Annotated in this window: 59 protein-coding genes; 31 read left to right on the top strand and 28 right to left on the bottom strand. The window is 50.0% G+C overall.

Going from position 1 to position 57,298, the window contains the following annotated elements; genetic code table 11:
- Window positions 1–11: 11 nt before the first annotated feature.
- From NLX71_RS19895 to NLX71_RS19875, 5 genes are all read left to right on the top strand, one after another.
- On the top strand, window positions 12–707 hold the full coding sequence (locus NLX71_RS19895; protein WP_302058355.1) for a CoA transferase subunit A: 696 nt from the start codon (window positions 12–14) through the stop codon (window positions 705–707).
- Window positions 692–1,357: a CoA transferase subunit B gene (locus NLX71_RS19890; protein ID WP_254365509.1), complete on the top strand. Its 666-nt coding sequence runs from the start codon at window positions 692–694 to the stop codon at window positions 1,355–1,357. Before NLX71_RS19895 ends, NLX71_RS19890 begins: the two co-directional genes overlap by 16 nt.
- 99 nt (window positions 1,358–1,456) lie before the next feature.
- The gene (locus tag NLX71_RS19885; protein ID WP_254365508.1) at window positions 1,457–2,734 is read left to right on the top strand and encodes a peptidase; all 1,278 of its coding nucleotides are present in this window, start codon (window positions 1,457–1,459) and stop codon (window positions 2,732–2,734) included.
- Between the two features lie 84 nt (window positions 2,735–2,818).
- Window positions 2,819–4,189, top strand: a complete 1,371-nt coding sequence (gabT, locus tag NLX71_RS19880) for a 4-aminobutyrate--2-oxoglutarate transaminase (protein WP_254365507.1) — start codon at window positions 2,819–2,821, stop codon at window positions 4,187–4,189.
- Window positions 4,190–4,219: 30 nt separating this feature from the next.
- The gene (locus tag NLX71_RS19875; protein WP_254365506.1) at window positions 4,220–5,644 is read left to right on the top strand and encodes an aldehyde dehydrogenase family protein; all 1,425 of its coding nucleotides are present in this window, start codon (window positions 4,220–4,222) and stop codon (window positions 5,642–5,644) included.
- Between the two features lie 144 nt (window positions 5,645–5,788).
- Here the strand turns inward: NLX71_RS19875 and NLX71_RS19870 are convergent, their stop codons facing one another.
- The gene (locus NLX71_RS19870) at window positions 5,789–6,403 is read right to left on the bottom strand and encodes a hypothetical protein (protein ID WP_254365505.1); all 615 of its coding nucleotides are present in this window, start codon (window positions 6,401–6,403) and stop codon (window positions 5,789–5,791) included.
- Window positions 6,404–6,725: 322 nt separating this feature from the next.
- Between NLX71_RS19870 and NLX71_RS19865 the strand changes: the two genes are divergently transcribed.
- Window positions 6,726–6,995 carry a hypothetical protein gene (locus NLX71_RS19865; RefSeq protein WP_254365504.1) on the top strand — a complete coding sequence of 90 codons (270 nt, stop codon included), beginning with the start codon at window positions 6,726–6,728 and terminating at the stop codon, window positions 6,993–6,995.
- Complete coding sequence (locus tag NLX71_RS19860; RefSeq protein ID WP_254365503.1) at window positions 6,992–7,273, top strand: hypothetical protein; 282 nt, start codon at window positions 6,992–6,994, stop codon at window positions 7,271–7,273. The genes NLX71_RS19865 and NLX71_RS19860 overlap by 4 nt, the downstream gene beginning before the upstream one ends.
- Before the next feature lie 58 nt (window positions 7,274–7,331).
- On the opposite strand, the gene ablB is transcribed toward NLX71_RS19860, so the two are convergent.
- Window positions 7,332–8,201, bottom strand: coding sequence for a putative beta-lysine N-acetyltransferase (gene ablB, locus NLX71_RS19855; RefSeq protein WP_254365502.1), 870 nt, complete (start codon window positions 8,199–8,201; stop codon window positions 7,332–7,334).
- Between the two features lie 377 nt (window positions 8,202–8,578).
- On the opposite strand from ablB, the gene NLX71_RS19850 reads away from it, so the two are divergent.
- Complete coding sequence (locus NLX71_RS19850) at window positions 8,579–8,845, top strand: YokU family protein (protein ID WP_254365501.1); 267 nt, start codon at window positions 8,579–8,581, stop codon at window positions 8,843–8,845.
- 299 nt (window positions 8,846–9,144) lie between these two features.
- On the opposite strand, the gene kamA is transcribed toward NLX71_RS19850, so the two are convergent.
- Both kamA and NLX71_RS19840 read right to left on the bottom strand, forming a co-directional pair.
- Window positions 9,145–10,566 carry a lysine 2,3-aminomutase gene (kamA, locus tag NLX71_RS19845; protein ID WP_254365511.1) on the bottom strand — a complete coding sequence of 474 codons (1,422 nt, stop codon included), beginning with the start codon at window positions 10,564–10,566 and terminating at the stop codon, window positions 9,145–9,147.
- A 118-nt stretch (window positions 10,567–10,684) separates the two neighbouring features.
- A complete protein-coding gene (locus NLX71_RS19840; protein WP_254365500.1) occupies window positions 10,685–12,121 on the bottom strand; it encodes a sigma-54 interaction domain-containing protein in 1,437 nt (478 codons plus the stop codon).
- A 270-nt stretch (window positions 12,122–12,391) separates the two neighbouring features.
- On the opposite strand from NLX71_RS19840, the gene NLX71_RS19835 reads away from it, so the two are divergent.
- Complete coding sequence (locus tag NLX71_RS19835; RefSeq protein WP_254365499.1) at window positions 12,392–12,529, top strand: hypothetical protein; 138 nt, start codon at window positions 12,392–12,394, stop codon at window positions 12,527–12,529.
- A gap of 80 nt (window positions 12,530–12,609) precedes the next feature.
- Here NLX71_RS19835 and NLX71_RS27110 read toward each other — a convergent pair whose 3' ends face one another.
- The 5 genes from NLX71_RS27110 to NLX71_RS26680 all read right to left on the bottom strand — a co-directional run bounded on the left by NLX71_RS27110 (window position 12,610) and on the right by NLX71_RS26680 (window position 15,471).
- A complete protein-coding gene (locus tag NLX71_RS27110; RefSeq protein WP_375377943.1) occupies window positions 12,610–12,903 on the bottom strand; it encodes a DUF5316 family protein in 294 nt (97 codons plus the stop codon).
- A 48-nt stretch (window positions 12,904–12,951) separates the two neighbouring features.
- Window positions 12,952–13,614, bottom strand: a complete 663-nt coding sequence (locus NLX71_RS19830) for a DUF2625 family protein (protein WP_254365498.1) — start codon at window positions 13,612–13,614, stop codon at window positions 12,952–12,954.
- Window positions 13,615–14,603: 989 nt separating this feature from the next.
- A complete protein-coding gene (locus NLX71_RS19825; RefSeq protein WP_254365497.1) occupies window positions 14,604–14,981 on the bottom strand; it encodes a hypothetical protein in 378 nt (125 codons plus the stop codon).
- 90 nt (window positions 14,982–15,071) lie between these two features.
- Window positions 15,072–15,311, bottom strand: coding sequence for a hypothetical protein (locus NLX71_RS19820; protein ID WP_254365496.1), 240 nt, complete (start codon window positions 15,309–15,311; stop codon window positions 15,072–15,074).
- Between the two features lie 25 nt (window positions 15,312–15,336).
- Window positions 15,337–15,471, bottom strand: a complete 135-nt coding sequence (locus NLX71_RS26680; RefSeq protein WP_302058354.1) for a hypothetical protein — start codon at window positions 15,469–15,471, stop codon at window positions 15,337–15,339.
- Window positions 15,472–15,766: 295 nt separating this feature from the next.
- Here NLX71_RS26680 and NLX71_RS19815 point away from each other — a divergent pair, with 295 nt between their 5' ends.
- The 3 genes from NLX71_RS19815 (at window position 15,767) to NLX71_RS26675 (ending at window position 17,092) form a co-directional block, all read left to right on the top strand.
- The gene (locus NLX71_RS19815; RefSeq protein ID WP_254365495.1) at window positions 15,767–16,531 is read left to right on the top strand and encodes a hypothetical protein; all 765 of its coding nucleotides are present in this window, start codon (window positions 15,767–15,769) and stop codon (window positions 16,529–16,531) included.
- Between the two features lie 197 nt (window positions 16,532–16,728).
- Window positions 16,729–16,917, top strand: a complete 189-nt coding sequence (locus NLX71_RS19810) for a hypothetical protein (protein WP_254365494.1) — start codon at window positions 16,729–16,731, stop codon at window positions 16,915–16,917.
- A gap of 40 nt (window positions 16,918–16,957) precedes the next feature.
- Window positions 16,958–17,092, top strand: a complete 135-nt coding sequence (locus tag NLX71_RS26675; RefSeq protein WP_302058353.1) for a hypothetical protein — start codon at window positions 16,958–16,960, stop codon at window positions 17,090–17,092.
- Window positions 17,093–17,222: 130 nt separating this feature from the next.
- Here NLX71_RS26675 and NLX71_RS19805 read toward each other — a convergent pair whose 3' ends face one another.
- Genes NLX71_RS19805 through NLX71_RS19785 form a run of 5 tightly spaced genes read right to left on the bottom strand, consistent with a single transcriptional unit; the run spans window position 17,223 to window position 21,393 of the window.
- Window positions 17,223–18,437 (bottom strand): M24 family metallopeptidase, encoded by a 1,215-nt coding sequence (locus tag NLX71_RS19805; protein WP_254365493.1) that lies wholly within the window; start codon window positions 18,435–18,437, stop codon window positions 17,223–17,225.
- A gap of 27 nt (window positions 18,438–18,464) precedes the next feature.
- Window positions 18,465–19,223, bottom strand: coding sequence for an amino acid ABC transporter ATP-binding protein (locus NLX71_RS19800; RefSeq protein WP_254365492.1), 759 nt, complete (start codon window positions 19,221–19,223; stop codon window positions 18,465–18,467).
- A gap of 15 nt (window positions 19,224–19,238) precedes the next feature.
- The gene (locus NLX71_RS19795) at window positions 19,239–19,883 is read right to left on the bottom strand and encodes an amino acid ABC transporter permease (protein ID WP_254365491.1); all 645 of its coding nucleotides are present in this window, start codon (window positions 19,881–19,883) and stop codon (window positions 19,239–19,241) included.
- Between the two features lie 27 nt (window positions 19,884–19,910).
- On the bottom strand, window positions 19,911–20,771 hold the full coding sequence (locus NLX71_RS19790; protein ID WP_254365490.1) for a transporter substrate-binding domain-containing protein: 861 nt from the start codon (window positions 20,769–20,771) through the stop codon (window positions 19,911–19,913).
- Between the two features lie 40 nt (window positions 20,772–20,811).
- A complete protein-coding gene (locus NLX71_RS19785) occupies window positions 20,812–21,393 on the bottom strand; it encodes a TetR/AcrR family transcriptional regulator (RefSeq protein WP_254365489.1) in 582 nt (193 codons plus the stop codon).
- Between the two features lie 563 nt (window positions 21,394–21,956).
- Between NLX71_RS19785 and NLX71_RS19780 the strand changes: the two genes are divergently transcribed.
- The 5 genes from NLX71_RS19780 to NLX71_RS19760 all read left to right on the top strand — a co-directional run bounded on the left by NLX71_RS19780 (window position 21,957) and on the right by NLX71_RS19760 (window position 29,818).
- On the top strand, window positions 21,957–25,568 hold the full coding sequence (locus NLX71_RS19780; protein WP_254365488.1) for a polymorphic toxin-type HINT domain-containing protein: 3,612 nt from the start codon (window positions 21,957–21,959) through the stop codon (window positions 25,566–25,568).
- 19 nt (window positions 25,569–25,587) lie between these two features.
- Window positions 25,588–25,860, top strand: a complete 273-nt coding sequence (locus NLX71_RS19775; protein WP_254365487.1) for a hypothetical protein — start codon at window positions 25,588–25,590, stop codon at window positions 25,858–25,860.
- A 278-nt stretch (window positions 25,861–26,138) separates the two neighbouring features.
- On the top strand, window positions 26,139–26,801 hold the full coding sequence (locus tag NLX71_RS19770; protein ID WP_254365486.1) for a DUF3885 domain-containing protein: 663 nt from the start codon (window positions 26,139–26,141) through the stop codon (window positions 26,799–26,801).
- A gap of 178 nt (window positions 26,802–26,979) precedes the next feature.
- A complete protein-coding gene (locus NLX71_RS19765; RefSeq protein WP_254365485.1) occupies window positions 26,980–28,755 on the top strand; it encodes a glycoside hydrolase family 35 protein in 1,776 nt (591 codons plus the stop codon).
- Window positions 28,756–28,915: 160 nt separating this feature from the next.
- The gene (locus NLX71_RS19760) at window positions 28,916–29,818 is read left to right on the top strand and encodes an AraC family transcriptional regulator (RefSeq protein WP_254365484.1); all 903 of its coding nucleotides are present in this window, start codon (window positions 28,916–28,918) and stop codon (window positions 29,816–29,818) included.
- Between the two features lie 64 nt (window positions 29,819–29,882).
- On the opposite strand, the gene NLX71_RS19755 is transcribed toward NLX71_RS19760, so the two are convergent.
- From NLX71_RS19755 to NLX71_RS19745, 3 genes are all read right to left on the bottom strand, one after another.
- Window positions 29,883–30,881 (bottom strand): NAD-dependent epimerase/dehydratase family protein, encoded by a 999-nt coding sequence (locus NLX71_RS19755; protein WP_254365483.1) that lies wholly within the window; start codon window positions 30,879–30,881, stop codon window positions 29,883–29,885.
- 287 nt (window positions 30,882–31,168) lie between these two features.
- On the bottom strand, window positions 31,169–31,414 hold the full coding sequence (locus NLX71_RS19750; protein WP_254365482.1) for a hypothetical protein: 246 nt from the start codon (window positions 31,412–31,414) through the stop codon (window positions 31,169–31,171).
- On the bottom strand, window positions 31,411–32,250 hold the full coding sequence (locus NLX71_RS19745; RefSeq protein ID WP_254365481.1) for a polysaccharide deacetylase family protein: 840 nt from the start codon (window positions 32,248–32,250) through the stop codon (window positions 31,411–31,413). Before NLX71_RS19745 ends, NLX71_RS19750 begins: the two co-directional genes overlap by 4 nt.
- Before the next feature lie 259 nt (window positions 32,251–32,509).
- Between NLX71_RS19745 and NLX71_RS19740 the strand changes: the two genes are divergently transcribed.
- The 6 genes from NLX71_RS19740 (at window position 32,510) to NLX71_RS19715 (ending at window position 38,580) form a co-directional block, all read left to right on the top strand.
- Window positions 32,510–33,223 carry a YqeB family protein gene (locus NLX71_RS19740; protein WP_254365480.1) on the top strand — a complete coding sequence of 238 codons (714 nt, stop codon included), beginning with the start codon at window positions 32,510–32,512 and terminating at the stop codon, window positions 33,221–33,223.
- A 235-nt stretch (window positions 33,224–33,458) separates the two neighbouring features.
- Window positions 33,459–34,475, top strand: coding sequence for an alpha/beta hydrolase family protein (locus NLX71_RS19735; protein ID WP_254365479.1), 1,017 nt, complete (start codon window positions 33,459–33,461; stop codon window positions 34,473–34,475).
- A 346-nt stretch (window positions 34,476–34,821) separates the two neighbouring features.
- Window positions 34,822–35,535 carry a YqeB family protein gene (locus NLX71_RS19730; RefSeq protein ID WP_254365478.1) on the top strand — a complete coding sequence of 238 codons (714 nt, stop codon included), beginning with the start codon at window positions 34,822–34,824 and terminating at the stop codon, window positions 35,533–35,535.
- 142 nt (window positions 35,536–35,677) lie between these two features.
- Window positions 35,678–36,688 (top strand): alpha/beta hydrolase family protein, encoded by a 1,011-nt coding sequence (locus NLX71_RS19725; RefSeq protein ID WP_254365477.1) that lies wholly within the window; start codon window positions 35,678–35,680, stop codon window positions 36,686–36,688.
- Window positions 36,689–37,054: 366 nt separating this feature from the next.
- The gene (locus tag NLX71_RS19720; RefSeq protein WP_254365476.1) at window positions 37,055–37,768 is read left to right on the top strand and encodes a YqeB family protein; all 714 of its coding nucleotides are present in this window, start codon (window positions 37,055–37,057) and stop codon (window positions 37,766–37,768) included.
- A gap of 221 nt (window positions 37,769–37,989) precedes the next feature.
- Window positions 37,990–38,580 (top strand): TetR/AcrR family transcriptional regulator, encoded by a 591-nt coding sequence (locus NLX71_RS19715; RefSeq protein WP_254365475.1) that lies wholly within the window; start codon window positions 37,990–37,992, stop codon window positions 38,578–38,580.
- 233 nt (window positions 38,581–38,813) lie between these two features.
- Here the strand turns inward: NLX71_RS19715 and NLX71_RS19710 are convergent, their stop codons facing one another.
- The gene (locus NLX71_RS19710) at window positions 38,814–39,203 is read right to left on the bottom strand and encodes a hypothetical protein (protein WP_254365474.1); all 390 of its coding nucleotides are present in this window, start codon (window positions 39,201–39,203) and stop codon (window positions 38,814–38,816) included.
- Window positions 39,204–39,365: 162 nt separating this feature from the next.
- On the opposite strand from NLX71_RS19710, the gene NLX71_RS19705 reads away from it, so the two are divergent.
- Together NLX71_RS19705 and NLX71_RS19700 are read left to right on the top strand one after the other, a co-directional pair.
- On the top strand, window positions 39,366–40,355 hold the full coding sequence (locus NLX71_RS19705) for a Gfo/Idh/MocA family protein (RefSeq protein WP_254365473.1): 990 nt from the start codon (window positions 39,366–39,368) through the stop codon (window positions 40,353–40,355).
- 24 nt (window positions 40,356–40,379) lie between these two features.
- The gene (locus tag NLX71_RS19700; RefSeq protein ID WP_254365472.1) at window positions 40,380–41,108 is read left to right on the top strand and encodes an NAD-dependent protein deacylase; all 729 of its coding nucleotides are present in this window, start codon (window positions 40,380–40,382) and stop codon (window positions 41,106–41,108) included.
- A 788-nt stretch (window positions 41,109–41,896) separates the two neighbouring features.
- On the opposite strand, the gene NLX71_RS19695 is transcribed toward NLX71_RS19700, so the two are convergent.
- From NLX71_RS19695 to NLX71_RS26880, 6 genes are all read right to left on the bottom strand, one after another.
- Entirely contained in the window at window positions 41,897–44,992 is a 3,096-nt protein-coding gene (locus tag NLX71_RS19695; RefSeq protein ID WP_254365471.1) for a type I restriction endonuclease subunit R, read from the bottom strand.
- A 1-nt stretch (window position 44,993) separates the two neighbouring features.
- Window positions 44,994–45,887: an FRG domain-containing protein gene (locus NLX71_RS19690; protein WP_254365470.1), complete on the bottom strand. Its 894-nt coding sequence runs from the start codon at window positions 45,885–45,887 to the stop codon at window positions 44,994–44,996.
- On the bottom strand, window positions 45,887–47,104 hold the full coding sequence (locus NLX71_RS19685) for a restriction endonuclease subunit S (RefSeq protein WP_254365469.1): 1,218 nt from the start codon (window positions 47,102–47,104) through the stop codon (window positions 45,887–45,889). The genes NLX71_RS19690 and NLX71_RS19685 overlap by 1 nt, the downstream gene beginning before the upstream one ends.
- Window positions 47,097–48,671, bottom strand: a complete 1,575-nt coding sequence (locus NLX71_RS19680) for a type I restriction-modification system subunit M (RefSeq protein ID WP_254365468.1) — start codon at window positions 48,669–48,671, stop codon at window positions 47,097–47,099. Before NLX71_RS19680 ends, NLX71_RS19685 begins: the two co-directional genes overlap by 8 nt.
- 12 nt (window positions 48,672–48,683) lie before the next feature.
- Entirely contained in the window at window positions 48,684–49,097 is a 414-nt protein-coding gene (locus tag NLX71_RS19675) for a helix-turn-helix domain-containing protein (RefSeq protein ID WP_254365467.1), read from the bottom strand.
- A gap of 527 nt (window positions 49,098–49,624) precedes the next feature.
- The gene (locus tag NLX71_RS26880) at window positions 49,625–49,792 is read right to left on the bottom strand and encodes an IS110 family transposase (protein WP_254365466.1); all 168 of its coding nucleotides are present in this window, start codon (window positions 49,790–49,792) and stop codon (window positions 49,625–49,627) included.
- Between the two features lie 652 nt (window positions 49,793–50,444).
- On the opposite strand from NLX71_RS26880, the gene NLX71_RS19665 reads away from it, so the two are divergent.
- Entirely contained in the window at window positions 50,445–50,729 is a 285-nt protein-coding gene (locus NLX71_RS19665) for a ParB N-terminal domain-containing protein (RefSeq protein ID WP_254365465.1), read from the top strand.
- A complete protein-coding gene (locus NLX71_RS19660; RefSeq protein WP_254365464.1) occupies window positions 50,665–51,102 on the top strand; it encodes a ParB/RepB/Spo0J family partition protein in 438 nt (145 codons plus the stop codon). Before NLX71_RS19665 ends, NLX71_RS19660 begins: the two co-directional genes overlap by 65 nt.
- 186 nt (window positions 51,103–51,288) lie before the next feature.
- Here NLX71_RS19660 and NLX71_RS19655 read toward each other — a convergent pair whose 3' ends face one another.
- Window positions 51,289–51,507, bottom strand: a complete 219-nt coding sequence (locus tag NLX71_RS19655) for a helix-turn-helix domain-containing protein (RefSeq protein ID WP_254365463.1) — start codon at window positions 51,505–51,507, stop codon at window positions 51,289–51,291.
- Between the two features lie 157 nt (window positions 51,508–51,664).
- Between NLX71_RS19655 and NLX71_RS19650 the strand changes: the two genes are divergently transcribed.
- Together NLX71_RS19650 and NLX71_RS19645 are read left to right on the top strand one after the other, a co-directional pair.
- Window positions 51,665–51,859: a recombinase family protein gene (locus NLX71_RS19650; RefSeq protein ID WP_254365462.1), complete on the top strand. Its 195-nt coding sequence runs from the start codon at window positions 51,665–51,667 to the stop codon at window positions 51,857–51,859.
- Between the two features lie 11 nt (window positions 51,860–51,870).
- A complete protein-coding gene (locus NLX71_RS19645) occupies window positions 51,871–52,119 on the top strand; it encodes a hypothetical protein (RefSeq protein WP_254365461.1) in 249 nt (82 codons plus the stop codon).
- Window positions 52,120–52,249: 130 nt separating this feature from the next.
- On the opposite strand, the gene motB is transcribed toward NLX71_RS19645, so the two are convergent.
- The 3 genes from motB to NLX71_RS19630 all read right to left on the bottom strand — a co-directional run bounded on the left by motB (window position 52,250) and on the right by NLX71_RS19630 (window position 55,457).
- Window positions 52,250–53,083, bottom strand: a complete 834-nt coding sequence (gene motB, locus NLX71_RS19640) for a flagellar motor protein MotB (RefSeq protein ID WP_254365460.1) — start codon at window positions 53,081–53,083, stop codon at window positions 52,250–52,252.
- Complete coding sequence (gene motA / locus NLX71_RS19635; protein ID WP_090673339.1) at window positions 53,076–53,867, bottom strand: flagellar motor stator protein MotA; 792 nt, start codon at window positions 53,865–53,867, stop codon at window positions 53,076–53,078. Before motA ends, motB begins: the two co-directional genes overlap by 8 nt.
- 210 nt (window positions 53,868–54,077) lie before the next feature.
- Window positions 54,078–55,457, bottom strand: coding sequence for an MFS transporter (locus NLX71_RS19630; RefSeq protein ID WP_254365459.1), 1,380 nt, complete (start codon window positions 55,455–55,457; stop codon window positions 54,078–54,080).
- Between the two features lie 188 nt (window positions 55,458–55,645).
- Here NLX71_RS19630 and NLX71_RS19625 point away from each other — a divergent pair, with 188 nt between their 5' ends.
- Window positions 55,646–56,116, top strand: coding sequence for a MarR family winged helix-turn-helix transcriptional regulator (locus tag NLX71_RS19625; protein ID WP_254365458.1), 471 nt, complete (start codon window positions 55,646–55,648; stop codon window positions 56,114–56,116).
- 74 nt (window positions 56,117–56,190) lie between these two features.
- On the top strand, window positions 56,191–57,060 hold the full coding sequence (locus NLX71_RS19620; RefSeq protein WP_254365457.1) for a DUF1963 domain-containing protein: 870 nt from the start codon (window positions 56,191–56,193) through the stop codon (window positions 57,058–57,060).
- Window positions 57,061–57,298: the final 238 nt, after the last annotated feature.

Genomic DNA, 57,298 nt, shown 5'->3' with positions numbered 1-57,298 from the left:
GGGAAATACGCATGGAGCTTGTAAAAAAGCGAAGCAAGGTCGCCGGGCTGGAGGACGCGCTTCAGCATATTCGCGACGGGATGACCCTGATGTACGGGGGCTTCGGAGGCGTAGGCAATCCTCCGTCCTTGTGCCAAGGCATATTGGATAAAGGCGTGCGCGATCTCGTTCTGATCGGCAACGACTGCGCGTTCCCGGATATCGGGATCGGGCGGTTGGTCACGGCGGGCCGGGCCAGGAAGGTCATCGTCTCGCACATCGGCTCCAATCCGAACGCCGGAAGGTTCATGAACGAGGGCGTGCTTGAGGTTGAGTTCAGCCCGCAAGGGACGTTGGCCGAGCGCATCCGCGCCGGAGGCGTCGGGTTGGGCGGCATCTTCGTCGATGTCGGCATCGGCACGATTGCCGAAGAGGGCAAGCAACAGATCGTGCTGGACGGCAAGCCGTATTTGATCGAGACGGCGCTGACCGCCGAGGTCAGCATCGTGCACGCGCTGAAGGCTGATCCGTACGGCAACTTGATCTATGACAAAAGCGCCCGCAATTTCAATCCGTTCGTCGCGATGGCTGGAGATTACACCATTGCCGAGGTTGACGAAATCGTGCCGCTCGGCGAGCTGGACCCGGAATGCATCGTCACCCCGGGGATTTATGTCGATATGGTCATACCGAGTCAAGGAGTGAACTGGACATGGGCGTGGGAGTAGAAGATAGCCGTTACCGGATCGCCCGGCGGGCGGCGCAGGAGATTCAAGACGGGATGCTTGTGAACCTCGGCATCGGGATTCCGACCTTGGTGGCCAATTATGTGCCGCCGGAGATCCAAGTGTTTTTTCACGCGGAGAACGGCATTCTAGGCACCGGTCCGAGCCCGGCCAAGGGGAGCGAAGATCCTGCGCTGTGCAATGCCGGAGGCTTTCCGGTGACCATCGTGCCGGGCGCATCGTATTTCGACAGCGCGACCGCGTTCGGGATCATTCGCCGCGGCTATGTGGATATCACGATTCTGGGCGCGCTCGAAGTGAGCCAGCACGGGGATTTGGCGAACTGGATCGTTCCCGGCAAACGGGTGCCCGGCATGGGCGGAGCGATGGAGCTGGCGCAAAAGTCGCGCAAGGTCATCGTGCTGATGAATCACACGAACAAGCAGGGCGAGTCGAAAATATTGAAGCAGTGCTCGCTTCCGTTAACCGCGCCGCGCTGCGTGGATATGATCATTACCGAAATGGCCGTGATGGAAGTAACGGACGAAGGACTTGTTTTGCGGGAAGTGATGGCCCCCTATACAGCAGAAGATGTCATCCGGCAGACGGAGGCGGAATTGATCGTTCCGTCCGTGGTGTCCACGATTCAATAAGGGAGGCAATCCGTGATGAACGAAGTCGTTATCGCGGCAGGGGTCCGCACGGCGGTTGGAGCCTTCGGTGAGTGAGGCGTAGAAATAAGGAGGAGGAACATGGCAGAGCTCCAAGCACGGATTAAGCAGTGGGTGCGTACGAACAGCGGGGAAGGCATGGCCTTCTTGCAGCGGCTAGTGCAGGTGCCAAGCACGCAGGGCCATGAAGCTGCGGCGCAGGCTTTGGTCGCCGAGAAGCTGCAGCAGATGGGCTTAGAGGTCGACGTATGGGAGTTGGACGGGGAAGCTCTGAAGAAGCATCCGTACTTTTGCTCCTCGCGGCCGGATTTCGATAACTGCCCGAATGTGGTCGGCATTCTGCGCGGTTCCGGCGGCGGCAAGTCGATCATTTTGAACGGACATATCGACGTCGTCCCGGAGGGGGAGCGCGAGCAGTGGTCAGACGATCCTTACAGCGGTGCGATCCGGGACGGCAGGATGTACGGCCGCGGCGTCACGGATATGAAAGGCGGCAACGTCTCCCTGCTGCTGGCGATCCAAGCGATCCAGGGGCTGGGCCTCCGGCTGAAAGGCGACGTCATCTTTCAGAGCGTCGTCGAGGAGGAAAGCGGCGGGGCCGGTACGCTCGCGACCGTGATGCGGGGCTACCAGGCCGATGCGGCGATCATCCCGGAGCCGACGAATATGCGTATTTTCCCGAAGCAGCAAGGCTCGATGTGGTTCCGGATTCAAGTGAAAGGCCGAGCGGCGCACGGCGGCACTCGGTATGAGGGAGTCAGCGCCATCGAGAAAAGCTTGCTCGTCATTCGCCACATTCAAGCGCTGGAGGAGCGGCGCAACGCCCGGATCACTGATCCGCTGTATCAAAATACGCCGATTCCGATCCCGATCAACATCGGGGTCATCCAAGGCGGCAACTGGCCGTCCTCGGTTCCCGATCTCGTTCGCTTGGAAGGCCGGATGGGCGTCTCGCCCGAGGAAACGATCGAGGAAGCGAAGCTGGAGATGGAGCAGTGGCTGGAGCGGCTTGCCGAGCAGGACCCGTGGTTCAAGGAGCACGCTCCCGTCTTGGAATGGTTCGGCGCCCGCTGGATTCCCGGGTCGATGGACATGGAGCATGAGCTCATGCACACCTTGGCGGAGCAGTACCGCAAGGTCTCCGGAGCGGAGCCGATCATTGAAGCGTCCCCGTGGGGAACCGACGGCGGCCTGCTGACCCAAGCGGGCAAGACGCCTGCTATCGTGTTCGGGCCGGGAGTTACGGAGGTCGCTCATTACCCGAACGAATATATCGAGCTGAACAAAGTGACGGAAGCGGCGGAAATCATCGCTTTGACGCTCATTCAGTGGTGCGGTCTGGACGAAACGAACGGCTAAACCGGCGTTTTTTTACGGTACGGTAAGGTATGGTAAGGGCCTTATCACTCATATGTTTTTTCAAGCCGAAAGGGGAACAAACCAATGACAGCCCAACGAAAATTCGTATCGGTTGCAGCCGAATTGCCGGGAGCGAAGACAAAAGCGCTTCTGGAGCGGAGACAGCAAACGGTATCCAAGGGAGTAGGCAACAACCATCCTTTGTTTGTCGAGAGAGCGCAGGGGGCGCTGCTGTACGATGTGGACGGCAACGTGTTCCTGGACTTCGTCGGCGCGATCGGCACCATCAACGTGGGCCACAGCCCGGCCGAGGTTGTAGACGCCATTAAGGAGCAGGCGGAAAAATACATTCATACGTGCTTCCATGTCGGAATGTATGAGCCTTATGTGGCGTTGGCGGAGAAGCTCGCTGAGATCACGCCGGGCGATTTTGCGAAAAAAACCGTGCTCTTGAACAGCGGCGCGGAGGCGGTCGAGAACGCGGTGAAGATCGCGCGGAAATATACAGGCAGAACGGGCATCGTCTCGTTCACCCGCGGCTTTCACGGCCGGACCCTGCTCGGCATGTCCTTGACCAGCAAAGTAAAGCCGTACAAATACCAGATGGGGCCTTATGCCCCGGCGATTTATAAAGCGCCGTTTCCTTATCCGTACCAACGTCCCGCGTCGATGAGCGAGGAAGAGTACGGGGACTTTTGCCTGAAACAGTTCGAGGACTTCCTGCTGACCGAGGTCGCCCCGGAAGAGCTGGCGGCGGTCATTATGGAGCCGGTGCAGGGCGAGGGAGGCTTCATCGTTCCGCCAAAATCGTTCGTGCAGGGCGTCTTTCAGATTTGCAAGAAGCATGGTATTTTGTTTATTGCCGATGAAATTCAGACCGGCTTCGGGCGGACCGGGGAAATGTTCGCTTCGACGCTGTTCGAGATCGAGCCGGACCTTATCACGCTTTCCAAATCGATCGCCGCAGGTCTTCCGATCAGTGCCGTCGTCGGCAGAGCGGAGATCATGGACGCCCCGAACCCGGGCGAAATTGGCGGAACCTATGGCGGCAGCCCGCTCGGGTGCGCTGCGGCTTTGGCGGTCATTGAGATGATGCAGCGCGAAGACTTGTCGGGAAAATCGCGGGTTATCGGCGACACGATCCAGAGTCATTTCCGCAAGATGCAGGAAGAGTTTAAAATCATCGGAGATGTTCGCGGGCTGGGCGCGATGTGCGCCGTGGAGTTCGTCGATCCGGCGAACGGCAAGCCGGCCAAAGAGTTCGTTGCAGCTTTGCTGCAAGCTTGTTACCGAAAAGGAGTGGTCCTGCTCGGCGCAGGAGTCCACAGCAATATTGTCCGTTTCTTGACCCCGCTTGTCATTACGGAGGAGCAGCTGCAAGAAGGGCTCGACATTATCAGCGAGGCCATGGCGGAGCTGAGCGCCGTATCGGCCGGAGCGGGCAAGGCGGACTGATCGTATCGCATAAGGAGGCGGATTCACTTCATGAAAAAGCATGCATTCATCGACGGAACCTGGGTTGAAACGAAAAATTACACCTCGCTGTACTCGCCGTACTCCAAAGAAAAGTTAGCCGACATCGCTTCGGCTGACCTCGCGGAGACCGAGCTGGCGATCGAAGCGGCGGTCCGCTGCAAGCCGGTCATGCGAAGCATGCCGGCCCATCAACGGGCCCGCATTCTGGAAACCGTGTCCCGCCTGCTGGAACAGCGCCGCGAAGAAGCGGCCCGCCTCATCGCGCTGGAAGCCGCCAAGCCGATCAAAGCCGCATTGATCGAGGTGGACCGCACGATCCAGACGTATAAGCTGGCGGGCGAGGAAGCAAAGCGGATTCACGGCGAAACGTTGGCGATGGACGCCGTTCCCGGAGGGGAAGGACGCTTCGCTTATACCGTGAGAGAGCCACTGGGCGTGGTCGGTGCGGTCACCCCGTTCAATTTCCCGATGAATTTGGTCGCCCATAAGCTGGGCCCGGCGATTGCCGCAGGCAATACCGTCGTCCTGAAGCCTGCGGGCCAGACGCCGTTATCCGCGTTCTTCATCGCGGAGCTGTTCATGGAAGCCGGGCTTCCTGCCGGCGCTCTGAACGTCGTCACCGGCGCGGGCAGAGTCATTGGCGATAAAATCGTCGAGGACCCCCGCGTCGATGTCATCACGTTCACGGGAAGCCCGTCCGTCGGCAAAAGCATCCGCGCGAAAGCCGGATTGAAGCGGGTTACGCTGGAGCTGGGCTCCAATTCCGCGGTTATCGTGGACAGTGACGCCCGGATCGATTCCATTATTGCGCGCTGTGTCACGGGCGCTTTCTCGTTCCAGGGCCAAGTCTGCATCTCCTTGCAGCGGGTGTACGTCATGGAGGAAAGGTATGACGAATTTGTCGAAAAATTCGTCGCAGCGGCCAAGCAGCTCAAGCTTGGAGACCCGCTGGATGCCGAGACGGATCTGTCCGCGATGATCTCCGAACGTGAAACGGAGCGGGCCGTGGCATGGATTCAAGAAGCCGAGCAGCAGGGGGCAACCGTGGCGCTGGGCGGAACGGCCGAAGGCGGGATTCTCGCGCCGACGGTGCTGCTGAATGTCCCTCCTGACGCGCAAGTATCGTGCAAGGAAGTGTTCGCTCCGATTGTGCTGATCAACAAGGTTAGCTCGGTGGAGGAAGCGGTAGACTGGGTCAACCATTCCGTCTACGGGCTTCAGGCCGGGATTTATACCGACAACCTGCATACGGCCATGAACGCGATCGATAAGCTGCATGTCGGCGGCGTCATGATCAATGATATTCCGACCTTCCGGCTCGATCATATGCCCTACGGCGGCGTGAAAGAAAGCGGCGTCGGACGCGAAGGCGTCAAGTATGCGGTGGAGGAATTGACGGAGCTGAAACTCGTGGTGTTTAACCGTAGTCGGTAAGGTGGGGAGGAGCTACTAAAGTTTGTTATCGATTTGCATCTGATAGGAAATAGCGAATTCGAAGGACGCTACTGATTTGGCTGAAAACGCCTATAGTAGCGTCTTCTTTTGTTATTGTTTCAGATGGAGTTGCTTAACGTTAGTTCATTTTGTGTTAGCCGGATCGATAAAATGGTTGGATAACTGGATGTTCTTAATACGATTGTTGTCATCCATTAGAAATAGGAGGTAAGGATGGTATACGCCCTCGGTCTGAGTAACACCAGTTACCCAGTAACTTGCCGCTTTATTACCGTCAGCTTCTATTTTTTGATAGCTATTCATGAGTTGTTCGGCTGAATCACCAATGCCGATGTCCTTATCCGTTTTCAAGGTAGAAGGACTCGCCAACAAAATATTTTCTACACCACCGACCGGGTCCTTTTCGCTATTACGATAAAAAAGGATTCTGGCATTCTGCTTTTCATAATACCATTCGACTTCCGGGGTTCCCCCGCCACTATTAATGATTTGTGTTGGCTCTCCAAGTAAGGATTTGACTTTTTCATGACTATCCCCAATATGGATACCTCCGATGGAAGTATTCTCTTTTGTGAGCGGGCCTGGACCCTTCTCAATCGGTTTGAATTGATGTTGCTTCGTATTTACAGCGGCAACACCTTTGTTTGGTTCCGCTGGTTTATTCGTACTAATAACTCCACAGCCATTCAATAATACGCAACCTATAAACAAAATAATGGTTCCAAGTTTGCATTTCATTTCCAATCACCTCTTAATGCGCTATTATTTTACCAAATAAAACAAGGGAATGCTTATGGAAATCGACTGGATTTTATTGTTTGTTGGGAGGAGTACGAAAGTGGAGGTATGTAGGTTAGGCAATCCATTGTTGGATACTGCCAGGAGGGTTGGTCCCGAGCCATGTGCTGGATACGAAGCGGCAGGTGCATTACAACACGCCTGAGAATCGGTTCGTGCGTTGGGTGGGTCCTTCTAAAAAAATGCCATCAAACATCGCGTTACGTACCACCTTAGCCTGTGGTATGATTAAAATATCGTAATGAAATGGGTGGTGATCGATATGGAAGAGGTTCGTACAACTGAGGACTTAATGGAGCAATTTATAAATATGAGCCGTGAGGATTCCGTACGTCAGGTTTTTATTCCCGGAAAAGGAAAATTTACTATTGTTCTGCAAGAAGAAGATCAAAATTCCATTGCCTCAGATGTTCTATCAAGCCCACATCTCAAACAAATGATGGATGAAAGCCTAGAGGCATTTAGACAAGGGAAAACTACATCCACTTCCGATTTAATAAAGCGATTGTCTCCCAGAGATTTTATGAAATGAAAAAAAATCAAGTTGTTTGGCCTGAGCCGATCATTGAGAAATTGCGTTCTTTTCGCGGCGAACATTTTACTTCTGAAGAAACTTATAATTTTATTGCGAAACTCGTGATGGAAGTAGAAGATTTGCTACTAAATCCAGTGATCGGGCTTACCTATGTCGAAGAATTTGGTGAATTTCAAGGTTTTTCACGGGCAATCATTAGGAAGTTTAGGATTTACTATCAAACTATTGAAAATCAATTGGTGGTAATCGCTATATTGTTTCCCGGTGAAAGATAGTTTTTTGCGAGAATAAATTGCATGTCCTATCCGTATGAAAGGGAAGGCCTAGCTTCCGCTAAGTCCTTCCCTCCCCGAGGTCTTTAACCCACAGATTCATATCCTCGAATTTGTCGTAAATCTCGACGCTTTTCGTCAGTCGGCCGTAGTAACGGTACCCCATCTGCCCGAGGGCGGCATTCATGCCGAACGAAAGGGCTCTCGCCAGCGAATAGGCGCAATAGATGTTCCTGCTGTGCAATTCCTCCTCCAGCGCATGAATGATCACTCTCATGAGTCCCAGCTTGCGGTAAGCGGGGAGCGTAGCACAATCCGTAATTTCCGCATTGCGGTACGCTTCGTTGATTTCCGCCGAGGCGGCGCTGATCAGCAGGCCTGCTTGTTCCACAATATAAAAGACGGTGCCCTCCCGGATGACCTTCTCGACGTACCATGGCTGGCTCATAGGTGTTGGGTACGTTTGAAATACTTGGCCATACAAAGCGGCAAGCGCCTCGGCATCTTCCGGCTCGGCGACGCGCAGCGTACAGTCCGCGGGGATCTGCGGGCATTCCGGCTTCAAGGGGAGCTGAAGCACTTGCCCCAAAATGTGATCTTCCTCGATCCAGTAATCGCTGGTCCGACGCTCCAGATCGAAGTAGACGGCCATACAATAGGCGTCGCTGCCAAGAAAGTAGCCTTTATAGATCCCTTCAAGCGTGCAGCCTTTGGATAAAAAGGCAGGCCAATCTTCTTCACGCGACTTGACGAAGGCTTTGGTTAACGCATGCTGGCTGGCAAGCTCGCACATACGCCCGTAAATAGCATCGATATTTCCCCGGTAATCGTCTATCCGTATCCTTTTGTTAAAGAAATCGAGGCAGACATGCATCTCGTAATCGCGTCCCTGCTCGACTTGATTGGTATAGTAAGCTTGTTCTTCCAGCATTTTTTTTCCTCCTCAGAGCTTTTCGTAGAAAAGCTGACTTCGTAAGCATGTGCTTAGCTTTCCGTAGGAAAGCTACTTCGTAAGCATGTGCTTAGATTTCCGTAAGAAAGCTACTTCACAAATATACCCCACACATTCGGTCCATCCCTAAGTTTAAAGCAAAAACAGGGCTAATGCGAGAGGGGATCACGTCTATTCTCCCGGCGGACAAAAAGTTTTGCTGCAAGATGATGGCGAAGTGCAAAAGATTTTGCGGCATTGTATGGCTTTCACCCGGTCTATAAGGTTATTTCGTTCCCATCCTAAGTTGGCATCAACTTTGCTTATATACAATATGGTAAAAATATTGACAACCTGGAGAGGGGAGAGAACGAACGATGAAATGTATGTGGTGCAATGCGGAAGCGATCTGCGAGAGCGTAAAAGATTGCTATTGGGTGGCGCCGGACGGGAAAACGGCGGTGCAGATTATGGAAGCTCCGGCGTTGGATTGTCCTAACTGCGGACAATACGTTACCGAAAACATGTCGCAGCGAATCGAAGAGGCGCTTTATTTGAACGACTTCTCTGCGCTGGGAAGCAAGTTTCGTTACGAAGAGCTGATGAACGCGCCGCGAATCAACAAATTTTCAAGCAAAGGTTAAATAGGAACGTACTTGCTGCCCACGCAGCCCGAATAAAGCCCTCGACGCTCCCTGGTGGAATGCGCGAGGGCTAATTCGCTTGCCCCGACGTTTTGCGCCAGAGGCCAACCGCCCGCCGTATTACAACAAAACGCGCTCCGAGAGAGGCTTACGTTGGTAAAACTCCGGTAGCCTTCGGAAAAAACGCCTGGCAGACGTGCCCCCCGCACAGCCCTTCCGCATGCCAAAATCCTTACACAGCCCTCGCCTGCCAAGCCAGCCAAGGAGGAACCGCCCAAGCTCCCCCTATCGCCAACGCCTCACGCTTCCGCGTTTGAAGCGTTCTCCTTCTGCTTCACCGCTTTGATCAGCTTTTCCTTCATTTCATCCCGCTTTTGCCGGCGGTCTTTCAGCGAGGTGTGCTCGGAAGCTTCCTCGTACGATTTTCTGCGGCCGATGCGGTGCAAGTTTTCCGGCACCAGGTTGAATTTTTCATCCTTCATGAGGGCGATAATTCCTGTGCTTGCCGGTGCTTGCTGGATGCCGTAAATTTCGTTGAAGTATTCGTCGGCGCGGCCCGAGACATAATTTTTCGGCTCCGGGTAGCCGACGATAACGCCTTCATAGTTGCGCAGGATGACTTTATCCTGGCTTTGCGAGATCAGATAATTCGGCTGCAGCGCGATTTTTCCGCCGCCTCCGGGGGCGTCGACGACGAAGGTCGGGACGGCATAGCCCGAAGTATGGCCACGCAGCGCCTCGATAATCTCCAACCCTTTGGACACGGGCGCACGGAAATGGCCGATACCTTCGGACAAATCGCATTGGTAAATATAGTAGGGGCGGACGCGGATTTTGACCAGGTCGTGCATAAGCTTTTTCATAATATGCGTGCTGTCGTTAATGCCCGCCAGAATGACCGCCTGATTCCCCAGCGGAACGCCCGCGTTGGCCAGCATTTCGCAAGCCTGCTTCGCCTCGGCCGTAATTTCCAAAGGATGATTGAAATGCGTGTTCAGCCATACCGGATGGTACTTTTTCAGGATGTTGCACAGGTTTTCCGTAATGCGCTGCGGGAAGACGACCGGAGCCCGCGTGCCGATCCGGATAATCTCGACGTGGGGGATCGCCCGCAAATTTTTCAATATATATTCCACAATGTTGTCGTTGATGAGCAAGCCGTCGCCCCCGGACAGCAGCACGTCGCGGACTTCCGGCGTGCGGCGGATGTAGTCGATGGCGTCGTCCAGCTGCTTCTTGGGCACCCCCATGCCCACTTGGCCCGAGAAACGGCGGCGCGTACAGTAGCGGCAGTACATCGAGCATTGGTTGGTCACCAGAAACAGCACCCGGTCGGGGTAACGGTGGGTTAAGCCCGGCGTCGGGGAATCCTCGTCCTCGTGGAGCGGGTCCTCCAGATCGTATTTCGTCTTCAGCAGCTCGGCGGAGATCGGAACCGACTGCAAGCGGATCGGGCAGCGGGGATCGTCCGGGTGCATAAGCGAAGCGTAATACGGCGTTATATTCAATGGAATCGTTTGCGTCGAAATGCGCACGCCTTCCTCTTCCTCGGGAGTCAAATTCACGACCTGCTTCAACTCGTCCAAGGTGCGGATCGTGTGCGTCAACTGCCACAGCCAATCGTTCCACTGTTCCTCCGTCACGTCTTTCCACAGTTCGACGTCTTTCCAGTGCCGTTGGCTGCTGAGAGGGGGAACGTTTGCTTTGCTTTGCGGATCCATCATCGGTACGCTCATCGCGAGCACCTCCATTAATCGTTTTCGCTAATTTAATAAGCAAAAACCGTGCCAATATTGGGAGATGCTGGGCCCGTACCGATCTGGCAAAAGAAAACCCGCGCTACGGCTTCCTCGCGATCCCGTACCGGTTCAGCTTGTACTGCAAAGCCTGCCGCTTGATCCCCAAGGCTTGCGCGGCAAGGCTGATGTTGTAGCCGTGACGCTTGAGCGCGTCGACGATCGCATCCCGCTCCATCTGCTTCATCCGGTCGGTTAACTTCCCTGCCGGGAACGCGGTGAGGTCCGGCTTCCGCAGAGAGGTGACCGGCATGGGACTGGGAGCCTCCCTCAGATTCGTAGGCAGATGATGCACCTCAAGGATCTCCTCTTCCGGCTCGATCATATTGAAGGCAGATTCGATGGCATGCCCCAATTCGCGAACGTTGCCGGGCCAGGCGTAAGCCATGAACCGCTGCATGGCGGACGGAGCCAGTCCCGTAATTTTCATGCCGAACATCGGATTGAACTTCTCGATAAAATGCTGCGCGAGCAGCGGAATGTCCTCCTGCCTGCGCAGCAGCGGGGGAAGCTGGAGGTTGACGACATTCAGCCGGTAAAAGAGGTCGTGCCGCAAAATGCCTTTGTCCAGCGCTTCCTGCGGTTCCATGTTCATCGCTGCGACGATTCTGACGTTCACCTGCTGCTCCGACGTCCCCCCGATTCGCCGCACGATGCCGTCCTGCAGCACCCGCAGCAGCTTGGCCTGAAGCAGCAGATCCAAGCTGTTGATCTCGTCCAGAAACAGCGTGCCGCCGCTGGCCTGCTCGAACAAGCCCGCACGGTCCACCGCTCCGGTGAACGCGCCTCGGGTCGTGCCGAACATGATGCCCTCCATCAGGTCGCCGGGCACGGCGGCGCAGTTCTGCGCGATAAACGGATGATTGCGGCGGACGCTCGCATTGTGCATGCTCTGGGCAAACAATTCCTTGCCCGTGCCCGTGGCCCCGCAGATGAAGACGGGGGAGCTGGTGCGGGAAGCTTTTTTAGCCGTAGAAACCGCTTCCAGAAACACCGGGCTTTGCCCGATCAGATCGCTGAAATGATAGCGGGCCGCGCCCGTCTTTTTGCCGTCTTTCTGCTTGGCTTGGTATAGCTGGTGGCGCAGGTCCAGAATTTGGTCGTGAAGCTGAACGATGCTGGTAATGTCTTTGGCGACCTCCAAGGCTCCCGTGAGTTTGTTGTTATCGAAGAGCGGATATGTGCGGTTGATGGTCGTAATGCGTTTGCCCGTGACGTTGACGTAGGTCTGTATTTTTTCGGGCACCTCTTGTCCGGTCTGCAGCACCTTAGCCAGCGTGCTCGTTTCGTGGGTTAAGGAAGGGTAGACGTGAAAAATATTTTTATGCAGCACCTGCTTCCGCGCAAGGCTGTCGATCTCCGCCATTTTGTCGTTATAAAAGACGGTCGTGCCTTCCCGGTTCACCAGATGGACGCCCACGTCGACCATATTTAATATTTTCTCGAAATATTGAGACCCGAATTCGTTCGGATCGGACATCAGGATCACCGCCTCCAGAAAAATCTCTCACCTAAAACCATATGGCATGTCGAATAAGAAAAGAACATCGGCCCCCTTGCGCGATTAAGGTACGGAACTATTCTACTTGATAAACACAATTTAGGCAAAATTTTGAATATTTAGAAGGGTCATTGACGCAGGGAATTTTGCACTCGCGAAAAGCCTGGCGAAAAAAATCTTGCACCGCCGAGAACCAAAGGGCGATCACGAGGACTCTAATGGGGTGTATTGAATATGCGGGAGAGGAAGATGTACGGCGGTGCACGTGCCGCAGAAGGCTTTTGCAGCAAGGCCTATTCGTACGTGCAGGAGTGCGCGCCGCTGAATACAAAACTGCCGGTTCGTCTGACGACGTACACGATGCAGCAAATCGAATTTTGTAAGTAACTGGAAATGCGAATGCTGATTCGTTGATGTGTTTAAAGCCGTGCGCTCCTTGGTATATGGACATGAACGGCTTTTCCGTTTTACAGCGAACCGAAATAAACGACGGCGGCCAGGAGCAGGTTGGGGAATCCGGTTATAAAACAATACGTTGCCCATTTCTGTCTGGCTTCTCTGTCATGGGTATGGCTGATCCAATAACTAGCCCTCTCCCGATCTCCGCTTACGCCGGAACCGGTGAGGATCGCTGCCACTCCCATAAAAATCAGCCCGAATCCCCCGGCATACGTATAAAATATTGCAGGGTCTTTCAAAAAGATAGCAGTCAGTGCGACAACGAGCAAGCAACTAGGCCCAAGGATGAAGGAGTTTCTCACAAGGATCAAACCCCATTTTCGATGGAATCTTATCCAATTAGCACTTTCTTATTTGAGTTTACTATCGTATGCATAAATTTTCCATAGCTCCTCGATCGGCACGACGGATCTGGCGCGACTGGTAACGGGACCGCCGTCCGCCCACAAGAACGGATAAATCGACACTCCCTGATTTCCATCGATATGCCGAACCTCTTCCACCCAGCCTTCCCAACGAAAAGTCTCATAAAACTTCTGCACATCGCCAAAGCAAGCCCAATATAAAAAATCTGAAAAACCCATATCCAGACTTTCCCACTCCAACGTATCGGGAGCGAAATAAAACACATCTCCCGGCTTGCCCTCGAAAGCACCACCGTTCAGCGCGAAAAAGCCGCCTGCTACGTCGTCGGCGATTAAGAACGATGAAGGAAGTCTTGAGCTTTTTCCATCGGTGCCGATTTCATTCCACGTGATCAAATTCCTCGGCAGCCGACGACTGCCGGAGCCCAAGATACGCAGCCAACCGTTCTCGATGAAGATGCCGCCGGTATAATACGCAACTGTACCTAATACGGACCTGGTCGTAATTTGCAGTTGATGCAATACCTCTCTGGCTTCGTGCGGATTCGCCGGTAAAATTTCGACGGTATTGGCGGCTTTGGAAACCCAGTCCTGCACTTCTAGCCATGTGGACTCCGATTCGTCAATGAGTTCATCCAACGATTTCATGGTATAGCACCTCATTTGATATAGAGATCGAATTAATTTCGCCAAGAGTCAAATCTCGGCATACTTAAAGGAATGACGGAAGAGTCCCGTCACGGGCAGGTCGAGGTTTGTACCGGGGACAGGATAAGTTTACAATAACGTGGCGAAAATTTACAAGGACTCGTTGGGCGGAACAATAAGCAGAAAGTAAAGAACGCAAACCTGCACGGTTAGAATTGCCGGGTTTGCGTTTCTTTTTTTGCGAGCTGAGAGAATTGCGAGGAGGAGGGTGGCTATTGTATATGCTCACTGGAGCAATGTCAAAATAGGTCAAAGGTATAATCCGAGTATCTCGCAAGACTGGGGTAAGTTTTATGGATACCCAAGAAATCGAATTTTAGTTGATTACACTTCACAAAGTGATGAAAAGGTTTGGATTCAAACAGCGCCATTTTGATATAATATGTATATTCTGGGACATTATGTTGTTCCGGCATATATTCATAATAGCTTAATTTAGAAGGTGAATTAGTGAGTAGGTTGAAAGTTTTTTTTGTTATCCTTCTTTCGATTATCGTATTAATTTCTAGTTTATTTTATTAAATCTGATCCAAATTCTTTGGAAGAAAATGAAGTTAATCAAGTTATACACGAGTTTTATTTGGCATACATGTCCGACCCTTCATTGAATCAAGCTGCAAAGTACATTAAAATTGATAAATATGCAAATCAACTACTTCTTTATAGATTTTATTATGGTGAAATACAAGGTTTTAAGACCATTAATGTTAGAAAGATCGTCGACAATAGATTTCAAATAAAAATGAAGGTTGATACAATTCGAAATGAAAAGAAAGTTGCATATCAAGATACAATTATTTTGGAACGAGAGAATGACTCATGGGTGATGGAAAAGTATGAAAGCACTAGTGATAGGGATTGGCCTAAATTACCATGAGCGCAAGCCTGTGCTAATTGCGTGATGACTGGTTGACGTTCCTCAGAACGGCTTAACCAGCATCAAGTACAGCACAATCAGCAGGATGATGATGACCAACGTGCCGAACACATCCCATGTGCTGGAAGCTTTCCGATACGCTGCGGTAAAGCGCGCCTTCCGTTTCGGCAACGACGCTTTGCTTCATCATTTTCCGTTGGGTGGGAATGAGGAGAATGTCCCAGATTAAGCCGCTTAGCAAATACGCAGGATCGCTGTAAATGTACTTCGGTCTTAACTCGAAGGGGTATTTGGCTTTGGCAACCGGCTCCGGCATCAGGGCGAACCCTTGGGAAGACGGGTAGACAGGGCGTACTCCGGCAAGCACTTTGTAGTAGCTTCCGCCGATGCCGCTTGATAAGCGCTCTAGAGGGTCGAGGTTGCGTATCAAAAAAATCCTCCGGACGCATTCCATACCAAAAAAAGCTTCATCTAACGATGCCGGGCATCGCCAGATGAAGCTTTCTCTTGTTTGCTGCGCTTATTGTGCTTCCTCCGCCTCTTCGTCCATCCCGACCGCCGCGTCGAAGACGGATTCCCCGGGGACGTTGGTTATTTCCTCTTTCGCCCGAACCTGCCGCTTGATGTTCTCGTAAAAGCTCTGAAACGACTGATCAAGCTGAGCTTCGCGGTTCGGATCGTCATTGACGTCGGAATCGACTTCCAGGCTTCGGATATCTCCTGCGCTTTCGTCTGCCGTTTTGTTGTGATCGGGGGTCATGGCGCATTTCCTTTCCTTCCAGCGGTCACTTGTTGTTTAAGTTTCTCAGCACTTGGGCCGGCATTTCTTTGCGGTCTTCCTCGGCTTTCTTCTTTTTGCTTTTATCGTCCGGGTTCGCCGAATTGTATCGGGCCGCGTCCATCCCGTCCATAATATTCATGGGAAATCCCTCCTTTACGGATATCATGGCTTTTGCCGGCCGATTTTATTCCGAGGGCCCGCGGGCGAAAGTCGCGCACTTAGAGTCTGGAACTTCCTCAGCAACGAAATTCAAAACAAGCCGATGCTTGCCCGTTGAGAGGCAGCATTCGACTTGTTTTTTTCCATTTTCAGCATTTATTCAGCTTTCGCTCAACGAACGCTCAGCCCAAACTAAGGTTCCATTAATGTACAGCTCCTATACTTCAAAGTGTAAGTGAAACACAAATTCCAACTCAAAGGAGACATGAAACCGCATGAAAACAATCGGAAAAAAATTGATGGCAGGAACTATCGCAGCAGGCTTTCTTCTCGGAGGGGCCGGATTATATTACTCTCAAGCGTATGCGGCAACGACTAGCACGGAAAGCGGCACAACCGCAGATAGCGCGCAGCACGGACATGGGAAGTTCGGCAAGGGCGGCTTTGACAAGAAAGGCTTCGGTCGGGAAGGGCAGGGCTTCCGCGGCGGCGTGAACATTCTGAAAGAAACGGCAACGCTGCTTAACCTGGATGAGAAAACACTGATGGACGAGCTGAAGCAGAACAAAACGCTGGCGCAAGTCGCGCAGGAAAAAGCGGGCTTGACGGAAGATGCTCTCATCCAAAAGCTGACCGACGCCGAAACGAAGGCGATTGACGATGCGGTGAGCGCGGGCAAGATCACGCAGGATCAAGCGGACAAGCGTAAATCCGGTCTGGCAGACCACTTGAAGCAAGCCGTGACCGCGACGAAATCGCAAGGTCAGCACGGCGAAAAAGGCGAAAGAGGAGCTTTCGGGATGATGGGCAATCCCGAGAATCTGACGAAGATTTTGGGTATTAGCCAGCAGGAGCTCAAGGACGCGATGAAAGCAGGCAAATCGCTGGCCGAAATCGCGCAGGAGAAAGGCATTAGCCGCGACGAGCTCATCAGCCAAATCAAATCGAATTTGGACGAGGCGATCGGCAAATTCGTAGACCGCAAGCCTGGACAACGTCCGGCTGCGCCTTCCGCAGACTCAGCTAACAGCCAAGGCTAAGGGGAACATTATGGAAAAAAATCTGTCTCTTTCTACAGAGGCAGGTTTTTTTGCGTTTGAGTAGGCAACTCTTTTTTGCGAACTTTAACCATATAGTGGCAAGATGATTTGGATGTATTTTGAAAAATAGGTTTAGATTTCAATGGGGAACAGGAGTAGATGGTTTTGAAAAAGGTTATGCTCCGCCGAACGAATCCATGTATAAAAACTTCGACAAGCTGCCTAAAGGTTTTTTGATGACCTTCGATTCGATTATTAACGAGGAGATGGAGAAGCTATTAAAAGGTAAGGACACGGCGGAAACGGCCTTGCAACAGATCGAAGCCCGTTCGCAAGCCGAACTGGATAAAAAAACGGATGAAATTCCGGTTGATCCGAAAAGATAGCTTTGGTAGTATCGTGTAAATTGGGAGAGGGGGACTTACGATGAACTATCCGGTTTTCAAGGAAGGAGCAACGATTGGAAGACGGCAAAGGGACGGTCAAGCAATTCTTTCATTCATAGCCCATAAACGAGAAAAAGGTCAAATGGACAGCGTGAACGTATCTGGAGCTTGTTAAGAACTGAAATAGAGAAACATACGGAAGTAGATACCCCACCCCCTCGTACACCTCTATACTTCAGTTGACCTCTTTCCCAACAAGCTCAAGACAACGTAAATGCGTCTTTTTGACCTTTTTCTTTTTCCATCTACAGCGTAATCAAATCCCGCGACAGCTTGTTCAGCCGCTCGCAGCCGTTGTCCGTCACCAGCACCATGTCCTCGATCATGATCGAGCCGACACCGTAGCCGTAGTACGGCGTCTCCAGACAAATGACCATGCCCGGCCGGAAGACGGTTTCCTCCGACGGGCTCAGGAACGGGGCTTCCTCGGCCGCGAGACTCAGTCCCGCGCTGTGCCCCAGATGTCCCCGGTTGTAATTCGGGAGGCCCGAGCGGCGGATCAGCGGCATCACTTCGTCAAAAGCGCGCTTCATCGGCAGCCCTGGCTCGATCAGCTCCAGCAGCCGGTCGTGTCCGGCCCGCAGTGCGCCGTAGATGCGCTTCACCATATCCGACGGCGTGCCGAGCACGAACGTGCGCGCAATGTCCGAGCCGTAGCCGGCCACGTCGACGCCGACATCGAATTTGATCAGATCGCCCGGCTGGCCGGGACGCGTGTCGAATATATGCGTAGGCGCAAAATGCGCCCCGACCGAAATCATATGGAAGCGGGAGGACGAGCCGTCGGCATGCGTCAGCAACGCGAGCCGGAAGGCGTCGGCAATCTCGGCGGCCGAGCTGCCGACCCGGATTCCCTTGATCGTTTCGGCGATGCCGATTTCGGCGTATTCGCAGCTCTTGCGCAGCTGCACGATTTCCCAAGGCGTCTTGAGCGCGCGCAGCTCGGTCAGGATCGCTCCCGCTTCCGTGAATTCCAAGCCCGGGACGGCTTCGCGCAGCGCACTCACGGCAGGATACCGCATGGAGTTCAGCTCCACGGCCACCCTGCCGCCGCCAATTCCGTGTTCGGCCAGCACCTGCCCGAGCAGCCCAAACATCTCCTGCACCTGATGGTTCACGGGCCGTCGCCCCTCGTAATTCCCGCCGCGCAGCCCGAGCGGATCGTCGACGTCGACCCAGGTCGGGTACGTGCGCAGCTCGCATCCAGGCAAATCCGTCGGAACGCCCGCGGCTTCAAATTCGTTCATGATGATCACCGTGCGGCGGCTCGGGTCGCGGAACATCACGGCCAGCGCGACTTCGTTCATACGCAGCGTGTACATAAACGTGCTGGGGTGGCCGGACAAATAGTAGAAATTTTCACAGCTTGACGCCACGAGCGCTTTCACATTTTCCTTCTCCATGATCGCCCGCGCCCGCGCCGCGACGTTCTTCAAATGCTCTGCTTTGCTCGGAACCACAATGTCCACTCCTTCCAATCTTCCTCGTTACTCCGTCTCCGGCGCACCTTCGATTTGCCGCAAAAACTTGCGGGCCCGCTCCGTCTGCGGCTGGACGAAAAACTGCTCCGGCGCGCCCTCTTCCTGAATTTTGCCGTCGCTCATAAAAATAACCCGGTTCGCCGCTTCCCGCGCAAACTTCATCTCATGGGTGACGACGATCATCGTCATACCTTCCGCGGCAAGCTGCTTCATGACGGACAGCACCTCGCCCGTCAATTCGGGATCGAGCGCGGATGTCGGCTCGTCGAACAGCATCATCTGCGGCTGCATGGCGAGAGCCCGGGCAATCGCGACCCGCTGCTGCTGGCCGCCGGACAGCCGGGAAGGATATTCGTTCTTCTTATTTAACAGCCCCACCTTGGCGAGCAGTGATTCTCCGATCTCCACGGCCTGCGCCCGGCTCAGCTTTTTAACAATCGTGGGAGCCATAATGATGTTCTCCAAGGCGGTCATATGGGGGAACAAATTGAACGACTGGAACACCATGCCGGTTAACGTACGGATGTGCCGGATCGCCTGCTTTTTGCTTGCATCGTCTATGGAGGCGTCCCATGCCGCATCGCCCACCCGAATCGAGCCTGCGTCAGGCTCCTCCAGCCCGTTCAGACAGCGGAGCAGCGTGCTTTTGCCGGAGCCGCTCGGGCCGACCAAGACCACGATTTCGCGGGAGCGAATATGTAGATTGATGTCGCGGAAGACGACCAGATCGCCGAAGCTTTTGCCGAGTTGGTTTACCTCGATCATGCAGATCACACTCCCTTAATAAGCTTTTGACAAACGAGATTCGATGCGGTCTAAAATGTACGAAAAGGACATGCTCATCACCCAATACATGAGAGCAATGGCGATATAAAACGGCATGGCGACATAATACTGCGCAATCAGCAGTTGGGCGGAGCGCAGCAGCTCGGTCACGGTAACGACAGACACGAGCGACGTCTCCTTCAGCATCCCGATGAACGTATTGCCCATCGGCGGGATCGCCACGCGGGCCGCCTGCGGCAGCACGACCCGCCGCATTGTCTGCCATGGGGTCAAGCCCAGCGACAGGGCTGCTTCCGTCTGCCCTTTGGGCACGGACAAAATCGCGCCGCGGAACGTCTCGGACAAGTAGGCGCCGATGTTGATACTAAGAGAAATAAAGGCCGCTGTGAGCGGCCCGAGCGTAATCCCGTAGTCGGGTAGTCCGTAATAGATGATGAAGATCTGTACCAGAATCGGGGTTCCGCGAATGATGGACACGTAACCTTTGGCCAGATTACTTATGAGCCAATTTCCTTTGAGACGGGCGATGGCGACGATCATCCCGATGATCAGTCCGAAGAACATCGAGACGATCGTGATCAGCAGCGTATAATACGCCCCCGTCAATAGAAATTGGAAGTTCTGTAAAACCAGTTCCATGCCGTGCATCCTCCCGGTCCGCGCTGATTAGAAGTTCGGGTCTACGCCAAACCATTTTTGGAAAATCTCTTTGAACGTGCCGTCGGTCTTCATCTCGGCCAGCGCTTTATTGATCGCGTCGAGCAGCTCCGGGTTGTTCTTGCGGATGGCGACACCGGCAAAATCCTCTTTAATCGGGTCTCCGACCGCTTTGACCTTGAATTGGTTTTTCTCGATCAGCGGCTTGATGGCGAATACGTTATTGATTGTCGCGTCGATGCGGCCGACGTTCAGGTCCTTCAGCGAGGTGATGACATCGTTATACGTAGCGATTTCGAACGTGCCGACCTTCGGCATGGCGACGTCGCGCAAATATTTCTCGTCGTTCGTGCCGAGCCCGACGCCGATCTTTTTGCCTTTGAAGTCTTCGAGCTTTTGGATCGTCGTGTTGTCGCTCTTGACGATAACGTTCACGGCGTTTTTCACGTAAGGTGTAGAGAAGTCCATCGTTTTCTTACGGTCCTCGGTGATCGTGACCTGGCTTACGAGCGCGTCGTATTTATCCTTTTGCAGCCCTTCGATCAGCCCGGAAAACTCGCCGGTGATGAATTCGACTTGAACGCCCAGACGTTTGGCTACTGCCTTGGCAACGTCCGCATCGAAGCCGTCAATCTCGTGCTTGTCGTTCAGGAAGTTGTACGGGGCGTAGGTGCCCATGAGTCCGACTCGGATTTTGCCGGCTTTCTTGATTTGCTCAAGCGAGTTAGCGGCGGTTGTCGTTTCGGCCGGTTTCTTGCCGGCGTTCGCATCCGGTGCTGGGGCAGGCTTGCTTCCGCATCCCGCGAGCGCGATCGCAAGAACGCTCAGCAGCGAAGCGGATTTAAACCATTTGCTTAATTTGATAGACATAACAATTGCCTCCTTATGGTCTTCGTAGATGGATTATAGGTTATCCGAGCAAGCCTCGGAATTCGAACTTGGCGGTTTCTTCGGCGATATCCGACGGTGAATACGTGGATTGAAAATTGACGTCGTGCATAGGTCCGAACAGCCATTTGGACAGCACGCCGGTAATTAAACAGACGAGAATGTTGGCCCGCAGCGACAAGTCGTTCGTCCGCGGCAGCATTCCGAGCTCGATGGCCCGCTGAATGTTGCTTTTGAACGCTTCCTCGAACGCGATCCAGGTCTGCGAGACGGCTTCCCGCACCGGCGGGTCCGCGCCCTGGCCTTTCATGAGCAGCAGAGCCATCAGATCCCGGTTCCGGTCGGCGAAGGCGAACAGATCCGTAAGCAGCCGCGCGGACGAGCTCATCATGTCGTCTACCGTGCCCGCGTGCTTGCGGTAGCCTTGCTCAATGACTTGGATCAGCCGCTCTTTGCCGCCTTCGATTAACTCCAGCGCGAGCTGCTCTTTGCTTTGAAAATGCCAGTAGAACGTGCCTTGCGACACCCCCGAGGCTTTGACCACGTCGGAAATTTTGGTGCCGTGATATCCCTTGCGGGCAAATAAGTCCAGTGCCGCGGCCATCAGCTGCTGACGGCGGTTCTGATCTTGCTCCGGTAAAGCAGGCAGCTTCCATCGCCCCTCTCCACTTAACTGACGAGTCAGTTAATGTTAATTCCGATGGGATTACTATACTTTAAAGAATGCCCCCATGTCAAGCAATGATGTGCGAAACTTGTCGAAAATTGGAGGATGATTGTTTCTAGGATATCCCAAGGAAAGAAAAGTTATCCAAATATTGGGGCGGATTGTGTGCATTTTTTTACAATAGGGAAGGGAAAAGGGGGATCAAGTGTACATTTACCATGGCAAAAATAGGAGATTAGTAGCATTTCGAATTTCGAGATGGATGTTTAATATAATACTGACCCGCAGGTCAGGAAACGGTATACAGCTATGACGACAAAGGCCGCATTCTCACGGCAACGGAGCAAGGCACCCGGACATTCAGCAATACGTACGACAGCCAGGGCCGGATCATTGCGCAGCAGGATGCCGTAGCCGGGCATCGCGCTACGAAGTTCGAGTATGTCGAGAAGGACGGCACCCTCGTTACGGCGGTTACCGATCGTGAAGGCAGCGTCAACGTGTTGACCCACGATAAGAACTACCAGCTGCTTGGCGTTCGGGATGCGCTCGGTCAGGAAACGAGCTACACCTATGACAGCGAAGGCAACCGGACGCAGGTGACGGATGCGGAACGCAAGACGGATACGTTTGCGTATGACGGCAGGGGGAACCTGCTTAGCGTGACGGACGCATCCGGTCAGAAAGTAACCATGACCTACGATGACGACAGCAACTTGCTCACGGTCACCAATCCGCAGAACGAGCAGATCGTCAGCCATTATGATGCCAAAGGCCGATTGATCGGGGTAGCCGATCCGGAAGGTCATCTAACGACCTATACGTATGATACGAACGGGTTAATGACTCAAGCAACCGATGCTTTGTCCAGGCAAACGACCTACGGCTACACCAATGGTTTGCTTACTTCCGTAACCAATCAGGAAGGCAATAAGGTCACTTACTCTTACGATGCCGCCGGTCGCGTCGTCGGGATCAAGGGAAATGACGGCAAAGAGACCGTGCTGACCTATAATGCGAACGACCTGGTGCTCAGCGTCACGGACCCGGCAGGACAGACGGTTTCGTACACGTACGATCCGATGGGGAACCCGTTGACGGAAACAGATGCCAAAGGAAACGTGACGCAGTATTTCTACGACGGCAACGGAAATCTTACCAGCGTGAAAAATGCGCTGAACCAAGAAACCCGCTTCGAGTACGATGGCGAAGGCCGCTTGGTGAAAGAAACGAATGCACTCGGTCACAGCAATCTGTACGCCTACGATGCGAAGGGCCGACCGGTGCGGTCGACCAATGCGCTTGGCGAATCCACCCGCTATGAATACGACGTCAAGGATCGAATGATAGCCGTCTATGATGCGATGAATCGTAAAATCAGGTCGGTGGAGTTCGATGCGAAGGGCAATCCGGTCACCATCACGGACGCTTTGAACCGCAAAGTCACACAGCAGTTCGATGCATTAAACCGGCTAACCCAGTGGACCGATCCGAAAGGACGCCAGACGCAGCTCGCCTACGATAAGTTAAACCGTCTGGTCGAGGTTACCGACGCCAAGCAAGGGAAAGCCGCGCAAATTTTTGACGCGGTCAGCCAAATTACCGGCGTTGCCGACCCGAATCGCAATGAAACGAAGTACGTCTATGATAAAGCAGGGCGGCTGCTCAGCGAGACGAATGCCGCGGGCCATGCTCATACCTATGCTTACGATGCGAACGGACGGCTTGAACAAGAGACGAACGGACGCGGACAAGCTACGGCTTACCGTTACGACCAAGCCGGAAGGCTCGACCGGTTTACCGATCCCGAAGGGTCTGCGACATACACGTACGATGCGAACGGCAACATCACGGCCGTTACGGATCAGTCGGGAAAAACGGCTACCCGGGAATACGATAAACTGGATCGGGTGATCAAGTATACGGATACCGATGGGAATGTGCTGCAATACGGCTATAACGAAATCGGCCAGTTGACGACATTGACCTATCCCGATGGGAAAAAAGTAACTTATACGTACGATGCCGCCGGCCGCATGAAGGAAGTGACAGACTGGGCGGGACGCAAAACCGCGTACGGATACGATGCGAACGGCCGCCTTCTGACCACCACCCGCCCGGACGGCAGCGTGGAGACCCGGGACTATGACGCAGCCGGTCAGTTGATGAAGCTGTGGGACCGCGCCGCGGGCGGCAGCTATATCAGCCAATATCAATTTGGATACGATGAAGCGGGCAACGTCATTCAAGAGCGCAATGAAGCTGCGAGCCTCCGAGCGCAAGGAGTCACGGCGGCTGTGTATGGACGAAGCGCGGCAGGAACGGTCACCTCGGCAACATATGCTTCCATGACGAGTCTTTCTGGTTCGGTTCCGGGAAATATCGCCATGACGTATACGTCGGATAACCGCCTTGCGACGTTTAACGGAAACCCTGTCACCTACGATCCGAATGGGAACATGATTGGGGGTCCACTCGGCGGGACGATGCAGGAATATCGTTACGATGCGCGCAACCGGTTGATTGCGGCAGGCGGAGTAAGCTACGCTTATAATGCCGAGAACCAGCGCATTGCCGTGACTTCGGGCGGACAGACCACGCGGTATGTTGTGAACCCGAACGCTTGGCTGCCGCAGGTGCTGATGGAGAAGGACGACCAAGGAAAGGCCAAGGCTTACTATGTCTACGGTCTGGGACTGCTCGGCCGGGAAGAAGCGTCGGGTGAATACCGGACGTATCATTACGACCGCCGCGGCAGTACGATCGCCTTGACCGACGCCAAGGGACAAGTGACGGATCGTTACACGTACGGCCCGTACGGGGAAACGTTGAAGCACGAAGGGAACACAGACAACCCGTTCCAATACAACGGACGCGACGGGGTCATGACGGACCCGAATGGCTTGTACTACATGAGAGCCCGATATTACCAGCCGGAGATCAAACGTTTCGTCAACCGCGACGTCGTGACCGGAACGATCTCCGAGGCTTCGACGCTAAACCGGTACGCTTATGTCAACGGCAATCCGGTCTCCTATGTGGACCCGTTCGGCCTGAGCCGGGATGGCGATTCGTCGTTCCTCTTGCAGGGAGGCAACTTCCTCGTCGATGCAGTACCGTGGGTAGGCACGCTCAAAGGCTTCCAGCAAGCGTTCCTGGGCACCAACTTCGTAACTGGTGAACGCTTGTCTACAGGAGACCGCTGGGCGGAAGGTATCGGCAGTGCGCTGAGCCTGATCCCGATTCCGGGATTGAAGCATGCGGGCAAGTATGCGACCAAAGGCGTCATCGCCGTGGAGAAGCAGCTTGAGCGTTTGTTTATGGGGCCATGGATGAAAAAAGCGGAAAATACCGCTAAGAAGCTGGTCAACGGGTGCAACTGCTTTACCGCCGGGACGAAGGTTCTCACGGATAAAGGGGAGAAACCTATCGAGGAAATCGAGGTAGGGGATAAGGTTCTCGCTAAGTCTGATGAAACCGGAGCAGTGGCGTATAAAGAGGTTTCGGCTACGTTTAACCATGAGACGGATGAGATTTACAAAATCCACGTGGGCGGCCAAACGATTGAAGCAACCTTTAATCATCCGTTCTATGTAAAAAACAAAGGATGGACGTTCGTCAAAGACCTCAAACCCGGTGACTTGCTTGTTCAGAGCGATGGGAATACACTCAGTGTAGACAGCATTGAACTTGAACAGAAGCACGTCACAGTTTACAACATGACAGTTGATGAGTTCCATACGTACTTTGTCAGTGACCTTGGGATTTGGGTGCATAATACGAATTGTTATAGTGGTTTTAGAAATTTTGATAACCATTATGACAAACATGTTCTTGGTAAAAGCGGAGGTGCGAGGGAATATGGAGATGACTTTACAAAACACGATTATTATAATTTTGCTTATGACTTAGCAACATCAAAAGTCGATGGAGTAAATATTATTGAAAGATATCAGGGAAGTTCAAAGGTGATTTTTAATAGAGGCAATAACGATATGGTATTTGTCCATAGTGATGGTACGATAGGGAGTCTTTATAAACCTAAATTTGGAAGTAGTGACCCAAATGCTGGTTACAATTATTTCATGAGGATTACAACAGCCAATCCATAAAGAGTAAGAGGATGTCATTATGAGTAAATATATTTGTGCAGTCTGTGGTTATAATGAATTGAGTTATCCTCAATGGGATAAAGATGGTTTTCCAACTTATGAAATATGTAGTTGTTGTGGGTTTGAGTCTGGGTTTGATGATGATGCAAAGGACAATCCAGAGTCAATTGAAGAATATAGGATTAGGTGGCTAAGTAAGGGGGCTAACTGGTTTAGCTCGTCAAAACCAAAACCTTTGAATTGGAACTTAGCAGTTCAGCTAAAAAGAATCAATGTGGATATTTCTATGTAGCATGATGTGACCTTGGGGGACAATCCTCAAGGTTTTTTCTTTATCCCTACCCATTGCCGAATAAATCGGGCGGCCGAAGATAACTAAACATAACCCTCATCTTCCCCGTATGATATTCCCCTAATATGCCTGTACTCACATGCAATGCTTGAAAAATATATTAAAAGTATAATATTACTGTTGGCGGCGAAGTCATAACTACTAAAACTGAATTAGTGATATGGTGGAGGGGGAATGTCCCCCCTTTCCGTCATATACAAATCATGGGCGGTGAATGAATGGGTTATAATAATCAGTTAGATGAGTTTATATCCAGTAAATTTCCTGGTCTTCAATTAAAAAGCCCCCTTTTTTACAGTTCTGAAATTGCTATTAGATTTGAACTAGGGGGCAATCTTAATGAGCAAAGTAGGGTCGAAAGAGTAATTCATAGGGCATTGTCCATATTTAACGAACTGAATCAGCCAACTGATGACGTATATTTAACAGTTTTTGTTGATAGTTGGGGTGAAAATCCGGTCGCTTCTTTTGAGAAGGATGTTTATGAACTATTTCTGGCGTATGCGTCTGGAGTCAGAAAAGAAGATATTGATAAGCTAGAGCAAGAATTTCGCTATAAAGACCCGGATGAAAATGACGACGATACTGTTACGTTACGATATTGCACAAAGGTTAAAGCGAAAGATTTGAAGGTGGAAGAATTATTGGGTGCAATTGCAAATCGAGAAATGGGATACGAGCCGCATATTGTTGGAGATATCTTTTTGGTCAATGAAACGAAAAAATCCATATTTTATGTCTACGATGACAGAGGTATGGATGTTGTAGCAGATGATACAAAGACGTTAAGAGTAGTTTATGACAAATATAATAACTGGATATTAGATTATGACCGAAGTCGAATAGATAAAATATTTCTTGATAATCCTTGTGGGGGATAATTCCCTCCAAGGATTTTTTTGTATCCCACCCAGCTGCAAGAATATCTGTTTCCTTTCCAGCCCTACACTACCCGACCAACGGAAAAAAAGGTCAAATAATCGGACGCTTTGGCTATTCGGTATTGTCTGCGGACGTTCTAAGATAAAGGGAAATACCGAATGCAGAAAGGGTGCTCTTATGGCGACGTTTGATGTGCAAAACGGGCAATTTTGTCTGGACGGGAAACCGATCCGTCTTGTTTCCGGCGCGATTCATTATTTCCGGGTGGTGCCCGAGTATTGGCGGGATCGCCTGCTTAAGCTGAAAGCCTGCTGCTTCAATACTGTAGAAACGTATATTCCTTGGAATCTTCACGAGCCAAAGCCGGGTCAGTTCCGTTTTGACGGACTGGCGGACGTGGTTCGTTTTGTTGAGATTGCCGGCGAGGTCGGTCTGCACGTGATCGTGCGGCCGAGCCCGTACATTTGCGCGGAGTGGGAATTCGGCGGGCTGCCGGCCTGGCTGCTCGCCGATCCGGGCATGCGGGTGCGCTGCATGCACCGGCCGTATCTTGACCGCGTCGACGCGTACTATGACGTGTTGCTTCCGCTGCTCAAGCCGCTGCTGTGCACGAACGGCGGCCCGATTATCGCGATGCAGGTTGAAAACGAGTACGGTAGCTACGGGAACGACCGGGCGTACCTGGTTTATTTGAAGGATGCGATGCTGCAGCGGGGAATGGACGTGCTGCTGTTCACCTCCGACGGGCCGGAGCACTTCATGCTGCAGGGCGGCATGATTCCCGGCGTGCTGGAGACGGTGAACTTCGGGTCCCGGGCGGAGGAAGCGTTCGAGATGCTGCGGAAATACCAGCCGGACGGACCAATCATGTGCATGGAATATTGGAACGGCTGGTTCGACCATTGGGGCGAGCAACACCATACGCGGGATGCGAAGGACGTAGCGGACGTATTCGACGATATGCTCCGTCTTGGCGCTTCGGTCAATTTCTACATGTTCCACGGCGGAACGAACTTCGGCTATATGAGCGGAGCGAACTGTCCACAGCGCGATCATTACGAGCCGACGATCACCAGCTACGATTACGATGTGCCGCTAAACGAATCCGGCGAGCCGACGGATAAGTTTTACGCGGTGCGGGAAACGCTGTCCCGCTACGTGGAGCTGCCGCCGCTGGAGCTGCCGCGGCCGATTCCGAAGGCCGCCTACGGAAGCGTGCCGGTTCGCGAAGCGGCTTCGCTGTTCGGGCAACTGGACAGCCTGTCGGATGCGGTCCGCCGTACTTGCCCGGAGCCGATGGAAGCGGTCGGACAAAACGACGGGTTCATCCTGTACGAAACGTTCATCACGGGGCCGCGGGAGGAACGGGAGCTCGTGCTGCAGGATTGCCGCGACCGGGCGCTGGTTTATGTGAACGACGAGTTCTTGGGCGTGATCGAGCGGTGGGACCCGAGCAAGAAGGTGGCTTTTGCCGTGCCGGAGGGTGGAGCGACGCTGCGCATTTTGGTCGAAAATATGGGCCGCATCAACTACGGACCGTTCATGCTCGACCGCAAAGGCATTACGGAAGGCGTGCGCCACGGCAACCAGTTCCTGTTCGGCTGGAATATCTATCCGCTGCCGCTGGAGGACGTAGCTTCGGTCAGCTTTGACGGGAAGGAAGCGGAGCCGGGATACCCGGGCTTTTACCGCGCGGTGCTGCCGATCGAGGGACAGCCGGCGGATACGTTCCTGCGCTTGGATGGCTGGGACAAAGGCATCGTGTTCGTCAACGGCTTCCATCTGGGACGTTACTGGAAGCGCGGGCCGCAGCAGACGCTGTATATTCCTGCGCCGCTGCTGCGGCAAGGCGAGAACGAGATCGTCGTGTTCGAGCTTCATGGAACAGAGAAGCGAGAGCTGACGTTCACGGACCGGCCAGAGCTCGGACCGGTATCGCAGGTAACGGTATAATAAGGTACTATGAAGCTGGTGTCGACCTGTTTAAAAGGTTGGCGCCGTTTTTTTATAGTTTGTGGAGATCTTGGATGCCGGCAACGAGATGACGCCAGCCTGCGAAACGTGTTACATTGGGGGAAAGCGTGGATTTGGCCAGAAGGGAGCTGTCACTGGCATGGACCGTTTATACCATTTTCCTAATATGACACAGACGCTGCAGGTGACCGGCTGTCACTTCGGCATCAAGCCGCCGGGTTGGCGGTACCCGCGGCATCATCATCATTTGTACGAATTGATCTGCTGCCTGGAGGGCGAATCGGTGCACGAAATTAACCGGACTTCCTTGTTACTTCGTCCAGGGGATTGGCTGCTGATCAAATCGGGCATCCGTCACGAATCCGCGGCAGCCGCAACCTCGCATTACCGGTTCTTCAACGTGCATTTCGACTTGGACGACGCGGAGGTGCGGAGCGTGCTGGGGGCTGCGCCTTTTTCCCATATTCCGTCCGGATCTGCGAACTGCGGGAAGCTTTCATTCTATGTTCAGGAATTGGAAGACATGATGCGGCAGTACGTCGCTCCCGATACGGATGGGGACATGCCTTGGCGCGAGGAGCTGAACCCCCGGTTCGAGGACCGGCTGCTGCTGCAAGCGTACACGCTTCTCATCGTTCGGGATGTGCTTGCGTTAATCCGGGAGCGGGATGCGAACGCCGGTCAAGCTTCGTCCAAAGAGGCTACTTTATTCGCAATCGATGTGGCTCATGCGATCGAGGAGCGGCTGGCCGGAAGCTTTCGTGAAGAAGCGACGATTTCCGCCGTGGCAGAGGAGCTTCATCTGAGCCGCAGCCAATGCTCGAAGCTGTTCTCCAAGGTGTACGGCCTGTCGCCAAAACAGTACGTCAGCCGAAGAAAGCTGAGTCTGGCGAAGGAACTGCTGGTGACGACGAACCTGCCGATGGCGGAAATCGCCGAGCGGCTCGGGTTTCAATCCGCGAGCCATTTCTCCCGGCAATTCCGCCGATGGACCGGTCAAGCCCCGAGCGATTACAAGCCGAAGCACGATGGCTGCTCGTAGCCCCATGGCCGCATAGCCGATGAAAGAAGCGAACCGCCCGTCAGCTTGCAGCGGGTTGCGAAGGTCAAGGGCGAGGAGCGGCGGCATCCCTGCTATGCCACAGGCGGAGCAGCTCCGCCTCGCGGGCCGGGTCCAGTCCGGCTTCGCGCTTCTCCTCCGGCGGGCGGCTTCGATCCCATCCGAGAGTGTCGCGTACCGTATCGATTAACGGTCTGGTCGTTAGCCCAGAAGCAAAAGCCTTCGTATTGTCCATGGCGAACAAGCCGATCAAGCTGTCGCTTTGCAGCCAGAGAGGAAGCTCGATCCATTGGCCGACCTGCTGCTCTCTCAAGAACGGTTCGGTGACCCAGGTGAACTCGGCGGGACGGCTGCTGAACCGGGCGCAAACGTCGACAATCTGTTCCATCGTAAAGTCGCTGCCGCTGGCATGAAACGTGCCGACCGTCTGCTTCTCAACCAAAAGGATAATCCACGCGGCGAGGTCCCTGACGTCGATGACCTGAACACGTCCCTCTTTCGGCGGTACCAGCACTTCTCCCCCTTGTGCGATCCGATGGGGCCAGTACGTGAAGCGGTCCGAGTAATCGTACGGGCCGACGATCAGACCGGGCCGGATATGCAGCGCTCTGCCGGGCATGGCGGCTTCGATCGTTTTCTCGCAAAGCGCTTTGAGCGCGCCGTAATGCTGTGTCTCGTCCTCAGTGCTCTCATCGGAGAGAGTTGCGACAGGGGCGTCTTCCCCGATGTGTAACCGCGTTAGATCCTCATACACCGATGCGGACGAAATAAACGTATAATGTCCTACCCGGTCCTTCAGCAGTTCTACCGAGGAGCGTACGACGCGGGGAACAATGCCGCACGTGTCGATCACCGCATCCCAGGTTCTGCCGCGCAACAGCTCTAGCTCGCTTTCCCGGTCCCCTATAAGGTGCTCTGCTTCGGGAAATGCGTCTTGACTGTGCCGGCCGCGATGAAAGAGCGTCAACGTATGCCCCCGATCCAGCGCCGCCTCCGCCAAAGCCCTTCCCAGAAACCGGGTACCACCCAAGATTAGCAAGTTCATGAAGCCACCGCCTTTATGAAATTTTGTATTTACGTAAAAATATTTTATTACGTTATGTAATAGTTGTCAATGAAGTGCAATCTAGACTGCTGTTGGTTGACAAAAATGTTTTGAAGTGCCCAATAAAATTTTGAAGCGATGAGGTTTAGAAGTGAAATTTTCAAGAATCGTAAAGTCGTTTCTTAACCAATACCCAAACGTTTTTAAATTCTTCCGAGAACAGCCCCATTTTAGCGTCGTTAGGTAAGTTAAACCCCTATCAATGAAAGTAATACCTTCCTGGAATTTCACGGAATACGCTTCAAACATCGCGGTTTCGCCTTAAAACCCATCGCCAAAAACTGATTGATTTCCTTCATTTTTTCCTTTGTTTCTTGCGGAAATACATCGGGAACTTTTACTTTTGAAAAATCACTCGACGTTTTGCCGAATGCTTCTCCTGCGGATGAAAGCACAGGGACTAGGGAAAAAAGGAGCAGCACAGCGAAAACAATCATCTTCCCGCAGCTATGTATGGATTCCCCTATATTCATGTACCTGCCGGGAGATTTAGCAATTCGGGAATAGTAACCAACTTCACGCCGTCGTGTCGTAGTTTTTTAATGATTTCGGGCAGGGCTTGAACGGAGCCCGTCAAATCCTCTCCGGCTCCCCCCGCCGCGTGCTGAAGGATGATCGAACCCGGATGCACATGGGCCAAGACATTTGTCTTGACTTGTTCTGCATTTAATCCCTTCCAATCCAACGAATCAACATTCCAGTTTACAATCGTCTTATGCTGACTGGCCAGCCATTGAATTTGAGTTTCGCTAATATTTCCATAGGGGGGTCGAATAAATTTTGGTGTATACCCCGAAATTGAGCGAATGATATTGTCTGTTTTAACGACTTGGTTTCGGAAATCAACATCGCTTAGTTTTGGCAAATTCGCATGATTGTAGGAGTGGTTCCCCACAACATGGCCCTCATTAATCATTCTTTGGACAATTTCGGGATGGGCTTCGACCCGATTGCCGATGAGAAAAAACGTTGCCTTTACGCCTTCACTTTTTAAAATATCCAGCACTCTAGGGGTAAACTTGTCGTCGGGAACATCATCGAACGTTAGAGCGACTTCGCGTTTCGACGATGGGCCACTCAGTAAAAAAGTACTTTTATACTTGGCGTGCAAATCGGCTAATGAAAGCGGGTGAGGATTTCGGATTGCTCCCTCCGGCCCATCAAGCAAATCCGGTGTTTGGGAAGTTTTTATATTGTTGTACGCTGTCCCTTTCGGCGTCGCTTGATGCGATACTTGGTTTGTCTTGTATTGGCCACAGCCCGAACATACCAACAAAGCGAATATAGGGATGATCCAAATGGCTTTCATAAATTTTGATAACTCCTCACCTAATGTAATCTGAAATTCAAGTGGTATCCTTCCCTTCATTATTTTGGGGTATGCTTTGAAACCATTCCCAATTTTTGGTTTCGTTTATATGCTACGCCGCCGCGATTTCTGGGGCTGCTTTAAATCTGTTATTTGCAAATGTTAGTTTTTGTGATACTATTGACTTACCGTTAGGTAAATAAGAGGTGTAGCGATCCGAATCCGCCATCTCTTGAATCATCTTAGGAGGTCATATCATATGAGTGCATCGCGGCCGTCGTCCCAAAAACCGACCGTAATCGGCTTTCCCTTTATTATTCGTGCCCTGATTTTTATAGGGTGTACCATCCTCGGTATTGCGCTCGGGTACTTCATCCCGATGATCGCCCAGTGGGCTGCGACCTTGCCATGGATACCGTTTCAAGGGCCGCTTAAGCTAATTTCGTCCTTCTCGGGGGCGTGGGTGACCACCGTCGTCACTTCGATTCTTGGCCTGCTCGTCGGCCTCTGGTTCGCCGAAGAGGTGATCAAAGATACGCTGCGTGTAGTGGTCTCTGGCGAAATGATCCGGCTGGAAAAAGACGGGGGCGGTCAAGAGCTCAGTTTCGAAAATATCAGCATGGTTTTCCTTGACGGCAAGCAGCTTGTGCTCCTTGGGCATGCGGGGCAGGAGCTTGCCCGTGAAAAATACGAATGGGCGAGCGAGCGTATAGTCAGCGCTTTAACGGCGCACGGGTATTCTTGGTCGCCCGACGGCGACCCGTACAAGGGGCAGTACCACCGCTGGGTGCAGGACACCCCCGATCTGCCGCCTGCGGTCAACGCGCTGTTGAAGGCGCGCGAAAAGGCGCTCAAGAAAGAGGACGGGCGCGAAGCCAAAGAGCTGCGCAGCGAGGCAGCCAAGCACGGCGTTGTTGTCCGTGACGAAGAGACGCGTCAATACTGGCGGTTGCAGGCTACAGAACCGCAATAAACTTGCAGAAATTTACTTCGGAAGGGCGGTGTATCATGAAGAATTTGTCCGATAAGCTCTAACCGTTTTCTTGCGCGTGTTTCGTTCCTTATCTTGCACGCGGACCGCCTCCTGCCACTTCGAACGAATTGATGTTGCTCGGATACGCGCTTGATACCGGAAATAGGCGATTTGTGAAAAAGAAAGTGACCATTTTATATTGATCAAATAGACACCTTTTGTAAGGAGAACGATGATGAAAAAGAAAATATTCATATCCATTCTAATTTTGTTACTTTTAGCAGTTGGTTCAGGGATTTATATTCTTGTACAACATAACTACGATATGGTCGAACAAGAAGTAGAGATCCAGACACCTCAAGGCAAGTTGACCGGTACTTTTGTATTACCTAAAGCTTATACTGGAAAATTAGGCCTCGTGTTATTTGTTCATGGCGACGGTCCTGTCGACTCCACTCTTGGTGGTGCCTATAAGCCCCTTTGGGAGCGGTTAGCTTCCATAGGCTATGCCTCTTTGTCTTTAAATAAACGAGGCATTAACGGTTCTGAAGGCAACTGGGAGCATCAAACCATCGACGATCGGGTAGTAGAAGCGAGGCAGGCGATTGAGTGGGCAAGGCAACAGTCTATGATTGACAAAAATCGGATTGGAGCTTGGGGAGCGAGCCAAGGAGGATGGGTTGTTCCGAAACTTGCCAAAGAAGAGCCGCTCGCATTTAGCCTTCTTTTAGCGCCTGGGATTAATTGGGTGCAACAGGGGCTATATCATTCGCGCGCAACGATGGAAAAGGATGGAAAACCCGAAGCTGAAGTTCAAGCGAAAATTGCATACGATCTTGAAGTGAACAAACTTTTAAAACAAAAAGCTCCGTATGAGGAATATTTAAAAATTGCTCGTAAGGATAGAATAATGACAGAAGACAGATGGGGATTTGCTGGCAAAAACTTTTTGTCGGATTCGACCAATGACTTACCGAATTTCAAGACACCCGTACTTCTAATGCTGGGAGCACACGATATCAACGTGGATTACAAAAATACGGAGGAAGTGTATCGCAAGATGGTAAAACCGGAGCTGCTAAACGTGGAAATTTACCCGGATGCCGAACATAGAGCGGTACACATCGAAACCTCAGATTCGGAACTACGGGCGATATGGCTTAGCTTATTCGCGCCTAGACAAATTACCGTACCCGCGTATAATGAATCCATTGAGCGGTTTCTTAAAAAACTTCCGCAACAACAATCCTAACAAGCTATCTGTTGTGTGCTGTGGTGCGCTAGCCGCACGATTGTAGGGTAACATCCCCCCTGAAAATGCCCGGTTCCGTATGTCCTACATGTCGGAGCCGGGCTTGTGTTTTTCTACGACAGCCAGATGGGATGTACAGAAGGTTTGCCGGCCGCGCATCTGGAAAACCAAATGATTTTGCCGGAGATGCTTTAAAGGCAGAGCGTCACCGCGATTTTGGGGCTGCTGTAAATCTGTTATTTGCAAATGTTAGTTTTTGTGATACTATTGACTTACCGTTAGGTAAATAAGAGGTGTAGCGATCTGAATCCACCATCTCTTGAATCATCTTAGGAGGTCATATCATATGAGTGTATCGCGGCCGTCGTCCCAAAAACCGACCGTAATCGGCTTTCCCTTTATTATTCGTGCCCTGATTTTTATAGGGTGTACCATCCTCGGTATTGCGCTTGGGTACTTCATCCCGATGATCGCCCAATGGGCTGCGACCTTGCCATGGATACCGTTTCAAGGGCCGCTTAAGCTAATTTCGTCCTTCTCGGGGGCGTGGGTGACCACCGTCGTCACTTCGATTCTTGGCCTGCTCGTCGGCCTCTGGTTCGCCGAAGAGGTGATCAAAGATACACTGCGTGTGGTGGTCTCTGGCGAAATGATCCGGCTGGAAAAAGACGGGGGCGGTCAAGAGCTCAGTTTCGAAAATATCAGCATGGTTTTCCTTGACGGCAAGCAGCTTGTGCTCCTTGGGCATGCGGGGCAGGAGCTTGCCCGTGAAAAATACGAATGGGCGAGCGAACGTATAGTCAGCGCCTTAACGGCGCACGGGTATGCTTGGTCGCCCGACGGCGACCCGTACAAGGGGCAGTACCACCGCTGGGTGCACGACACTCCCGATCTACCGCCTGCGGTCAACGCGCTGTTGAAGGCGCGCGAAAAGGCGCTCAAGAAAGAGGACGGGCGCGAGGCCAAAGAGCTGCGCAGTGAGGCAGCCAAGCACGGCGTCGTTGTCCGTGACGAAGAGACGCGTCAATACTGGCGGATGCAGGCTACAGAACCGCGATAGACTTGCGGAAATTTACTTCAGAAGGGCGGTGTATCATGAAGAATTTGCCCGATAAGCTCTAACCGTTTTCTTAAGCGTGTTTCGTTCCTTATCTGACCATTTTATTTTGATCAAATAGACAACTTATGTAAGGAGAACGATGATGAAAAAGAAAATATTCATTTCCATTCTTATTTTGATATTTTTAGTAGGTGGTTCAGGGATTTACATTCTTGCACAACATAACTACGACATGGTCGAACAAGATATAGAGATCCAGACACCTCAAGGCAAGTTGACCGGTACTTTCGTACTGCCTCAAAATTATACCGGGAAATTAGGACTCGTTTTATTTATTCATGGCGATGGTGCTATTAATTCCACTCATGATGATGGATATAAACCTCTCTGGGAGCATTTGGCTTCCATAGGCTATGCCTCTTTGTCTCTAAATAAACGCGGCCTTAACGGTTCTGAAGGCAACTGGGAGCATCAAACCATCGACGATCGGGTAGTAGAAGCGAGACAGGCGATTGCGTGGGCAAAGCAACAGCCTATGATTGACGAGAATCGGATTGGGGCTTGGGGAGCGAGCCAAGGAGGATGGGTTATTCCAAAACTCGCCAAAGAAGAGCCGATCGCATTTAGTATGCTTCTGGCACCCGCTATTAATTGGGTAAAGCAAGGATTATATCATTCCCGTGCAGAAATGGAGAAGCAAGGATATTCTGAAGCTGATATTCAAGCGAAAACGGCATACGATCTTGAAGTGAACAAACTTTTAAAACAAAAAGCTCCGTATGAGGAATATTTAAAAGTTGCTCGTAAGGATCGATTAATGTCAGAAGACAGGTGGATATTTGCCGGCAAAAACTTTTTGTCGGATGCGACCAATGACTTACCAAATTTCAAAACACCGGTACTTCTGATGCTGGGTGCACACGACATTAACGTGGATTACAAAGATACGGAAGAAGTGTATCGCAAGATAGTCAAACCGGAGCTGTTAACCGTGAAAGTTTTCCCGGATGCCGACCATGGCGCAATACACACCGATACCATTAATTCGGAACTAAAGTCGACATTGATTTTCTTATTCAACCCTAGACAAATTACCGTACCCGCTTATCATGATTCCATTGATCAGTTTCTTAAAAAAATTCCGCAACACTAATCCTAACAAACGATCTGTTGCGTACTGTGGTGCGCTAGCCGCACGATTGTAGGGTAACGTCCCCCCAGCTGAAAAAAGCCCGATCTACATGACCAACATGTCGGAGCCGGGCTTGTCTTTTTTTCTACGACAGCAAGGTGAAAGGACAAAGTTTTCCTGAGGTTTGCCGGCCGCGTATTTGGAAAACCGAATGATTTTGCCGGAGATGCTTTAAAGGCCGAGCGTCACCGCGATTTCTGGGGCTGCTGTAAATCCGTTATTTGCAAATGTTAGTGTTTGTGATATAATTGACCTACCGTTAGGTAAATAAGAGGTGTAGCGATCCTAATCCGCCATCTCTTGAGTCATCTTAGGAGGCAATATCACATGAATGCATCGCAGTCGTCGTCCCAAAAACCGATCGTAATCGGCTTTCCCTTTATTATCCGTGCCCTGATTTTTGTAGGGTGTACCATCCTCGGTATTGCGCTCGGGTACTTCATCCCGATGATCGCCCAGTGGGCTGCGACCTTGCCTTGGATACCGTTTCAAGGGCCGCTTAAGCTAATTTCGTCCTTCTCGGGGGCGTGGGTGACCACCGTCGTCACTTCGATTCTTGGCCTGCTCACCGGCCTCTGGTTCGCCGAAGAGGTGATCAAAGATACGTTGCGTGTGGTGGTCTCTGGAGAAACGATCCGGCTGGAAAAAGACGGAATCGTTCAAGAGCTCAGTTTCGAAAATATCAGCATGGTTTTCCTTGACGGCAAGCAGCTTGTGTTCCTTGGGCATGCCGGGCAGGAACTCGCCCGTGATAAATACGATTGGGCGAGTGAACGTATAGTCAGCGCTTTAACGGCGCACGGGTATGCTTGGTCGCCTGACGGCGACCCGTACAAGGGGCAGTACCACCGTTGGGTGCAGGACGCTCCCGATCTGCCGCCTGCGGTCAACGCGCTGTTGAAGGCACGTGAAAAAGCGCTCAAGAATGAGGAAGGGCGAGAAGCCAAAGAGCTGCGCAGCGAGGTAGCCAAGCACGGCGTCGTTGTCCGTGACGAAGAGACGCGTCAATACTGGCGAATGCAAGCTACAGAACCGCGATAGACCGTTCCGACCGAAGAAAATGCAGTTATGATCTGCCTCTTCGCCCCAACGCACATAATGGAAGAAGCAAACTATAAGTCGGTCTTCTTACCGAAGGAAGACTGACTTTTTCTCTAGTTCAAACTCAAAATCAGCACTTGACAGTTAGCCGGACATCCGAGTCGCATTCTAGGTAGCGGGGGCGTTCTTGAGACGTCGCCCGCCATAAAACGATTAATGGAGTGATTGTTATCAACGAAACCTACGTCAAAATTTTGCAAACCGCCTACCGGCTGTTCGCCGAGCATGGGATTGATAAAACAAGCCTGTCCATGATCGCCAAAGAAGTGGGGATCTCCAAGCCCGCGATCTACTATCACTTTCCTTCCAAAGATGTGCTGATCGATGTTCTCTTCGAGGAAATCAAGATGGAAATCGACTTTTCGAAATCCTTTTCCATCCAGGATTATATGAAAGACAACTTCGAAGCGAAGCTGCTGGCCGACGGCTATCGGATGATCGAGGAGCAGTGGCATGACGACTATTTCCCCCGCGTCATGAACGAATATATGATCAGGGGCTCCCGCAATGAACTGAAATACGTGCATCGACTTCATGAGGTTATCGAAGGATTCGCCAACGGATTCGAGGAACTGCTGACGCACGGCGCGAAGCTTGGCATCATCTCGGGCGAACGGATTACGGCCAAGGCGCATATGCTCACGATGGTCATCGACAACATTGGCAACTGTATGCTGATCGGCCTCAAGTTCAACTATAAGGAAATTTGGGAAGAGGCGGTCAAAGTGTGTCTCAGAGCGAAGGATAAGTAAAAAAGCCGCTCTCCAGACCTTATGGCTTTGGAGGGCGGTATGATTCATTAACCCAAGGGACCCTCCCGGTGCTGCTATTCTCCCCGGCGTCCGATAAACTCCACGAATTATCCTCGCCAAAATTTTCATCAAGTCTTTAAACTATCGAAGTTAGTTTAATGAAACAGCAGCAGTCTAGAACTTTATTTTTCACGTCTGTCCTTGGCTGCCGCTGACTCTTTTATCAAGGCTGTTTACTGCATCTGCCCTTGCGATTGATTCTGCTGGGACGCGAAGTCGATGGTCCAATCGATCATCCCGTTCATCATATTGATGATCAGATTGATGACATCCTCGTCCGTTAACTGCGAGCCGCGGCACTGATTCGAGGCATACTCTTGCATCTTCGCTTGCAGATCGCCCGTCAGCTTTTTGAGCTTGATGAAATCGTTGGCCATATCGAACAACGTATCGGAGCCGTTGTTGTTTTGTTCTCCTCCTTGCTTGCTCTGGTCTTGGTTCGAGTTTTGGTTGTTGGATTGGCTCTCAATCAAGCTTTTAATCTTCTGCAGCTCGTCGCTTAGAAACTGGTTTTGCTCAGATAATTCTTCGATTTGTCCCTTCAGTTCGCGGTTGCTGATCATGGCGGCTCCTTAACATAAGATTTTGTGGATATTTTACCCTAATTTTATACATATATCCGATCAAAGTGTAAACTTGGAAAATTCAGTTGGCCTCTCGCGCTCTCCTCCTATACAATAAGAGGATAGGCCTAACGACAGATTACAGACGAGAGGAAATGAAACATGATACGATTTGCAATCATCGGAACGAACTGGATTACGGAAGAGTTTATTCGCGCGGGGCAGGAGTGCGAGGCGTTTGCCTTAACGGCGGTTTATTCGCGGACGGAAGAGAAGGCCGAAGCCTTCGCGGCCAAATTCGATATCCCGCACAAATTCACGGACCTGGAGACGATGGCGCGGAGCGATGCGTTCGATGCCGTCTATATCGCCAGCCCGAACGCTTTCCATGCGAAGCAGGCTGTGCTGCTCATGAATCGCGGAAAGCATGTGCTCTGCGAGAAGCCGCTGGCTTCCAACCGGACGGAGGCTATGGAGATGATCGCCGCGGCGAAGGCGAACCGGGTGCTGCTGATGGAGGCGTTAAAATCGACGCTGCTGCCGAATTTCCGCGCAGTCCAGGAGCATTTGCCCAAAATTGGTCCGGTCCGCCGCTATGCGGCAAGCTACAGTCAATACTCCTCCCGTTACGATGCCTATAAGCAGGGGACGGTGTTGAATGCGTTTAATCCCGCCTTTTCCAACGGGTCGCTGATGGATCTGGGCGTGTACTGCATTTATCCGATGGTTGTGCTGTTCGGCCAGCCGGACCGCGTGCAGGCGAACGGGCTGCTGCTTGACTCCGGCGTGGACGGACAGGGAAGCTTGCTGCTAAACTACGGGCAGATGGAAGCGGTGTTGACGCATTCCAAGATTGTCAATTCGTATGCGCCGACGGAAATTCAAGGCGAGCACGGCACCCTCATCATCGACAAAATCAGTCAGCCGGAGCATGTGGAAATCCGTTACCGCGACGGTTCGGTCGAGGTATTGACCCGTCCGCAAAGCAGCAAGTCGATGTATTACGAAGTGCAGGAGTTTATCGACGTACTGCAAGCCGGAAGGCTGGAGTCTGCAACGAACTCGCACGCCAATTCATTGGCCGCGATCGCGATCATGGACGAGGCCCGCAAGCAGATCGGGCTCCGTTTTCCGGCGGATGGAACGGTGTGAATCAGGAATCAAGGAGGACCGGGTATGGCGGTTGAAGAGATCAAATCATGGATTGAGGACAGTAAGAACATTGTCTTTTTCGGGGGAGCGGGGACTTCGACGGAGAGTCAGATCCCTGATTTTCGTTCGGCAACGGGGCTGTATCAGACGGCCTCCAAGCATGCTTTTCCGCCCGAGGTCATGCTGAGCCGCAGTTTTTTTATGGAGCGTCCGGCGGAGTTTTACGATTTTTACCGCGCGTGCATGGTTCACAGGGAAGCCAAACCGAACGCGGCTCACGAGGTGTTGGCGCAGCTGGAGCAAACGGGAAAGCTTCGGGCCGTCGTCACCCAGAACATCGACGGACTGCATCAGATGGCGGGCAGCCGTCAAGTGCTGGAGCTTCACGGGTCGGTGCACCGGAATTACTGCATGGGCTGCGGCAAGTTTTTTGACCTTGACCACGTGACGAGCGACGAGACAATGATTCCCCGCTGCGATGCCTGCGGAGGGATTGTAAAGCCCGACGTGGTGCTGTATGAGGAAAGCCTCGACTGGGGCATTCTGTCGAAGGCCAGAAAGCATATTGCGGAAGCGGACGTACTGATCGTCGGCGGCACGTCGTTGACCGTCAACCCGGCCGCCGCGCTGGTCGGAGAATATGCCGGCGACAAGCTGATTCTGATCAACCAGTCTTCGACGTCGTACGACAGGCGGGCGACTCACGTCATCCGCGACTCGATCGGGAAAGTGCTGAAAGCTTTGATGTCTTAATTTTGCTCATAAACCATTAGCGGTTTTATCGTGGTTGAACCGAACTGAATATGTTGAACCTATGGTTTTTGGGGAAACAAGTAGGATGATACAATTAGGTGGTAGCTGGGGAATTATGGCTCCACCTTCTTTGTGTGGTACGAGTGGTTTATTAATCAGGATACGTATGAAGGGGATATAAATAATCCGCTGAGTTTGAATCTTTATACGTATGTGCATAACAATCCGGTATTCTGTTTTTTACGAGGTGAATTATAAACATGGGAATCAGCAGAAAATCGGCATGAAAGGCTACCTTCGGAATTATAAATGAAGGTGGCTTTTCTGATATTATGCTGCATCATTCAATACTTATGGAATGATATGAAACGCGAAATTTCAAATCCTGAGGAACATTATTGTAAAAGTCCAATATATGTCCATTTGCCCTGTTATAATTGAAGGGGCTACAAGGGGAACAAGGGGTGTAGACTATTAGATAATTTTGAGCCTCATAACAGAGGGAAAAACTTGCTACAGAACTTTTGCGTAATTAAAGACGATCCAGCGAGTTCTTGACAATCTGTTCACATATCTTATCTGGCAGAGAGACACTCCTCGAACAGACACAATGAATTTCCCGCAGCTTGCTGCCGGGGAGAATTCATTGTGCTTGTTCGGCTTTCTGGTGTGCAGATGGGGGGCGTTGCTGTGTACTGGGTAGATAATTCTATAAAAGTAGTTTTTCATTGTGCATTGCTCTTTCATCAAGCAACGTACAATACGACAAAAGAACGAGAATAAATTATTTACTCCAAATTTTCTTCACACATTTTTTCCGCCTGTTCAATAATTAAATCTACAGCATCAGCTTGTTTATCAGGCGGATACTTATATTTGCGCAATAGCCTTTTTATTGTGATTCGCATTTGTGCACGAACACTTTCACGAATGTCCCAATCAACTTTAATATTGCTTTTTATGCTGGCGGTAAGCTCTTTCGCAATTTGTTTAAGAATATCGTTTTCATAAAAATTTTTAGCTGACTCATTAGAAGATATAGCATCGTAAAAGGCTAATTCATCCTCAGACAAGCCAAGTTCTTCGCCACGCTTGTGGAGCTCATTCATATCTTTTGCCATATCCACAAGTGCTTTAATAACTTCGGCTGTTTCTATAGATCTTTTTGCGTATTGATTAACAGATGATTCAAGCATCTCAGAGAATTTCTTTGCTTGTACAACATTTTTCTTGGCAATAGCTTTTATCTTGCCGTCCAACAGTCTGCGCAACAGCTCAAGTGCTAAGTTTTTTTGAGGTAAACCTTTTACTTCTTCGAGGAATTTATCTGACAAAATTGAAATGTCAGGTTTGTTAAGTCCCACAGAGGCCCAAATATCTACAACTTCTTCAGAAATAACTGATTTAGAAACCAGTTGACTAATTTCATATTCTATTTGGTCTTTAGTTTTCTTTGGATTGCCTTTTGGTAAAATTTTAATTGTGCCGGACTTCACGGCTTTGAAATAGCTTATCTCCACATTTATTTTTTGTGCTACACCGGATGTGGAGCATAAAGCATACGCCTTTCCTATTTCTGCGACCAAATTCAAAAACTCTTTTTTCTCAGTTTCATCTTTTCCAAGGATGAAGTCAACACCTGCCACAATACATTGCATACGCTCCGATGCTGTTCCCAAGAGGTATGTGGAATATTCTAAGCCATGTAAAATTCCTTGTATTTGTTCATACTTCTCCAGCATAAGATCGATGGCTATTTGGGGGTCAATTCCTGTGGTTTTTCTATCTGATGGAGTGTACTGTGCAAGTGCGCTCCTCAAATTATCTGCTAATCCAATATAGTCTACAACCAATCCGCCAGGCTTGTCCTTAAATACGCGATTAACTCGTGCGATAGCTTGCATGAGGTTGTGTCCACTCATCGGCTTATCAATATACATCGTGTGCAAGCAAGGAACATCGAATCCGGTGAGCCACATATCACACACAATAACAATTTTAAGCTCATCCGCAAAATCTTTCATGCGTTTAGCCAAGAGTTTCTTTTGGGATTGCGTGGTTGAGTGGGATTGAAACTCTGAAGGGTCAGATGCCGCCGATGTCATGATGATTTTTATAGTACCCTTATCAATCTTATCACTGTGCCAATCAGGTCGATATTCTATAATTTTTGAATATAGTTTAACGGCAATTTTACGAGACATTGCAACAAACATAACTTTGCCATCAATGGCCTTTTGGCGTAAATCGTAATGCTCAAGGAAATCTCTAACCACTACATCAATACGGCTGTCAGTACCAACAATGGACTCCAGCCTTGCCCATTTACGCTTTTGGCTTTCGGCATATGTTTCTTCCTGTCCTTCAAGTATACTCTCATACTCGGTATCAATCTGAGGCTTCGAGTCACTGGAAATATCCAGCTTTGCAATGCGACTTTCATAGTATATCGGGACAGTGGTTTTGTCTTTGACCGCTTGCGTAAGATCATAAACATCAATGTATTCGCCAAAGAGGGCAGGGGTATTCTTATCACTTAATTCTACAGGTGTACCCGTAAAACCAATAAACGAAGCGTTAGGAAGTGCGTCTCTCATATGCTTTGCAAAACCAAAGGATACTTTTCCGTCTTTTTCTCTTGCTTCCAATCCATATTGGCTACGATGTGCTTCGTCCGCAATAACAACGATATTACCTCGTTTGTTAAGAGGTTCAATAGACTGATCGCTTTCGTCTGGAGAAAACTTTTGAATCGTTGTAAAAATAATGCCACCAGCTTTGACATCCAACATTTTACGCAGTTGACTTCTTTTCTCTGCTTGTTTGGGTGTCTGGCGTAAATAATCAGCACTTTTAGAAAAGGTGGCAAACAGTTGATCGTCCAAATCGTTTCTATCTGTAATGACAACAATTGTGGGATTGTCTAGTTCTAATACAAGCTGGCGAGTGTACATCAGCATCGAGTAGCTTTTACCGCTTCCTTGTGTATGCCATATGACACCAATCTTACGATCACCATCTTCAGATGTAGCTAAATGTGTTGAGTATAAGGCTTTATTCACAGCAAAATATTGATGATATCCTGTGAGTATTTTGTATGATTTGTCCTCTTCATTTACATAAAAACTATACTTGGATATAATGTCCAAAAATCTCCTTTTATCAAGCATTCCATACAACATTACTTGGAGCTGAGAAAAGGTCAGATAGTTTTCATTTACACCATCTATTGTTCTCCAAAACATGAATCGGTCAAGGTCGGATGTTATGGTACCTACTTTTGCATTGATGCCATCACTGGTTATTAAAAAAGCATTGTAATTAAAAATTGTCGGAATATCCCTTTTATAAGTTTGGAGCTGATTAAATCCGTCCACAATATCTACATCTTTATTTGTAGCATTTTTCAACTCAATCACCACAAGTGGCAATCCGTTTACAAACACCACTACATCAGGGCGACGCTCTTTGCCGGTTTCGACAATAGTGTACTGATTAATAGCTAAGAACTCGTTGTTTTCTATGTCAGAAGTGTCAAAAATATAAAATTTTTCCGTTTTGAAGCTACCGTCTATTTGGCGTACTTCAACATCAATGCCATCAGTAATAAATTTTTGAAATGCAACATTATTTTGAACGATTGATAGGCTTTGCTGACGCGTAATCTTCTTTACCAATTCCGTTATTACATCGTTAGAATATTGTTTATTAATGCGCTTCAGCGCACTATGCAGGCGGTCATACAAAACTACATCACCGAAGCTTTCTCTTTCTGAAAAGCTACCTCCGGGAGAAATATCAGGGCCATACAGTGTTTGATAGCCTAAATTTTGAAGCCATTCCAATGTTGCCTGTTCAAGGTCGTTCTCTATAAAATTAGACATATCATTCACCTGCCAGTACATGATGCCTATTTTTTATGTATGAAGCTTGATGTTCAAGTTCTGGATAAACAAATGCTTCATTGATACCTATTCGATCCAATTCAGATAAAATCGATTGTTTTTCACTTGCAGGAATGGTTAAATAGCGTGGTATTCCTTCTGCAACGTACTCTGTAAGTTCTTTTTTTAGATCGAAAGTGTTTTTTAAGTAATATTTAGGGTTTTCAGCATCAATATTAATTCCTAAAATCAAAAACACACCATTTTGTCGTCTGATTCTTTCATTGTTTTTTGGGGCAACCACCGGTACATATTTGTTTTGAAATTGATTTTTTAATCGAAGAATTAATTCCTCAAAAGAAGTTAATTCACTTTCAATCAAACGTTTTTTTACAAAGTAATCAACAAAATTACCTTCACTTTTACCATCATATTCTGCGAGTGCAGCGAACATTTTTACTTCCTTTTGAGTAGGGCGTTGTAGCGATTCGATAAAGAGAATAAGTTCTCCATTTTTATCTTTGTGCTCAGAACACGCAAAATATAGTGCGACTAAAGGATTGGTTGTTAAGTCCATTAATCGGGTGGGTAAACCGTAGTGTTGCATTTTTACAAGTTGCTCAAAATCCGTCATATGATTGCCGAACTCCAACGGTTCTTGGAGTATTAGATCATTGATTAAAGCAGTTTCTTTTGTGATTAGACCTTTGCGAAAAATACTGGCATCAACAGAATAGGAAGCATCTGATTGTCCTCTGAATAGCAGAGTACCTTGTACACCATTATCAGTGATTATATGGTTATATTGAGATAATTTCTTGAGAAGATCGGATACATTTAAAATTAAAAACTCTTCTTCTAATGCTTCTAACTTATACTCATTATAATCTGACATTACACATTACCCACTTCCACTGGCAATTCACCGCTCATAAGTTTTGGTAAAAGGGCATCTCTTATTTCAGATAATAGGGAGTTTTCTTCTTTTAGCTTTGCAATTTTCTGCTCTATCGGCTTTGCTATTTCTTCAAAGCGTTCTTGTAACGGCTTTGGAGGAACAATCATTTCAAACATCTTGAACGCTTCAAAAGAAAGGTTTTGACGAGTAGTACCGATGGCATGGTGCTTAATATTCTCCAAAAATATTGGCTGTTTCATATAATAATAGAAAAATGTTGGAGTAATAGAGCTTTTCATTTCAAATACAATATAAATCGGGCTAACTAAACCAACTTCAAAATCCATTAGCATAGCAATAGAGCCAATGTTTGCTCTTGCTGGGTTGTATCCAACCTGATTGCGTTTTACAATCTTATAGTTTGAGGTACTTTTGCTATAAACTTGCTTTGTAAAAACATCTTCAGATGGTTTGAACTCACCTTCTTTTACAACAGACAGCACAGGATAGTCGTTGTGGTCTATATTTTTTTCTTTGACTTCTATTACTCTTTCAAAAACATTTGATCGTTCCCAGCCTTTTGGAATACCATTTTCTAATTCTCCAGTTGCATTTGGATAGTTAAAATCATTGAACCAGCTTTTATAAATTGACAGAACGATAAATTCCAAAATCATCTGACGCTTGTTATTAGCAGCTATTTTCCTGTCAAGTGCAGTTAATATTTCAACTGTTTTTTCACGATAGGGCTTGTCGGGGAGATTGAAATTAAAATTTTTTATGCTTTCTTGAGTTATACTTGCCTGACTTGCACTTCCACGTGCTGTGGAAATTATATATTCCTTAAAAGTTCTATTTTTTAAAAGGTAAAACAAAAATTTTTGGTCGGAAGTATCCTTTGCCCTAACCCGTACTGCATTTTGATTTAATAAGGAGTTAGAAGCTTCAGATTGTACTCGGACTACTTTACCTACCACAGACATAGGATTTGTTTCCCATGATCCAACAGTAGCAATAATTACGTCATCCTCTTTCAATCTATATGTTTCATAACTGCTTGCATCAGATATAGAAATGCAGCTATTTAAAGTGATATCATATGCGTTTAAATCAGATACCCTAACAATTTTTGTTCCCTTATCTACATAATCAGAAGATTTAAATGCAAAGCCCTTTTGAAAATTGCAGAAACTATCAAGAGTAGAGCTACTCAATATTCTCACCCCCAAGCTTTAACTCCCAACCAAGTTCAAGTAAATGTCTTGCTATAATAGCATCTAAAGCAACACTTTGTTTTATTACATCTGATAATTCGTTAGTCAACCTATCCATTTTTTCTTCAAACGGCTCATTATCTTCTTCAACAGGCGCAACACCCACATAGCTTGCAGGGGTAAGGTTATAATTTTTCGCTCTAATATCCTCTAAAGTCGCTACTTTCCAAAATCCCTGTTTATCTTTGTAATTTACATCAGTGCCATCTGATTTAATAGCTTTTAGCTCATGGTTACGGAAAGAATGATAAGCGGAAGTGATAGCATCAATGGTTTTAGGAGTGAGTTGTCTTTGTGTTCTGCTATCCACATAAGGTTCTGTGTCCATATTACGCGCATCTATAAATAAAATTTCGCCATGTCTATCACGATGTCCATTTTTAAGTTTATTACGAGCCATAAACCAAAGGCATACTGGAATAGAGGTGGTTGAAAACAGTCCACCAGGCAAGGTTACAATACAGTCAATTTTATCATCTTCAATTAAATTCTTTCGAATAGTGTATTCGCTAATAGTGGAAGAGGAAAGGGAGCCGTTAGCAAGAACAAATCCGGCAGTTCCACTCGGAGCCAAGTGATAGAGCATATGCAAAATCCAAGCGTAGTTGGCATTTCCTGTTGGTGGAATTCCATACTTGCTCCAACGTGCATCATCAATTAAACGTTCACCACCCCAATCACTGATATTAAAAGGAGGGTTTGCCATGATGTAGTCTGCCTTTAAGCTCTTGTGCTGGTCATTGTGGAACGAGTCCGCATTTTGCTGTCCCAAATTTACTTCAATACCACGAATGGCAAGATTCATTCTGCAGAGCTTCCAAGTGTTGTAGTTTGATTCTTGACCATAAAGTGCAAGCTGACCATCACGTCTACCTTGCCTATCTTCAACAAACTTTTCACTCTGAACAAACATACCTCCAGAACCACAACACGGGTCGAACACTCGACCATCGTGCGGCTCGATCATTGCAACAATAAGTTCAACTACACTGCGAGGGGTATAGAACTCGCCACCTAATTTACCCTCAGCACGAGCGAATTTGCCAAGAAAGTATTCGTACACAGATCCCAAGGTGTCTTTGTTGGCATCACTACCAATTTCTAAGTCAGACAAAAGGTCTACCAATTCACCAAGAGAGCGTTTATCCAAAGAAGCTCTTGCAAAGTCTTTTGGTAAAACACCACGCAAAGAAGAATTCTCTTTTTCAATTGCATACATAGCGTTGTCAATCACCTGACCAATTGTAGGGTCTTTTGCGTTGTTTTTAATATTTTCCCAACGCGCTTCCTGAGGAACCCAGAAAACATTCATTGCCAAATATTCATCTCTATCTTCAGGGTCCGCATATTCATCTTGAGAAATTTCATTGTATGCTCTAATGAAACTATCTGAGATATACTTTAAAAAAACCAATCCTAAACATACATGTTTATATTCGGCAGAGTCCATGTTGTTGCGAAGCTTATCTGCCATTACCCATAAATCTTCTTTTCTTAATTCAGCCATCAGAGCTATCCCCTATTTCACAATATTTAGTATTTGATTTCTCATTTGTTCGTTTGTTTTTGCAAGACGGATGACGTTTCTCACATCATCATCTTGCATAATAAAGTCTGCTATATCCGCCGAGACGACTCCACGTTCTTTTGCTGCTAAGTCAAAAAGCTTGTTTTTGATAATTGATGCACCATCACCAAGGTTAAGGGCAACAATAATGTTGTTGAGTAAATTTTCATCAGGAGGACGATTATTTCCTTTTTCTATATCACTAATGTATGTAGGAGTTTTTTTCACTTGTTTCGCAAGTTCTCTTATAGATGTCTTTCTCGCATTTCGTAAAGTTCGTAAATACTCTCCAAAAGTAAACTTGGAATCTAAAAACGTTGTTAAGTTGATTTCCGTATTTGCATCAGAAGGTGTTGTATTTTTCAATATTATCACCTCAATATAAGTTAGTTAGCTTACATATTATTATATTCCCCATATTTCGTCAATCAAAATGACGTTCTGGGTATAATAAAAGAGCCATCAATATTCTCAAAAACAACTTATGAATTTTACTGTATTTTGTATTTATGTGACGGATCTAATCTCGCTTTTTTGGCGGATAGCCTCCACACGTTGAAAGTGTAACAGGCGGCATCTACCATGGAGGTAGAGGTGAGAAGTCTGAAATCCTTGGTCAACGCACGTGGTAAGAAAAATGAGTATGCCAAATAAGCCGTTCATAAGACGAACAAATCAGGAAATACTGTACTTCATTTAAGTAGCGAGTAAAATCAGGTCGCAACCGCCATAATCCGGTAAACCTGAGCTTGAGCCAATTTAATTGTCAGTTCAAGCGTGATTTAACGGGTTACTGGTCGAAAATCTGATTCCTTGTACGAATCAGGCTTATAGGGCACTTTGTTTTTTAAAGATGTGGTAGATGACTTTGAACTGCATTCACGTAATGGCAATTACAAGTAGCGGTTTCGGATTTGGGGATACTTTTCGCTTTTGACGACAGCGGTTGCACACTGTACTAAAAGCGGCTTGATGTAGATACCAGATCTCGAAATCCTGACTGACTTTTTCTTGCCAGCGCTACTATCATTGGAAGGTGCGAGTCGAGCCCAGGAGAACACAAATGTTTGGCTGTCGGGAACACATCCTTGTTGACACTGATCAAATCGCGGAGAATGGGTTGCTCATGGATGGAACAGTCAAGATCAAGTTGATTTCCTCAAGACTGGAGCCAGTCGGCAGTCTATGAAGGAGACTTACTCATTGTTCAATTTAAAAGCCAACCTCCTATTGATTTCCTCATAGATTTTCCCAAAAAAGCAGTTGCTCAACGAAGTAATAGGTCATCAGCCCCCCCATTTCCCATCTTCAGTTTTTTTTCTCTGTGCTCCCCGATTTTGCCCGAAAAATGAAACGGATAGTAGAGGGAATTCTTCCTCCGCTCTGTTCCTTGAAAACAAAATACAAGTTTATCCGGTACATCCCCCATGCAGCCTTAAGACGCCATGACCATATTGTCCCTGCCGTCCGTTCAAAACGTAGGGCAATATGAGAGCGATTCCGTGATGCATAGCGAAATGGTGGTTCCATTTTCGGCGATGACCTGCATGGAGGACATGCTACTTCCGTTCAGCCATAGCTTGTCGCAATGGGGGCGGCCCGCAGCGATCCTGGGGGAGGCGCGGCTTGCGCCTATGAGGGCAGTCAACCGCTGTCCGCCAGATGAAGCAAGCGCTACGAATCATGCAAATGAAGTCCAGGAGGTGTGGAAAAGTGGCAGAAAAGGAACAGCGGCGCGCCGGCATCAAGCTGACTCGTGTCGATGATTTGTTTGTCACGGAAGAAAGCAGACAGGAGTCAGCGCGGGAAAAGGTGCTGGAGCTTCCGCTTGCGGAGATCAGTGATTTTCGGGAGCATCCGTTCAAGGTGAGGACGGATGAAGCCATGCTGGGGATGGCCGAGAGCGTCAAACAGTACGGGGTGCTGGTGCCTGGTGCGTCTCAAAGCGGACGGCGGTTACGAAATGGTGGCCGGACATCGGCGGAAAAAGGCAAGTGAATTGGCCGGAAGAGAGTCGATTCCTTGCCTTGTGCGTGAACTGGATCACGACCAGGCTACCATTATTATGGTGGACAGCAATCTACAGCGGGAATATGTATCGCCGAGTGAAAAGGCATTCGCCTACAAAATGAAGCTGGAGGCGATGAAACGGCAGGCTGGAAGACCGGGCAAAGAAAATATGTCCCAACTTGGGACACAAAAACGTTCCGATCAGCTTCTGGCCGATCAGGTCGGAGAAAGCCGGAATCAGATTCATCGGTATATCTGCCTTACTGAACTCGTTCTAGCCATTCTCGAAATGGTCGATCAGAAACGGATTGCCTTCAGCCCTGCCGTTGAAATCTCTTACTTGCCCGAGAACGAACAGTAGGCTCTGCTGGAAAAGATGCAAGCCGAGGAATGCACACCTTCGTTTTCTCAGGCGCAACGCATGAAAAAGCTTAGCAATTCGGGCAATCTGAACACGGATGTGATCGCTGCGATTTTGAAAGAAGAAAAAACCTCTAAGATTTACTGATCTAATAGGGCATATGTGAAGTTGGAGCACAAGGAAAGGTTATGAATTAGATGATTCCTGTTCATCATCAATTAATTCATGAATACTAATGTTCAAGGCTTCACATATATTTTCGAGGGTCCGGATATAGACTCTATCAACATTATCTGAACAGAGATGATTTATTGTACTTGGCCGTAAATCCATTTGACGTGCAAGTTGTCTTTGTGACATGCCTCGTTCAGCTAATATTTCTCTTAATCGAATTTTGATTTTCATAAAACAATTCTCCCGTTCGATACGTTCAATCTTTTCTTGAATTATACCATGTTACAGGAAATATTTCATTGATTGTCACTCTTAAAGGGTATATAATAAAAAAAGAACCTCTTAAGAGTGACGATAATCTAAATTTCTGTGGCGGAGGGAACTTTCAATGAATGTAATCGGTTATGTTCGAGTTTCAAAGGATGGTTACGTTTTATCGTATCAATGCGAAGAAACCGAAGCGAATTGTCAGGAGAAAAGCAAGGTGCTCACCAGAATAAAAATGAAACGTCGCAGTTTTTATGGTGGGATGTACCAATATGCTGACGTTGAAGTTATCGGCAAGCACCAGGTGATCTTATGAGGGGGGAAGAAATGAATATGAAAGCTACCCTCATGAACAGATTGGATGCCGAAGAACGAGAACTGCTGCAGCAAATTCAAACATACGAAGCTTGTACAATGGCTGTCTTAAACATGACGAGCGATCAAATAAAACCATTACATAAATTTGTGGTTGAAGACATTGTTTCAAATCTTCATCGAATGACCATGGAACTGCAAACGGAATTACTGCATTTGAGGCTGGAAAAGACACTGTCCTACCATTCAATCGTTAAATAGAGGGACAAAGCGATGACAAATACCGGTTTCACGGATCGTACAAATCCGAAAACGCAAAGAGCCCAACCCGTACGCCTACAGCGTGCGGGTTGGGCTCTTCTCTTTTCAACAGGGTTGCGGCCGACAGCGGCTACGGCTGCTTCGCAGCGGCGTCAATCATTTGCGGCGGTTTCACGCTGCGCAGGATGCTGACCTCGACGCGGCGGTTTTTCGCACGGCCCGCTTCGGAATCGTTCGTATCGATCGGATGGTACTCGCCGTATCCGATGGAGCGGAAGCGCTCCGGACCGATTTTATCGTTTTCGAGCAAAATTTTCATGAAATTTAAAGCCCGCTTGGCGCTTAAATCCCAGTTGGTTTCGAAGGCGGCCGTTCGAATCGGCACGTTATCCGTATGGCCGGCGACCTCGATCCGATAATTCGGATATTGGGCGAGCATCTCGGAGATCGTGCCCGCAAGCTGCTTCGCCTCCGGCTTGACCGTGGCCGAGCCGGACGAGAACAAGGCGTTGTCACGAATCGTAAGCATCAGGAGATCTTCGGTCAGCTTCGTTTCCAGTTGGGTGGACAACTTGTTTTCGGCGATGTAGTGGTCCAATTTTTCTTTAAGATGCTGGAGGTCAACCTGCTCCTTCGCCATTTGGCTGCTAAGCTGATCCTGCTGCTTTTGCTGCTGTCCCGAAGCGTTCGGCGTCGCCGGATTGGTCGGCTGGTCGAACTTCTTCTGATCGATGTTCGGTTCCGTCGAAAGCGGAATAAGGTTCGAGAAGTTGAATTGCCCTACGCCGCCGGTAAAGGCAGAGTTGAACGACTGCATGATGGTCTTGTATTTCTTCTGGTCGGTCTGGCTGGCGGCGAACAAAATGATGAACAGCGCAAGCAGCAGCGTCAGCAGGTCGGCGTACGGGATCAGCCACGATTCGTCAACGTGTTCTTCGTGATGCTCTTGTCGTTTTTTACTCATCCGCTTTCACCGCATTGTCGTTATTTTTTTCCCGCTGGGACGTCGGAATGAAGACCATAAGCTTCTGTTGGACGGCGGTTGCGGAAATGCCGGTCTGAATGGATAGCAGTCCTTCCACCATCATCAGACGCAATTCCACTTCTTTCTTCGACTTTTGCTTCAGCTTATTCGCGATGGGGTGCCATAACACATATCCCGAAAAGATGCCGAGCAGCGTAGCGACGAATGCGGCGGAAATCAAATGGCCGAGCGCCTCGATTTCGCTCAAGTTGCTGAGTGCCGCGATCAAACCGACAACCGCCCCGAGAACGCCGAGGGTCGGTGCGTAGGTACCGGCTTGCGTGAAAATTTGCGCCCCCGTCCGATGCCGCTCCTGCATCGTGTGTATATCTTCCATTAATACGTCGTGAACGAATTCCTGATCGTTCCCGTCGATGATCATGCGCATCCCGTTGCGCAGGAACGGATCGGGGATTTCCTCGACCTTGCTCTCCATAGCCAGCAAGCCTTCGCGGCGGGTAATCGCTACCCAGTCCGTGAACATGTCGATGAGTTCCATTTTCGAAATCGTCTTTTGCTCGGTGAACACAATTTTCATTAACTTCGGAAACAATTTAAGCTCTTCCATGGAAAACCCGATAAAGAGCGCTGCCGCCGTTCCGACGAAAATGATGAGGATGGCCGCCGGATTGACGAGTGCAGCCAGGCTTGCCCCTTTTAAAACCATGCCCACCCCTACTGCGATCATTGCGAGAATAATGCCGATGATAGTTGATTTTTCCACGTGAGGAACACCTTCCGCTTCTTGTATTCAGGCATAATATGCCATTAGATGAGCAGTTCAATAGTTCGACATAATGCGACACAAATCCTGCCGAATCAGCTTTTAAAATTTTTTTTAGGGATACCGGGACTTTCGCTGAATTGAAAAAGCCCGCTTCCTGTGGTAAGGAAATCCGGGCTTCGAATAAACATTTTCGACTGGGATACGGCTTCATCCGGCGTTCGCGGCTTCTTCGGCAGCAGACAGCGGAGCTGTTTTACGGGTTGCGCGGACGTAGCTGACGGAGACGAGCAGGGAAACGGCAGCGACCGCAGCCATGACCCAGAAGATGTTCCGGTATGCCGCTTGCAGCGGTGCGGACGCTTGCCAGACAAGCGAAACGCCGGTGAGCGCCACGCCGAGCGCGCCGCCGAAAAACTGCGTCAGCTGCGCCATGCCCATCCCGCCGCCGATTTCATGCTTCGCCAGAATGCGCGACATTTCGTTCGATACGCTCGATCCGATGGCGGACACCGACACGCTCATCAGCATGTACGCTGCGGTGATGGCGTACAAGTATTGCGTGGAGAGCAGCGCAAACACGAAAGTAGCGGCAAGCAGGGTCGCATGTCCGGCCAAGATGACCGGAGTGTTGCCCAGCCGGTCGATCCAACGGCCGATCCGGGGGGAGAGCAGCGCGGTCAGAATCGCCCCGGGGAAAATGAGAAATCCGGTGACGGCGGAGCTCTGCCCGTACAGACGAATGATCACGAGAGGCATAAGAAACAGCGTGGCAAAATGAAGCACGTAAGCCACGAATCCCATCACCGTCAGGTTCATGTACGCCCGATTGCGCAGCAGCGAGGGCTGCAGGAAAGGCTGGTCGACCCGGTGAATACGGAACCAAAAGGCGACCAGGGACAACACGCCGAGCGCCAGAGCCCACCAAGGATGCAGCGTCAGAAAGAGCAGCAGCCCGGTGACGCCGACGCCGATGAAGAGAGCGCCCCATCCGTCGAATTGAATGCGGGTATACGGCTGCTCGGGCAGATTGCGGTAAAATATGGGGATCGTCAGCAGTGCCAAAGCCGTCACGACGAATAGCGAGTTCCAACTGAAATATTGCGTCATCGCGCCCCCGACGATCGGGCCGAGGCCGAAGCCGAGCGACGCCGCGGAAATAATGACGGACATCGATTTGCCCCTGCGCTCCAGCGGAATATACCGGGTAACGAGGACGACCCCGAGCCCCGGCGCGGACGCTGCTCCGATCGCCTGCACCAAACGGGCGGCCAGCACGCCGTAGAAATCATGCGACAGAAGGCCGATGACGGAGGCGATGCCGAGCAGCACAAGGCCGATCAACAGCAGCGTCCGAATTGGGACGAAGTCGGTCAAGCGGCTGTATGTGATGGAAGAAATGGCGAACAGGATCGAGTAGCCGGTGACGATCCATGAAGCGGCTGTCGTGGTCAGTCCCAAATCATGGGCTACGGTCGGCAGCGCGACGTTGAACATGGTGGTGTTCATGACGACCAGCAGGACGGTGAGACCCCACAGAGGAATAATTAACGATTCCCGAAACGACGGGCTTGCTGCTTCAGGCTTCATAACAAATGGCAGCCTCCTTATAGAAAATGGAACTGAATACTTTTCGAATAATACTATTTTGAAAATAGTATTTGTGCTAAAATATATATCACAGTCCCGGATGTTGTCAACGGGGTTCATGTTAAATTTTTCTTTTGCTTCAGGTATAGTGTAGTATGGAAAGAGAACGATGTTAAGGTGGGTCGCTTATGCCTTCGAATTCAATGAATACGTTGTGGCACAGCCTTCTGGATATGAACCGCAGGCTGAACCAGACGCTATGTCTGCTCAGCTCGGTGGTGGAGGTTCCGCCGTCCGCGGTGGCTCTGATCTTCAAGCTGGAGCATAAGGAATCGATGAAAATTAACGATACTGCCGAGGTTCTGGGCATCACCATCGGCGCAGCCTCCAATCTCGTTGACAAATTGGAAGAAAAGCAATGGGTGGAACGGATGCGCTCCGAAGAGGACCGGCGCATCATGAATGTCCGGTTGACGGAGCAGGGGAAGGAGCAACTGCTTCGCTGGAGGCAGCAGTTTTCCGAGCACGCGGATGTTATTTTTGCGCAGGTGCCTCCGGAGGAGCTGGACCATTTTAGCGAGCGGGTTGCTCGTTTAAGCCAATATTTAAGTGATTACAACCGCGGCTTGGAGAGCGGGCGTTCCCGCAAGGACGGGTAACGGAAGGGGAGCATCGTAGCAAGCATGTCGTGGCGGTTTGGGGCGCACAATGTCGCTCGGAAGAGGGGCCTTCGGTGATCGTGCTCTATGGCAACGATGCGTGCTGCGGTACGGTTAACGAAGCATTGTTTTCATTGGCGGGGAGCGGCTTTGGTGCAGGGAAGCAGCCTGTCCCACTCATCGTGAATATCGTTTGCGAAATGAAAAAGGTAACGGGGGATTGGGAGATGAACGAAACCGTGGAGTCTATTGAAAAAATTAAAAAAAGCCTGATGCGGCCCGCCGTCGTGTTCGAAATCGGCGGCTTTCGTCCGCCGGAGGACCCGCTCACACCTTGGTTCGGCAAGGTAACGGTTGCCGCGCGCGACGAAAGGTGGCCAACGAATCCGGACGGAACGCCGATGTGGGCTTTGGGACAAGTGAACTTATCCGCGCTGGATTGCGTGCCCGAGGCGCTCAAGGATGTTGCGTTTCTCACGATCTTTTTCGGACCGAATCATCCGCAGGACGAAGACCCGAACGGAACGAACTGGCTGATCCGCACCTACGCGTCGTTGGAAGAGCTGGCGCCGTTAGAGCAGATGAAGACGGGCTCGCATTTGAAGCCGTTTCCGATGCGGCCGGGCGAGCCGGTGGAAGACTATCCCGTATGGGATGGGGGAGACATTCCGGAGGACATCCGGGATTTGATCCTGCAACTGGAAGACGAAGGCGAGATTGAGGGTTACTACGATCTTGATCTGATTCAGCATGAAGGATTTAAAGTCGGAGGACATCCTTGCTTTATCCAGCCCAGCACGTATGTTGACGAGCCGTTCGAGTTCGTGCTGCAGATCGATTCGACGGAAAAAGGCAACCTCATGTGGGGACACCACTCCGGCAGTGCCTACTTTTTCCGGGACCCGCGAACGAACGAATGGCGCATGGCCTGGGACTGTTATTGAGTAGCCGCGACATGCGGGATTAACGTACACAAAAAATAGCCTGATCCTATGCCGTGGAAAGATGGATCCTAAATCCCCGGTCAAATTATAACGAGGCAGGCGCTGAGATTTCCAGCGCTTCATAAAGTTCAATCTGGCGTCTGGTGATCTCTCCGAATTTTAAATCCCGCCCGGGCCGTTCGTAGCACTCAATCACGTCCAGTTCATCGAGCAACCCTTGCATTGTGTAGCGCTGGAA

The sequence above is a fragment of the Paenibacillus sp. MZ04-78.2 genome (assembly GCF_024213375.1).
Classification (GTDB): domain Bacteria; phylum Bacillota; class Bacilli; order Paenibacillales; family NBRC-103111; genus Paenibacillus_G.
This window is presented reverse-complemented; position numbering and strand designations above follow the sequence as displayed.

Coding starts and splice junctions, on each gene's coding strand:
- NLX71_RS19755 (WP_254365483.1), bottom strand. CDS start 30,881: ATGAACTTGCTAATCTTGGGTGGTACCCGGTTTCTGGGAAGGGCTTTG.
- kamA (WP_254365511.1), bottom strand. CDS start 10,566: ATGGATCCGCAAAGCAAAGCAAACGTTCCCCCTCTCAGCAGCCAACGG.
- NLX71_RS19850 (WP_254365501.1), top strand. CDS start 8,579: ATGAAATGTATGTGGTGCAATGCGGAAGCGATCTGCGAGAGCGTAAAA.
- NLX71_RS19860 (WP_254365503.1), top strand. CDS start 6,992: ATGAAAAAAAATCAAGTTGTTTGGCCTGAGCCGATCATTGAGAAATTG.
- NLX71_RS19785 (WP_254365489.1), bottom strand. CDS start 21,393: ATGGCCGCGGCACTGGACTTATTTGCCCGCAAGGGATATCACGGCACC.
- NLX71_RS19820 (WP_254365496.1), bottom strand. CDS start 15,311: ATGACCCCCGATCACAACAAAACGGCAGACGAAAGCGCAGGAGATATC.
- NLX71_RS19810 (WP_254365494.1), top strand. CDS start 16,729: ATGTATAAAAACTTCGACAAGCTGCCTAAAGGTTTTTTGATGACCTTC.
- NLX71_RS26675 (WP_302058353.1), top strand. CDS start 16,958: ATGAACTATCCGGTTTTCAAGGAAGGAGCAACGATTGGAAGACGGCAA.
- NLX71_RS19830 (WP_254365498.1), bottom strand. CDS start 13,614: ATGAAATCGTTGGATGAACTCATTGACGAATCGGAGTCCACATGGCTA.
- NLX71_RS19870 (WP_254365505.1), bottom strand. CDS start 6,403: ATGAAATGCAAACTTGGAACCATTATTTTGTTTATAGGTTGCGTATTA.
- NLX71_RS19875 (WP_254365506.1), top strand. CDS start 4,220: ATGAAAAAGCATGCATTCATCGACGGAACCTGGGTTGAAACGAAAAAT.
- NLX71_RS19815 (WP_254365495.1), top strand. CDS start 15,767: ATGAAAACAATCGGAAAAAAATTGATGGCAGGAACTATCGCAGCAGGC.
- motB (WP_254365460.1), bottom strand. CDS start 53,083: ATGAGTAAAAAACGACAAGAGCATCACGAAGAACACGTTGACGAATCG.
- NLX71_RS19645 (WP_254365461.1), top strand. CDS start 51,871: ATGAATATGAAAGCTACCCTCATGAACAGATTGGATGCCGAAGAACGA.
- NLX71_RS19625 (WP_254365458.1), top strand. CDS start 55,646: ATGCCTTCGAATTCAATGAATACGTTGTGGCACAGCCTTCTGGATATG.
- NLX71_RS19680 (WP_254365468.1), bottom strand. CDS start 48,671: ATGGCTGAATTAAGAAAAGAAGATTTATGGGTAATGGCAGATAAGCTT.
- gabT (WP_254365507.1), top strand. CDS start 2,819: ATGACAGCCCAACGAAAATTCGTATCGGTTGCAGCCGAATTGCCGGGA.
- NLX71_RS26680 (WP_302058354.1), bottom strand. CDS start 15,471: ATGAATATTATGGACGGGATGGACGCGGCCCGATACAATTCGGCGAAC.
- NLX71_RS19790 (WP_254365490.1), bottom strand. CDS start 20,771: ATGTCTATCAAATTAAGCAAATGGTTTAAATCCGCTTCGCTGCTGAGC.
- ablB (WP_254365502.1), bottom strand. CDS start 8,201: ATGCTGGAAGAACAAGCTTACTATACCAATCAAGTCGAGCAGGGACGC.
- NLX71_RS19840 (WP_254365500.1), bottom strand. CDS start 12,121: ATGTCCGATCCGAACGAATTCGGGTCTCAATATTTCGAGAAAATATTA.
- NLX71_RS19700 (WP_254365472.1), top strand. CDS start 40,380: ATGGCGGTTGAAGAGATCAAATCATGGATTGAGGACAGTAAGAACATT.
- NLX71_RS19730 (WP_254365478.1), top strand. CDS start 34,822: ATGAGTGTATCGCGGCCGTCGTCCCAAAAACCGACCGTAATCGGCTTT.
- NLX71_RS19630 (WP_254365459.1), bottom strand. CDS start 55,457: ATGAAGCCTGAAGCAGCAAGCCCGTCGTTTCGGGAATCGTTAATTATT.
- NLX71_RS19650 (WP_254365462.1), top strand. CDS start 51,665: ATGAATGTAATCGGTTATGTTCGAGTTTCAAAGGATGGTTACGTTTTA.
- NLX71_RS19705 (WP_254365473.1), top strand. CDS start 39,366: ATGATACGATTTGCAATCATCGGAACGAACTGGATTACGGAAGAGTTT.
- NLX71_RS19690 (WP_254365470.1), bottom strand. CDS start 45,887: ATGTCAGATTATAATGAGTATAAGTTAGAAGCATTAGAAGAAGAGTTT.
- NLX71_RS19695 (WP_254365471.1), bottom strand. CDS start 44,992: ATGTCTAATTTTATAGAGAACGACCTTGAACAGGCAACATTGGAATGG.
- NLX71_RS19890 (WP_254365509.1), top strand. CDS start 692: ATGGGCGTGGGAGTAGAAGATAGCCGTTACCGGATCGCCCGGCGGGCG.
- NLX71_RS19895 (WP_302058355.1), top strand. CDS start 12: ATGGAGCTTGTAAAAAAGCGAAGCAAGGTCGCCGGGCTGGAGGACGCG.
- NLX71_RS19795 (WP_254365491.1), bottom strand. CDS start 19,883: ATGGAACTGGTTTTACAGAACTTCCAATTTCTATTGACGGGGGCGTAT.
- NLX71_RS19885 (WP_254365508.1), top strand. CDS start 1,457: ATGGCAGAGCTCCAAGCACGGATTAAGCAGTGGGTGCGTACGAACAGC.
- NLX71_RS19735 (WP_254365479.1), top strand. CDS start 33,459: ATGAAAAAGAAAATATTCATATCCATTCTAATTTTGTTACTTTTAGCA.
- NLX71_RS19800 (WP_254365492.1), bottom strand. CDS start 19,223: ATGATCGAGGTAAACCAACTCGGCAAAAGCTTCGGCGATCTGGTCGTC.
- NLX71_RS19740 (WP_254365480.1), top strand. CDS start 32,510: ATGAGTGCATCGCGGCCGTCGTCCCAAAAACCGACCGTAATCGGCTTT.
- NLX71_RS19865 (WP_254365504.1), top strand. CDS start 6,726: ATGGAAGAGGTTCGTACAACTGAGGACTTAATGGAGCAATTTATAAAT.
- NLX71_RS19770 (WP_254365486.1), top strand. CDS start 26,139: ATGGGTTATAATAATCAGTTAGATGAGTTTATATCCAGTAAATTTCCT.
- NLX71_RS19750 (WP_254365482.1), bottom strand. CDS start 31,414: ATGAATATAGGGGAATCCATACATAGCTGCGGGAAGATGATTGTTTTC.
- NLX71_RS19760 (WP_254365484.1), top strand. CDS start 28,916: ATGGACCGTTTATACCATTTTCCTAATATGACACAGACGCTGCAGGTG.
- NLX71_RS19745 (WP_254365481.1), bottom strand. CDS start 32,250: ATGAAAGCCATTTGGATCATCCCTATATTCGCTTTGTTGGTATGTTCG.
- NLX71_RS19655 (WP_254365463.1), bottom strand. CDS start 51,507: ATGAAAATCAAAATTCGATTAAGAGAAATATTAGCTGAACGAGGCATG.
- NLX71_RS19835 (WP_254365499.1), top strand. CDS start 12,392: ATGTACGGCGGTGCACGTGCCGCAGAAGGCTTTTGCAGCAAGGCCTAT.
- NLX71_RS19710 (WP_254365474.1), bottom strand. CDS start 39,203: ATGATCAGCAACCGCGAACTGAAGGGACAAATCGAAGAATTATCTGAG.
- NLX71_RS19725 (WP_254365477.1), top strand. CDS start 35,678: ATGAAAAAGAAAATATTCATTTCCATTCTTATTTTGATATTTTTAGTA.
- NLX71_RS19765 (WP_254365485.1), top strand. CDS start 26,980: ATGGCGACGTTTGATGTGCAAAACGGGCAATTTTGTCTGGACGGGAAA.
- NLX71_RS19720 (WP_254365476.1), top strand. CDS start 37,055: ATGAATGCATCGCAGTCGTCGTCCCAAAAACCGATCGTAATCGGCTTT.
- NLX71_RS19775 (WP_254365487.1), top strand. CDS start 25,588: ATGAGTAAATATATTTGTGCAGTCTGTGGTTATAATGAATTGAGTTAT.